53 protein-coding genes (2 of these 53 cut by a window edge) are annotated in these 57,671 nt (G+C 55.2%); 28 read left to right on the plus strand and 25 right to left on the minus strand.

What is annotated here, in order from left to right; translation table 11 throughout:
• The 7 genes in view from motA to PHA01_RS06470 are tightly spaced (at most 38 nt apart) and all read left to right on the plus strand, a layout consistent with a single transcriptional unit that may run on beyond the window.
• Positions 1–430, plus strand: partial view of a flagellar motor stator protein MotA gene (motA, locus tag PHA01_RS06440; protein WP_334312000.1) — the end only. Its footprint begins 452 nt before the window's first position; the window shows 430 of its 882 coding nt (coding positions 453–882); the start codon falls outside the window, past its left edge; its stop codon occupies positions 428–430.
• Positions 431–437: 7 nt separating this feature from the next.
• Entirely contained in the window at positions 438–1,376 is a 939-nt protein-coding gene (locus tag PHA01_RS06445; RefSeq protein ID WP_271894099.1) for a FliM/FliN family flagellar motor switch protein, read from the plus strand.
• The gene (locus PHA01_RS06450; protein ID WP_271894100.1) at positions 1,357–1,815 is read left to right on the plus strand and encodes a BAB2_0123 family type IV secretion system effector; all 459 of its coding nucleotides are present in this window, start codon (positions 1,357–1,359) and stop codon (positions 1,813–1,815) included. Before PHA01_RS06445 ends, PHA01_RS06450 begins: the two co-directional genes overlap by 20 nt.
• 18 nt (positions 1,816–1,833) lie before the next feature.
• On the plus strand, positions 1,834–2,187 hold the full coding sequence (gene fliN / locus PHA01_RS06455; RefSeq protein ID WP_224510329.1) for a flagellar motor switch protein FliN: 354 nt from the start codon (positions 1,834–1,836) through the stop codon (positions 2,185–2,187).
• A gap of 38 nt (positions 2,188–2,225) precedes the next feature.
• Positions 2,226–3,254 carry a flagellar motor switch protein FliG gene (locus tag PHA01_RS06460; RefSeq protein WP_271894101.1) on the plus strand — a complete coding sequence of 343 codons (1,029 nt, stop codon included), beginning with the start codon at positions 2,226–2,228 and terminating at the stop codon, positions 3,252–3,254.
• 17 nt (positions 3,255–3,271) lie between these two features.
• On the plus strand, positions 3,272–4,336 hold the full coding sequence (locus PHA01_RS06465) for an EscU/YscU/HrcU family type III secretion system export apparatus switch protein (protein WP_271894102.1): 1,065 nt from the start codon (positions 3,272–3,274) through the stop codon (positions 4,334–4,336).
• A 26-nt stretch (positions 4,337–4,362) separates the two neighbouring features.
• The gene (locus PHA01_RS06470; RefSeq protein ID WP_224510355.1) at positions 4,363–4,794 is read left to right on the plus strand and encodes a hypothetical protein; all 432 of its coding nucleotides are present in this window, start codon (positions 4,363–4,365) and stop codon (positions 4,792–4,794) included.
• 3 nt (positions 4,795–4,797) lie between these two features.
• Here the strand turns inward: PHA01_RS06470 and PHA01_RS06475 are convergent, their stop codons facing one another.
• Positions 4,798–5,589, minus strand: a complete 792-nt coding sequence (locus tag PHA01_RS06475; protein ID WP_271894104.1) for a helix-turn-helix transcriptional regulator — start codon at positions 5,587–5,589, stop codon at positions 4,798–4,800.
• A gap of 312 nt (positions 5,590–5,901) precedes the next feature.
• Between PHA01_RS06475 and PHA01_RS06480 the strand changes: the two genes are divergently transcribed.
• Positions 5,902–7,056, plus strand: a complete 1,155-nt coding sequence (locus PHA01_RS06480; RefSeq protein WP_271894106.1) for a DUF3095 domain-containing protein — start codon at positions 5,902–5,904, stop codon at positions 7,054–7,056.
• Positions 7,057–7,068: 12 nt separating this feature from the next.
• On the opposite strand, the gene PHA01_RS06485 is transcribed toward PHA01_RS06480, so the two are convergent.
• A complete protein-coding gene (locus tag PHA01_RS06485; protein ID WP_271894107.1) occupies positions 7,069–8,406 on the minus strand; it encodes a nucleotide sugar dehydrogenase in 1,338 nt (445 codons plus the stop codon).
• 432 nt (positions 8,407–8,838) lie between these two features.
• On the opposite strand from PHA01_RS06485, the gene PHA01_RS06490 reads away from it, so the two are divergent.
• The 11 genes from PHA01_RS06490 to PHA01_RS06540 all read left to right on the plus strand — a co-directional run bounded on the left by PHA01_RS06490 (position 8,839) and on the right by PHA01_RS06540 (position 24,469).
• Positions 8,839–10,182: an adenylate/guanylate cyclase domain-containing protein gene (locus PHA01_RS06490; protein WP_271894108.1), complete on the plus strand. Its 1,344-nt coding sequence runs from the start codon at positions 8,839–8,841 to the stop codon at positions 10,180–10,182.
• Positions 10,183–10,199: 17 nt separating this feature from the next.
• Positions 10,200–11,138, plus strand: coding sequence for a polysaccharide lyase (locus PHA01_RS06495; RefSeq protein WP_417020928.1), 939 nt, complete (start codon positions 10,200–10,202; stop codon positions 11,136–11,138).
• Positions 11,139–11,333: 195 nt separating this feature from the next.
• A complete protein-coding gene (locus PHA01_RS06500; protein ID WP_271894111.1) occupies positions 11,334–13,223 on the plus strand; it encodes an ABC transporter ATP-binding protein in 1,890 nt (629 codons plus the stop codon).
• Positions 13,217–15,142: an ABC transporter substrate-binding protein gene (locus PHA01_RS06505; protein WP_271894112.1), complete on the plus strand. Its 1,926-nt coding sequence runs from the start codon at positions 13,217–13,219 to the stop codon at positions 15,140–15,142. Before PHA01_RS06500 ends, PHA01_RS06505 begins: the two co-directional genes overlap by 7 nt.
• A 4-nt stretch (positions 15,143–15,146) precedes the next feature.
• A complete protein-coding gene (locus PHA01_RS06510) occupies positions 15,147–16,145 on the plus strand; it encodes an ABC transporter permease (protein ID WP_112532361.1) in 999 nt (332 codons plus the stop codon).
• Positions 16,142–17,317, plus strand: a complete 1,176-nt coding sequence (locus PHA01_RS06515) for an ABC transporter permease (RefSeq protein WP_271894113.1) — start codon at positions 16,142–16,144, stop codon at positions 17,315–17,317. Before PHA01_RS06510 ends, PHA01_RS06515 begins: the two co-directional genes overlap by 4 nt.
• Positions 17,318–17,404: 87 nt before the next feature.
• A complete protein-coding gene (locus PHA01_RS06520) occupies positions 17,405–18,616 on the plus strand; it encodes a glycosyltransferase family protein (RefSeq protein WP_271894114.1) in 1,212 nt (403 codons plus the stop codon).
• Between the two features lie 10 nt (positions 18,617–18,626).
• The gene (locus PHA01_RS06525) at positions 18,627–19,871 is read left to right on the plus strand and encodes a glycosyltransferase (RefSeq protein WP_271894115.1); all 1,245 of its coding nucleotides are present in this window, start codon (positions 18,627–18,629) and stop codon (positions 19,869–19,871) included.
• Positions 19,868–20,998, plus strand: coding sequence for a glycosyltransferase family protein (locus tag PHA01_RS06530; protein ID WP_271894116.1), 1,131 nt, complete (start codon positions 19,868–19,870; stop codon positions 20,996–20,998). Before PHA01_RS06525 ends, PHA01_RS06530 begins: the two co-directional genes overlap by 4 nt.
• 203 nt (positions 20,999–21,201) lie before the next feature.
• Positions 21,202–23,916, plus strand: coding sequence for an ABC transporter ATP-binding protein (locus tag PHA01_RS06535; RefSeq protein ID WP_271894117.1), 2,715 nt, complete (start codon positions 21,202–21,204; stop codon positions 23,914–23,916).
• 88 nt (positions 23,917–24,004) lie between these two features.
• Positions 24,005–24,469 (plus strand): cyclic nucleotide-binding domain-containing protein, encoded by a 465-nt coding sequence (locus PHA01_RS06540; RefSeq protein WP_224510389.1) that lies wholly within the window; start codon positions 24,005–24,007, stop codon positions 24,467–24,469.
• A gap of 36 nt (positions 24,470–24,505) precedes the next feature.
• On the opposite strand, the gene PHA01_RS06545 is transcribed toward PHA01_RS06540, so the two are convergent.
• Positions 24,506–26,275 (minus strand): metallophosphoesterase family protein, encoded by a 1,770-nt coding sequence (locus PHA01_RS06545; RefSeq protein ID WP_271894118.1) that lies wholly within the window; start codon positions 26,273–26,275, stop codon positions 24,506–24,508.
• 215 nt (positions 26,276–26,490) lie between these two features.
• Here PHA01_RS06545 and PHA01_RS06550 point away from each other — a divergent pair, with 215 nt between their 5' ends.
• Positions 26,491–27,321, plus strand: a complete 831-nt coding sequence (locus PHA01_RS06550) for an MBL fold metallo-hydrolase (protein WP_224510395.1) — start codon at positions 26,491–26,493, stop codon at positions 27,319–27,321.
• Here the strand turns inward: PHA01_RS06550 and PHA01_RS06555 are convergent.
• Both PHA01_RS06555 and PHA01_RS06560 read right to left on the minus strand, forming a co-directional pair.
• The gene (locus tag PHA01_RS06555) at positions 27,318–28,070 is read right to left on the minus strand and encodes a polysaccharide deacetylase family protein (RefSeq protein WP_271894119.1); all 753 of its coding nucleotides are present in this window, start codon (positions 28,068–28,070) and stop codon (positions 27,318–27,320) included. The two genes, PHA01_RS06550 and PHA01_RS06555, sit on opposite strands and share 4 nt — an antisense overlap.
• Positions 28,060–29,154, minus strand: a complete 1,095-nt coding sequence (locus PHA01_RS06560) for a glycosyltransferase family 4 protein (protein ID WP_271894120.1) — start codon at positions 29,152–29,154, stop codon at positions 28,060–28,062. Before PHA01_RS06560 ends, PHA01_RS06555 begins: the two co-directional genes overlap by 11 nt.
• Positions 29,155–29,318: 164 nt before the next feature.
• Here PHA01_RS06560 and PHA01_RS06565 point away from each other — a divergent pair, with 164 nt between their 5' ends.
• Positions 29,319–31,055 (plus strand): adenylate/guanylate cyclase domain-containing protein, encoded by a 1,737-nt coding sequence (locus tag PHA01_RS06565; protein WP_271894121.1) that lies wholly within the window; start codon positions 29,319–29,321, stop codon positions 31,053–31,055.
• Positions 31,056–31,136: 81 nt separating this feature from the next.
• On the plus strand, positions 31,137–32,009 hold the full coding sequence (locus PHA01_RS06570; RefSeq protein WP_271894122.1) for an FkbM family methyltransferase: 873 nt from the start codon (positions 31,137–31,139) through the stop codon (positions 32,007–32,009).
• Here the strand turns inward: PHA01_RS06570 and PHA01_RS06575 are convergent.
• From PHA01_RS06575 to PHA01_RS06625, 11 genes are all read right to left on the minus strand, one after another.
• Positions 31,989–32,471: a class I SAM-dependent methyltransferase gene (locus PHA01_RS06575; protein ID WP_271894123.1), complete on the minus strand. Its 483-nt coding sequence runs from the start codon at positions 32,469–32,471 to the stop codon at positions 31,989–31,991. The two genes, PHA01_RS06570 and PHA01_RS06575, sit on opposite strands and share 21 nt — an antisense overlap.
• A 115-nt stretch (positions 32,472–32,586) precedes the next feature.
• Positions 32,587–33,867, minus strand: coding sequence for a plasmid replication protein RepC (gene repC, locus PHA01_RS06580; protein ID WP_271894125.1), 1,281 nt, complete (start codon positions 33,865–33,867; stop codon positions 32,587–32,589).
• A 159-nt stretch (positions 33,868–34,026) separates the two neighbouring features.
• Complete coding sequence (gene repB, locus PHA01_RS06585; protein WP_271894126.1) at positions 34,027–35,034, minus strand: plasmid partitioning protein RepB; 1,008 nt, start codon at positions 35,032–35,034, stop codon at positions 34,027–34,029.
• Positions 35,031–36,254, minus strand: coding sequence for a plasmid partitioning protein RepA (gene repA, locus PHA01_RS06590; RefSeq protein WP_271894127.1), 1,224 nt, complete (start codon positions 36,252–36,254; stop codon positions 35,031–35,033). The genes repB and repA overlap by 4 nt, the downstream gene beginning before the upstream one ends.
• A gap of 388 nt (positions 36,255–36,642) precedes the next feature.
• Positions 36,643–37,482, minus strand: coding sequence for a transporter substrate-binding domain-containing protein (locus PHA01_RS06595; RefSeq protein ID WP_271894128.1), 840 nt, complete (start codon positions 37,480–37,482; stop codon positions 36,643–36,645).
• Entirely contained in the window at positions 37,479–38,666 is a 1,188-nt protein-coding gene (gene alr, locus PHA01_RS06600; RefSeq protein WP_271894129.1) for an alanine racemase, read from the minus strand. Before alr ends, PHA01_RS06595 begins: the two co-directional genes overlap by 4 nt.
• On the minus strand, positions 38,663–39,421 hold the full coding sequence (locus PHA01_RS06605) for an ABC transporter permease (protein ID WP_271894130.1): 759 nt from the start codon (positions 39,419–39,421) through the stop codon (positions 38,663–38,665). Before PHA01_RS06605 ends, alr begins: the two co-directional genes overlap by 4 nt.
• Positions 39,422–39,431: 10 nt before the next feature.
• Entirely contained in the window at positions 39,432–40,109 is a 678-nt protein-coding gene (locus PHA01_RS06610) for an ABC transporter permease (RefSeq protein WP_271894132.1), read from the minus strand.
• The gene (locus tag PHA01_RS06615; protein ID WP_417020929.1) at positions 40,106–40,876 is read right to left on the minus strand and encodes an ABC transporter ATP-binding protein; all 771 of its coding nucleotides are present in this window, start codon (positions 40,874–40,876) and stop codon (positions 40,106–40,108) included. The genes PHA01_RS06610 and PHA01_RS06615 overlap by 4 nt, the downstream gene beginning before the upstream one ends.
• 131 nt (positions 40,877–41,007) lie before the next feature.
• The gene (locus tag PHA01_RS06620) at positions 41,008–41,910 is read right to left on the minus strand and encodes a helix-turn-helix domain-containing protein (RefSeq protein WP_271894134.1); all 903 of its coding nucleotides are present in this window, start codon (positions 41,908–41,910) and stop codon (positions 41,008–41,010) included.
• Complete coding sequence (locus PHA01_RS06625) at positions 41,907–42,482, minus strand: helix-turn-helix domain-containing protein (RefSeq protein ID WP_271894135.1); 576 nt, start codon at positions 42,480–42,482, stop codon at positions 41,907–41,909. The genes PHA01_RS06620 and PHA01_RS06625 overlap by 4 nt, the downstream gene beginning before the upstream one ends.
• A 392-nt stretch (positions 42,483–42,874) precedes the next feature.
• Between PHA01_RS06625 and PHA01_RS29345 the strand changes: the two genes are divergently transcribed.
• Positions 42,875–43,102: a helix-turn-helix domain-containing protein gene (locus tag PHA01_RS29345; protein WP_417020930.1), complete on the plus strand. Its 228-nt coding sequence runs from the start codon at positions 42,875–42,877 to the stop codon at positions 43,100–43,102.
• A gap of 205 nt (positions 43,103–43,307) precedes the next feature.
• On the opposite strand, the gene PHA01_RS06630 is transcribed toward PHA01_RS29345, so the two are convergent.
• Both PHA01_RS06630 and PHA01_RS06635 read right to left on the minus strand, forming a co-directional pair.
• Positions 43,308–44,186 (minus strand): helix-turn-helix domain-containing protein, encoded by an 879-nt coding sequence (locus PHA01_RS06630; RefSeq protein ID WP_271894136.1) that lies wholly within the window; start codon positions 44,184–44,186, stop codon positions 43,308–43,310.
• The gene (locus tag PHA01_RS06635) at positions 44,140–44,757 is read right to left on the minus strand and encodes a helix-turn-helix domain-containing protein (RefSeq protein WP_271894138.1); all 618 of its coding nucleotides are present in this window, start codon (positions 44,755–44,757) and stop codon (positions 44,140–44,142) included. The genes PHA01_RS06630 and PHA01_RS06635 overlap by 47 nt, the downstream gene beginning before the upstream one ends.
• Positions 44,758–45,142: 385 nt before the next feature.
• Here PHA01_RS06635 and PHA01_RS06640 point away from each other — a divergent pair, with 385 nt between their 5' ends.
• Positions 45,143–45,364 carry a helix-turn-helix domain-containing protein gene (locus tag PHA01_RS06640; protein ID WP_271894140.1) on the plus strand — a complete coding sequence of 74 codons (222 nt, stop codon included), beginning with the start codon at positions 45,143–45,145 and terminating at the stop codon, positions 45,362–45,364.
• Between the two features lie 228 nt (positions 45,365–45,592).
• On the opposite strand, the gene PHA01_RS06645 is transcribed toward PHA01_RS06640, so the two are convergent.
• Positions 45,593–46,588 (minus strand): NAD-dependent epimerase/dehydratase family protein, encoded by a 996-nt coding sequence (locus PHA01_RS06645; RefSeq protein WP_271894141.1) that lies wholly within the window; start codon positions 46,586–46,588, stop codon positions 45,593–45,595.
• Between the two features lie 370 nt (positions 46,589–46,958).
• On the opposite strand from PHA01_RS06645, the gene PHA01_RS06650 reads away from it, so the two are divergent.
• Positions 46,959–48,494 carry a glucosyltransferase domain-containing protein gene (locus PHA01_RS06650; protein ID WP_271894142.1) on the plus strand — a complete coding sequence of 512 codons (1,536 nt, stop codon included), beginning with the start codon at positions 46,959–46,961 and terminating at the stop codon, positions 48,492–48,494.
• Between the two features lie 164 nt (positions 48,495–48,658).
• The gene (locus tag PHA01_RS06655) at positions 48,659–51,520 is read left to right on the plus strand and encodes a glycosyltransferase (RefSeq protein WP_271894144.1); all 2,862 of its coding nucleotides are present in this window, start codon (positions 48,659–48,661) and stop codon (positions 51,518–51,520) included.
• A 32-nt stretch (positions 51,521–51,552) separates the two neighbouring features.
• Here PHA01_RS06655 and PHA01_RS06660 read toward each other — a convergent pair whose 3' ends face one another.
• A complete protein-coding gene (locus PHA01_RS06660) occupies positions 51,553–52,530 on the minus strand; it encodes a glycosyltransferase family 2 protein (RefSeq protein ID WP_271894146.1) in 978 nt (325 codons plus the stop codon).
• 180 nt (positions 52,531–52,710) lie between these two features.
• On the opposite strand from PHA01_RS06660, the gene PHA01_RS06665 reads away from it, so the two are divergent.
• Positions 52,711–53,418 (plus strand): class I SAM-dependent methyltransferase, encoded by a 708-nt coding sequence (locus PHA01_RS06665; protein ID WP_271894147.1) that lies wholly within the window; start codon positions 52,711–52,713, stop codon positions 53,416–53,418.
• Positions 53,415–53,834 carry a GtrA family protein gene (locus PHA01_RS06670; protein ID WP_271894148.1) on the plus strand — a complete coding sequence of 140 codons (420 nt, stop codon included), beginning with the start codon at positions 53,415–53,417 and terminating at the stop codon, positions 53,832–53,834. The genes PHA01_RS06665 and PHA01_RS06670 overlap by 4 nt, the downstream gene beginning before the upstream one ends.
• A gap of 110 nt (positions 53,835–53,944) precedes the next feature.
• Here the strand turns inward: PHA01_RS06670 and PHA01_RS06675 are convergent, their stop codons facing one another.
• The 5 genes from PHA01_RS06675 to PHA01_RS06695 form a co-directional block, all read right to left on the minus strand.
• Positions 53,945–54,298: a transposase gene (locus PHA01_RS06675; RefSeq protein ID WP_271894149.1), complete on the minus strand. Its 354-nt coding sequence runs from the start codon at positions 54,296–54,298 to the stop codon at positions 53,945–53,947.
• A 112-nt stretch (positions 54,299–54,410) separates the two neighbouring features.
• On the minus strand, positions 54,411–55,544 hold the full coding sequence (locus PHA01_RS06680; RefSeq protein ID WP_271894150.1) for a glycosyltransferase: 1,134 nt from the start codon (positions 55,542–55,544) through the stop codon (positions 54,411–54,413).
• Positions 55,534–56,310 carry a glycosyltransferase family 2 protein gene (locus PHA01_RS06685; protein WP_271894152.1) on the minus strand — a complete coding sequence of 259 codons (777 nt, stop codon included), beginning with the start codon at positions 56,308–56,310 and terminating at the stop codon, positions 55,534–55,536. Before PHA01_RS06685 ends, PHA01_RS06680 begins: the two co-directional genes overlap by 11 nt.
• Positions 56,307–57,428 carry a DegT/DnrJ/EryC1/StrS family aminotransferase gene (locus tag PHA01_RS06690; RefSeq protein WP_271894154.1) on the minus strand — a complete coding sequence of 374 codons (1,122 nt, stop codon included), beginning with the start codon at positions 57,426–57,428 and terminating at the stop codon, positions 56,307–56,309. Before PHA01_RS06690 ends, PHA01_RS06685 begins: the two co-directional genes overlap by 4 nt.
• Positions 57,428–57,671: the 3' portion of an acetyltransferase gene (locus PHA01_RS06695; RefSeq protein ID WP_271894155.1), read on the minus strand. 389 nt of this gene lie beyond the right edge of the window; the window shows 244 of its 633 coding nt (coding positions 390–633); its start codon lies beyond the right edge, outside the window — the gene reads right to left on this strand; its stop codon occupies positions 57,428–57,430. The genes PHA01_RS06690 and PHA01_RS06695 overlap by 1 nt, the downstream gene beginning before the upstream one ends.

Below are 57,671 nucleotides of genomic sequence, written 5' to 3' on the forward strand. Positions count from 1 at the left end.
CCACACCATCGCCCGTGACAAGCTCAAACCCTATAATGCCATGGTCAGCGTTTCCGAAGGCCTTCCGGCGCTCGGCATCGTCGCGGCGGTACTCGGTGTGATCAAGGCCATGGGTGCGCTGAACGAATCGCCGGAGGTGCTCGGCCATTTGATAGGCGCGGCATTGGTCGGAACCTTCGCCGGAATTTTCCTTTCCTATGGCGTCGTCGGTCCGATCGCCACCAAGATCAAGACAACCCGTGAGAAGCAAAACCGTCTCTACATGATCGTCAAGCAGACATTGCTTGCTTATATGAATGGCGCACTGCCCCAAATTGCGCTGGAGTACGGCCGCAAGACGATTTCCGCCTATGATCGCCCGTCCATCGATGTTGTCGAGCAGGAAACGCTGACGCCATCGGCCCCTGCCCCGTTGCAGCAAGCGGCGTAAGACGATCATGGAGGTCGAAGCCGAACAGAGACGACCCGACGCGCTCGCAGAGAACATTCTGCGGGCTGCAGGCCTCTCGGTGGATGATCTTAAATCGCTGGAAGCAGTCTTCCGCGATCTTGCCGGTTCATTCGGTTCAAGGGTTCAAGCTCAAACCGATGTTGCGATAGGTGCGGAATTCATCCGCATTGAATCACTTGAGAAAGATGCGATCAGCGAGAATCTCCTGCGCGCCAGCCTTGTCGGTATGGTTCCGGTTGCCAAGTGGGGATCGCGGCTGATGCTTGCTGCAGATCGCAACTTTATCGATTGCGGTGTTGAAGCGCTGTTCGGTTCCGGCGCGAGTGACGGCACTGGCGCTGCGGCGCGCCCGCTGACCTCCGTCGACCTTGGCATCGCCGGACAGATATTCAGCGATGTTACCGCTTCGCTCGATCATATCTTCTCGGCCGGCGGTGAGCCGCTGTTCCAGATCGGCGACCTCGTCGAGACCGAGCATCTTGCACCAGGAGCGGTCACGGAAACACGCATGATCTGCTGCACGATCGCGTTAAAGGCGACCGGACGCTCCGGTCACATCCTGATCCTTTTGCCGCGGTCCAGTTTCAAGCCGATGCAGGAAGCAATTGCCCGGTTGCTTCGCCAGCCTGCACATCACTCCGATCCTGCATGGGCCAAGAAACTGCGGCTCGAAGTCAGCCGCGCCCGCATCGATGTTGAAGCCTATCTGCAGCAAGGTTCGATGACGCTCGAGCAAGTCGCCCTATTGCAGCCTGGTCAGGTGCTGTATTTGCCCAAGGATGCAATCGATCAGGTCCGTCTGCGCAGCGGCAAACAGGCGCTTTACAAATGTCGGCTTGGCAAGGCCGGCAGCGCATTCACCGTACGGATCACCGATTCCGTCAATGAAGAAGAGGATCTCCTCGATGAGCTTGCCGCTGATTAATTTCATTTCGATCGCGCTGACCGCGGTATCGCTCGTCGTCTTCTTTGCGGCGCTGCGCAGGGCCAGCCGCCTGACGACTATGAGCCGCAGCATGGCGCATCAGGTTGCCAGCTCTGCCGCAAACCTGCAGCAGGCGCTCGCGATCCTGCAGGCGGAGCGGGAAACCTGCCGCGACGAGAGCGTCCGGCTCGAGGCCAGGCTGAAGGATTCGGATCGTGTGCGTTCCGAAATCACCCGCGCCATCGACCTCGTCGAACGTGCCAAAAATGATCTCAAGGACAATGTCAGGGTGATGCCGACACCTGTCCAGCAATCAGATATTGCCCCGGCAACGCCCGCGTCTATTGCAAAGGCCGTACCTGTGGCTCCCGCAAAGAATCTCCCCGTATTCGTCAACCGCATCGTGCGCAGTGCCGATGTGGCAAGCGCCGTCCTCTAACTCTGGGCTCTCCAAATCATGGCCATATCCGACAAGAACTCCATTGAAGACGAACTCAACGAAGCGATCGAAGATTTGAAGCGTGATGATGCGCAGCCAAACCGCAAATCGGCAGGCACGAAGCCCAACATCGATCTCATCATGGGCATCCCGGTGGATGTCCAGGTCGTGCTCGGCAGTACATCGATGCCCGTCGCCAATCTTATGAAGCTTGGCCGCGGCGCCGTTGTCACCCTGGACAAGCAGATCGGCGATCCGGTCGATATCGTTGTCAATGGCAGGGTTATCGCCCGCGGCGAAGTAATCGTTCTTGAGGATGATTCCTCTCGCTTCGGCGTCAGCCTCACCGAGGTTATCGGCAGCGGCATCTGATCGAAAATTCATACCACAACTCTTGGAAGCCGGGCCGCATGAGCGATCAAGAAATACCTCAAAGTTCAAGCGCCATCATGGATCTGTCAGGTCCCGAAAAGGTGGCGGCATTGCTCGTTGCCATCGGGCGGCCATCCGCATCGCGGCTTCTCAAGCATTTCACCGCCGATGATCTGCGTTCGCTGGCCGGCCACGCGCGCAAGCTCGAACCGATCACGCCAGGTGATTTCGAAGAGCTGGTCAAGCAGTTCGAAAACGCCTTCGCCGATGGCGCGCCGGTATCCGAGGCCGGGATGCGCTTCGAAGGATTGTTGCGCGAAACGCTCTCAGCCGACGAGGCCAGCGCTGTCATCGAGAACCGCCGTCCGGAATTGGTGACGCAGGAATCGGTGTGGGACCAGTTGCCACGCATTCCAGCCGACGTGCTTCACGCCTATCTGACCGCACAACATCCGCAGGTAAGCGCCTATGTTATTTCCCGCCTGCCGTCCGATATTGCTGCCAAACTCCTGGTTCGTTTCGATGCAGGTGAGCGCAGCGCCATCATCCAGCGCACGTTGCACATTCGTAAGGTTGGTGCAGCCGTTTCGACGATGCTGGAGGGCATCCTGCAGCGCGAGGTCACCGGCAAGGACAACACGGGTTCCGAAAAGAGCCATCATGGAACGATCGCCAATATCATCAATCAGCTGGAAAAATCCGAGATCGACGAATTGCTTGCGGGCCTAACCGATCTTCACGCCGATGATCTCGCCAAGATCAAAGCCAAGCTGTTCACCTTCGAGGACATCGCCCGCATATCGCAGCGCGCGCGGCTCGTTCTTTTCGATGAAATCCAGACCGACGTCGTCACGACAGCCTTGCACGGCTGCCAACCGCAGTTACAGGAACTCATCCTGCAGTCACTGTCCACCCGCGGGCGGCGCATGGTGGAAACCGAACTTTCCAGCCAGACCAACATCAACGCCAATGCGGTGACAGAAGCACGGCGTGCAATTGCCCGCACGGCTATTGTGCTCGCAGACCGCGGTGACCTCAAACTCGAAGCCGAAGAGCCCGCAGCGTGAGACGAGTTCGCTAGCCAATGGCGGATACGGCCGACAAGGAAAGCAAAACCGAGGAAGCCACTGAGAAAAAAATCAGTGATGCCATCGAAAAGGGCAATCTTCCTTTCTCACGGGAAGCGCCAATCCTCGCTTCGATCATCGCTTTTCTCATCATCATGGTGTTCGTCGTCGTACCCAGCGGCGCAAAACTTGCTTCGTTTCTTTCCCAACTCATGGATAAATCGGACGATTGGCGGCTGAGCAGTGCCGACGACGCGCGACAATTGTTTGGCATTATCGGCTCAGCCGTCGGCTTGGCCTTGCTGCCGGTCCTCATCATTGTCCCCGGCGCGGGTATCCTTGCATCTGTCCTGCAAAACGCGCCTCGCATTGTCTTCGACCGCATCCAGCCGGAAGCGTCGCGTGTTTCCATTGTAAAAGGCTGGTCTCGTCTTTTCGGTTCAGCAGGCCGCGTCGAGTTCCTCAAATCCACTTTGAAATTTGCCGCCGCGAGCATCATCGTCTTCATGATCTTCTTTAAAGACAGCCATTTCTTCGTCGACGCTATCATCACCGAGCCTGGTCAGTTGCCCGAACTCATCCGCACGCATATCGTGCGCCTGCTTTCCTCCGTAGCGATTGCCGTCACCGTGCTTGCAGCATTCGACCTTGCCTGGACCCGTATTCATTGGCGCAGCGAACTTCGCATGACACGCCAGGAAATCAAAGATGAACACAAGCAGGCGGAAGGCGACCCACTGCTCAAATCGCGCTTGCGTTCACTTGGCCGGGACCGGGCGCGTCAGCGCATGATTGCTTCAGTACCGACTGCCACACTGATCGTCGCAAATCCGACACACTTCTCGGTTGCTCTGCGTTACAATCCTGCCAAAGACGGGGCACCCGTGGTTGTGGCAAAGGGTCAAGATATCATCGCCATAAAGATCAGAGAGATCGCCGAGGCGCATGACATACCCATATTCGAGAATATCCAGTTGGCGCGGTCACTTTATAAACAGGTCCAGGTCAATCACGTGATAGCTCCGGAATTTTATAAGGCGGTCGCCGAACTTATTCAATTTGTTAATGGACGCCGTCAATAATTGCCTACATTCAAGCGGATAAGCATATGAAGAGAACACAATTTTCCGTTGCCCGCGTCGGGATCATCTCCGCGCATCTGCAGGAAGTCATACACGATCTTTGTCTGGTAGATGTAGCAGACTATATCGCTTTCATTCGTTGCGAACTGTTCGGCAATATTGCCGACATCGTCAATTCTGCGACGGAACTGACCTTTTACCCGAATACGCTTACCTTCGGCCTCGGTGGCGAGTATTTACTCGACTGGAATTCAACGCCAAAGGTGATGCTTGATCTGGAATTCAGCAATATGGGCGTGAATGCTTATTTCAGATTGACCCTGTCGTCCGATTCAACCGAGATCGACCTGCATCATGTTCGATTCGCCGAAACGGGCAAAAGTCCGGCCGATAATACGGCGCTGCTCGCGGCAGCATTCGACAACGCCCGGCTGCCACAACTGACTACACCCAAATAGGTTCTAGAACCTGCTGGCAATGGCTGGCATCTCGATGACACCCAGGGCCAGCGCTGTCGCCACCGTTGAAGTGCGATTGGAGCAACCAAGCTTGTTCTTGGCGTTCTGCAGATAGGTCACTACGGTCCAGCGGGCGATGTTGAGAATTTCACCAATTTCACCGTCGGTTTTACCGTTGGCGGCCCAGTACAAACAATCCATTTCGCGTTTCGTCAGCAGCTTCGCGACGACCGCTGCAAGACCCGGATTACGATTGCCATGCAGCACGTTGTGCAGGCGCGTGGAAACTGTCGCCAACCGCTTTCGCATCCCGTCCACGAATACCACTTCATGTGCCGGTTCAATGTCGAAACTAAAAAGCGTAACGCCGCGAAAACCATGTGCATTCGAAACATCGACCATTAGGTAGAGATTACCCAAACCACGCAACTCGCAATCGCGCAGAAAGTGTCTCGCCTCTATCGACAATCCACCCTCTGCTGCGAGGTTGCGGATGGTGCCAGGTGCGTTTCCATGTTGTCTGGATGCCCTGACGGCATGCATGATTGGATCGATGGCGAAGTAGTTCTTGGCTGCATAGCGCATCACCCATTTCGTCGGCACAGTGGTGAGCACAGATATATCCGGAGCAGGACCGCGATAAGGGCCAGGCTGATCGCTATGGCCCACATGCGTGATGTGACGGCAATTCAGCTGCTGCCTGATGCCAACAAGCATTTCAAGGGTGTCGTGCTTGACGGCCCCACTTATAAAACCTTCTTCGAAATCCGGAAAGTGGGCCAGATTAAAATGCATCGTGGGAGTGAACCGTTCCTCGTGGCAGCAAAATATGCCGGTATCCTCGTTAAAATTTAAAAATTCGAACAGGTTGAAAAGGCACAGAATCAATAACATGCATATGGTTGCACTACCTTTGCCCGAGGCACAAGTCGATCAACTATTGTATTCTTTCTTTGTCACATTTTTACAACGCAACAGCGATCTGCAGTTGATAGTCCTTATCTATTGTCCAGTTTAGGAGGCCGTTGTTTTTCCGTTATAAGTCCAGACATCGCCCAATGCAGTTCGCCCATCGCTCGCCACTTTGGATTGTGCTAACCCTTGCGCATGATCACAGAAACATCTGGCGACTTCTTTGAAACGCTCCCTGTCTTCGAACACTTCGAGGGTGTTTCCGACCCCGGCAACTATAAGCCACTCCCGGATGACTGGGTGTTGGCAACGGCCGACATTGTTGATTCGACCCTCGCGATCAAGGCGGGACGCTACAAGGCTGTAAACATGGCCGGCGTGAGTGTCATCTCTGCGCTCCTCAACGTGCTCGACAGGAAAAACTATCCCTTCGTTTTCGGTGGCGATGGGGCATTGGTGGCACTACCGGCATTCACCGTTCCGCTCGCTCGTGAAGCGCTGGCAGCTGTACAATCCTGGGTTGCCGATGAACTGCAGTTGAACCTGCGCGCCGCCCTTGTCCCCATGCGCGATATCCGAGCCGAGGGCCTTGATGTGCGGGTCGCCCGCTTCAGGGTGAGCCCCGACGTTTCTTACGCGATGTTTGCCGGAGGTGGGGCGAGTTGGGCGGAAGCGCAGATGAAAGCAGGCGCCTACGCGATCGAACCGGCTCCTTCGGGTACGCGGCCTGACCTGACCGGCCTTTCCTGCCGCTGGAATCCGATTGAGGCACGCAACGGCGAAATCGTGTCGATCATCGCAGTGCCGGGGCCATCAGGTGCCGGCAAGGAATTCCAGACGCTTGTTGGCGATATCATTGCCGTTACAGCCGAGCAAAGCCGCGGCGCCCACCCACTTCCCGCCGAAGGCCCGCCGATAAACTTGTTGATCAAGGGCGTCGATGCCGAAGCGCGGGCCACCGCTCCGGCGGGTAAACGCATTTCCCGCAAACTTGCGATTATCGGACAGATCATTTTAACGTTTCTGCTCGACAGGCTCGGACTTACGGCGGGCGGCTTCGATCCCAGGCGCTACAAAATCGAATTGTCGCAAAATTCCGATTTCCGCAAATTCGACGACGGCCTCAAGATGACCATCGACATCGATGGCCAGCGTTCGCACCGCATCGAAATGCTGCTCGAAAATGCTGCGAAAGCCGGCATCGTTCAATATGGCTTGCACCGGCAGGATGCCGCGCTGATTACCTGTTTCGTGCCGACGCCACGCGCCCACGACCACATTCACTTTATCGATGGCGCAATGGGTGGCTATGCTATGGCAGCAAGCAATCTGAAAGCAAAAATGACCTAGGACGTCAACCGGCTACGCCTTCACGACATGCCCGGCCATCAGTCCCAGCCTGGTGAAAACATTGCGCGTATCGAGGATGAGAGGCGCCCATTTCGCCAGAGCAGCATAGTCAACGCGATCATGATCGGTCGAGATCAGAATGGCGTCGTAGGATCTGATTGAAGTCTCGTTGAGATCGACAGACCTGCGACCCTTCAACGCCATGTATTCACGCGTTGTCGGGATTTCGTCAACGAAAGGATCATGAAAATGTGCAGTTCCGCCACGTTCCTCGATGATCTCGATCAGCCGCAAAGACGGGCTCTCGCGGATATCCGGCACATTCTTCTTGTAAGCCAGTCCCAGGACAAGAATACGAGAACGGCTGAGCGCCTTGCCTGCCCGAACATCCAGCGCCTCCGCAAGCCTGCTGACGACATGGCGCGGCATGGCGGAATTGATTTCGCCGGCCAGCTCGATGAACCTTGTCGGTAGCTCATATTCACGCGATTTCCACGTCAGATAAAACGGATCGATGGGAATGCAATGGCCGCCGAGTCCTGGCCCAGGATAGAAGGGCATATAGCCAAAGGGTTTGGTCTTCGCTGCTTCGATGACCTCCCAGATATCGATACCCATCGCCGCGTAGACGGTCTTGAGTTCGTTGACGAGCGCGATATTGACCGATCTGAAGATATTTTCCGTGAGCTTGACCGCTTCGGCTGTCGCATTGGACGAAACCGGCACCACGGTTTTTACCGCCGCACCATAAAAGGCCTGCATCAACGCGCGTGCCTCCTCGCCGTCGCCCGCAACGATTTTCGGGATCGTGGCAGTGTGGAAGTCGCGATTGCCAGGATCTTCGCGCTCCGGCGAAAATCCGAGGAAAAAGTCCGTGCCGGATCTGAGACCGGTTTTTTCCAGGATCGTCTTGACCACCTCGTCGGTCGTGCCGGGATAGGTCGTCGACTCAAGTACGACCAGTTGCCCGGGGCGCAAGGCCGCCGCAATCGAGCGGCAGGTCGCCTCGACAAAGGAAAGATCTGGATCCCGATGTTTCGTCAGGGGCGTCGGCACGCAGATGATGATGACGTCGCACTTTGCAAGTTCGGAAAAGTCGCTTGTCGAGGCAAATCTTTTCGCTGCCACCTCGGTTTTGAGAGCCTCGTCCGTTACCGCTTCGATATAGGAGCGCCCCGCATCGAGCGAGACTTTCTTGTCCGGATCGATATCGAAACCGGTAACGGCAAAACCGCTGCGCGCCAGAGTAATCGCCAGCGGCAATCCGACGTAGCCAAGCCCTATAACACCGGCGTGGGCCTGCCGCGTTGAGATTTTAGCGGAGAGGTCGGAAAAAGGGGACGAAGCCAATATGTTCTTTCTTGTACAAGCGCCGCTGCCGGCTATCGGGTCAGTTTTAGATGGCCGCTACGACGTTGGCTGTCAAGCGTGGACGGTCGCGACCTGTCGCGAAGATTTTTCAAGAAACAAACCACATGTCTGTCGACAGGCAGCTCACAATCAAGTGACAATTGCCTATTGTTTCGATTGGGCAACATGCCCATTTGAGCAAATGGAAATAATGACTGACAGAGGACCTCCCGCCGAACGACCCGCCTGAGCTGTATCGGACCGGTGAGATTGCGGTGTTATCACCCCTGTCGCCGACGTTGACACCACTATCCGATTCGCTCATCTTCCTCCCGTTGTCTGACAGGTTCGTGCGATCGATCACGCTTGCTTGGGAGCAACGACTGGGTGCGGGAAAGTGGACGTGGCTCGCATTTGCAAGGACGACACCGGATGAGCACGAGCGAATTTGACGTATCCAGCATACTTCTCGACAAGGTAGCCGACTGGCTCACACAAACGTCGCTTGCCGGGGAAAATCTGGAGACTATTGTCCGCGGCTTTTGCGAACGTATCGCGGCGGCGGGCCTGCCGATCGCCCGCGTCAATCTCTCGTTTTCCATGCTGCATCCGCTCTACGATGCGCTGGGATTCACCTGGAAACGTGCAAGTGGCATGAGTGTTGAAGGTTACCGGCACGACCCAGCCGGAAAGCCTGAACGCTTCCTTTTGAGCCCCTACTTCTATCTTCTCAGCAATAATCTGGAACATTTGCGGCGACGCATCGACGTCGATGGACAACTTGAATTCCCCGTTCTCGACGAGTTGAGACAGGAAGGCGTCACCGATTATCTCGCTTTCTTGCAGCCTTTTGGCGGTCAGTCGACGCAGGGCATGATGGGTTCCTGGTCAACCGACAGCAAGGAGGGGTTCAGCGATGCCATGATCGCCGCGCTCCTGCGACTGCAGAACCATCTGGCAGTTGCCGCCAAAATGGCGGTCCTCGGCAAACTCGCGGATAACATGCTGACCACATATCTCGGCGGCAATGCCGGCAAGCGCGTCCTGAACGGCCAGATCAGGCGTGGTGATGGCGACACGATCCGGGCCGCCCTTGTCATGGGCGATATGCGCGAGTCGACCGTCCTGGCCGAAAAAGAGGGCAGGCAAGCCTATATCGATACGCTCAATCATTTTTTTGATGCGATTGCGGCCCCGTTCAATCGGGGTGGCGGCGAAATTCTCAGCTTTATGGGCGACGGCTTTTTGGCGGTCTATCCCTGCGGTCGTCATAAGGATCCGTCGAAGATTGCTTGCCAAACCGCTCTCAATGCGGTGTTCAAGGCGCAGGCACGTGTCGCAGAACTCAACAAGGAGCGGCGCAAGGACGGTCTTGGCGATATTCGCTATGGCATTGGCCTGCACGTCGGTAACGTCATGTTTGGCAATGTCGGTCTGAAAGACCGCTTGACCTTCTCGGCTTTCGGCTCTGCCGTCAACGAAGTGCAGCGCTTGCAGGGCCTCACCAAGAAATATTCGCGCGAGGTTATCGCCAGTCAGGCATTTGCCACCTATTGTGGTGGCGACTGGGTCACCTTGGGCGAGGAAAAATTGCGCGGTGTTGGACAGAAAGTCACGGTTCTATTGCCAAAAACGTCGGAACAAACAGCCCAGCTTGACGATGCATATGATCAGGTCACCTATGATGGCCTGTCAGATGCAGAACAGGTTATGCTGTTGCATCGCGATGCCAAGACCCAGGAACGGCGGCCCATGATAGACAAATTCATGCAATGACAGGAAAGATCGTCGCCATGGCTCTCCTTGCCGCAACTCTAAACCTGACTGATGCGGCAGCAGAGCCAGGAAGCGACACGCTTTTTGATGGTTTCGACGGCAAGGATTTTGCCGCAAGCAGCGGACTCTACTACCGCAAGAATTTCGAGCAGCGCGCGGGCAGTTTCGAGTTCCAGTCCGACGTCAAGCAGACCGGTACGGGCGCGCTGAAGCTGAGCGTCAAGCCATTTTGCCCAAACGTCAAACAGAACTGCAGCGAACGGGCTGAGATTTGGGAGAAAACCGACCGTCGTGTGCCCTATACGGAAGGTGTCTGGTATGGTTTTGCCGTCAAGTTTGCCGATCCAATTCCAAAAGGCGACCATCGCTATCTTATCGCGCAATGGAAGCGTGAGATCGGGCCCGACGCGGTGGGTGATTTCAGTCCTTTCCTGGCGCTGCGCCTGAACCAGGGCAAGCTGTTCGCGACCGTCGAGACCAATTATGTCGCGCCTGCCAAAGCGGAAGGGGCAAGTCCTGTCCAGGCCTGCGCCAACAACCAAACGCCGGTCTGGTTCCGGCCGGACACAGACCAGATGCGCGCGCTCATAGCGACTGACGGGTCCTGGACACCTCAGGACGGTAGCCAGTTCAACAGCTGCACCGATGCGATCACCGTGACCGATCATGGCAACAAACTGCCTTCGCCAGATTCCGGCTGGATTGATTTCGCCATTTACACCAAGCCCGGTCCTGACGGGTCCGGCCATATCGAGATTTTCGCCAACAAGAAATGGATCGTGACAGTCAAAGGGCATATCGGTCACGGCGACAACGGCCTTGGTAAAAATCAGTATTTCAAATTTGGTCCTTATCGAGCTGCCGACAAGACCGAGTGGACCCTATATTACGATAATTTCCGCCGTTCGCCGCGCTGTGAAGACGTGCTTGGTCCGGGGATTTGTCCCGCACCTTGATTGTTCTTATTGCATCTCGCACCTCCAGGACGCCATATCGCTTTGAATTGCGGGCAAAGCTGATCATCGCATAGCCTCCGCCAAAGGTATGCGATGTCATCGGCACATAGAGCCAGCTAGACTCCCCCAAGGCCGTGCGATAGGTTCAATTTCAAGTGAGCAACGAACAAGGCTCCGAGGGAACAATTGGCTGGCATGAAGTCGGAATCTGATCTGTTGCGTATCGAAAATCTGGGCATTTCGTTTTCGATGCTTGGCGGACGTTTGCAAGTCGTCAAGGGCGCCAACCTGCGCGTTCTCCCGGGAAAAGTCACTGCTCTCGTCGGTGAATCCGGTTCGGGAAAGTCTGTTATCAGTCAGTCAGTTATGGGAATCCTGCCCAATACGGCAAAGGTCACCGGGAAAATACTGTTCACTGATCCAATCGACGGCAGAAGCACGGATATTCTGCAATTGTCACGGGATGGGCCTGAAATTCGGGCGTTACGCGGCAGCCGCATGGCGAAAATCTTTCAGGAGCCGATGACATCGCTGTCGCCGCTGCACACCGTTGGCAATCAGATCAGCGAAGTTCTAGCCATCCACACCGACGCGACAAAGGACGAGCGTCGGGCCAAAACCGAAGAAATGCTTGGTCTCGTCGGCTTTGCCAAGCCAAGTCGCACCTATGACATGTATCCGTTCGAGCTTTCCGGTGGTATGCGCCAGCGGGCCATGATTGCCATGGCGCTCATCTGCCGCCCTGCCCTCCTCATCGCCGATGAGCCGACGACGGCGCTTGATGTGACGATCCAGGCGCAGATCCTCGAACTGCTGCGCGATCTTCAACACAAGCTGAACATGGCAATGCTGCTCATCACCCATGATCTCGGCGTCGTCGCCAATATGGCCGACGAGGTGGTGGTCATCTATCACGGTGAGATCATGGAAGCAGGACCGGTCGACGCAATCTTTCGTCAGCCGCAGCATCCCTATCTGAAAGGCCTCATGGCCGCCGTACCGCATTTTGACATGAAGCCTGGTGAACGCCTGAAGGCACTACGCGAGGTCCCGGTCAATTCGAACACATTGTGGGCAAAGAAAAAGCAGATCGAAAACGCGCCGGACATTCTTCTTTCCGTTCGCGACCTGGTGAAAGCCTATGGCATCCGCAAATCGGGCCTGTTTGGCAAGCAGGACAAGACCTTGGTCAAAGCGGTGGACGGCATCAGCTTCGATATCAGGCGCGGCGAATGCCTCGGTCTTGTCGGCGAGAGCGGCAGCGGCAAAACCACGGTCAGCAAAATATTGATGCGCGCTATCACACCTGACAGCGGCTCCGTCACCTTTGATGACGGCAGGGGCAAGATCGATGTTCTCAAGGCGCAGGGCGACGAGCTTATGGAGTTGCGCACCCGCATCCAGATGGTGTTCCAGGATCCGGTCTCATCGCTCTCACCGCGCATGACAGTGCAGAACATCCTCAGTGAACCGCTGGAGATCCATGGACTTGGCGACAATGCTTACCGTCTGGAGAAGGTGCGCGCGCTGATGCAGGCCATTGGCCTCGACCAGCGCTATCTCAACCGCTATCCACACAGTTTTTCCGGCGGTCAGCGCCAGCGCATAGGTATCGCCCGTGCTCTGGCGCTCGGGCCGCAACTGTTGATTTGCGACGAACCCGTCTCGGCACTCGACGTTTCAGTTCAGGCGCAGATCCTCAATCTTCTCAAGGACCTGCAGAAGGAACTCGGGCTTACTTATCTGTTTATCTCCCACAACCTTGCCGTTGTCGACTATATGGCGGACCGTATTGCCGTCATGTGTGGAGGCAGGATTGTCGAGATAGCACCGCGCGAAATAATACTTCGTGACCCGGTTCATCCCTACACGCGCTCGCTGCTGGCGGCTGTGCCTTTTCCCGATCTGGACAGGCCGCTTGACTTCGAAACATTGAAGATGGGTGGCGCCTCGGACCAACACTCCTGGGGTGCCCAGTTCGCCGGTGATGGCGACAGCGCGACACTGGCTCCAGCCGATCTTGGTGGCGGCCATCTCGTCCTGGCGCGCCGCAATGCCGATGCAAGGGAGTTACGTTCGTGGTAACGCGCCGCACTATCCTTGGTACTTTCGGCCTTGGTGCTTTGGGTTGCGCGATGCTGCCGGACCTGACAGGTGCTGCCGACCGCGATATTGAGCCGGAATATCTTGCCGATCAATTGCGTGCGCGCAGTTTGCCTCCGCTTCCGCAACGATTGCCAAAGCGGCCGCGCATTGTGCGCCTGAAGGAAATGGGACGAACCCCCGGGCAATATGGCGGAACGGTCCGCACGATCATCGGCAGTGCCAAAGACATCCGGTTCATGACCATTTACGGTTATGCGCGGCTGATTGGCTATGACGAACGTCTGGTTTTCCAGCCTGATATTCTTGAGGGCTTTCAGTCCGAAAACGACACCGTGTTCACTTTCACGCTCCGCGAAGGCCACAAATGGTCGGACGGGTCTCCATTTACCGTCGATGATTTCCGCTATTGGTGGGAGGACGTCCTGCTCAACAAGGATCTGACACCTGGCGGTGGCTCCATGGTGTTGCGTGTCGATGGAAATCTGCCGCGCTTTGAAGTTCTCGATGAATGGACCATCCGCTACTCCTGGGACAAGCCAAATCCGGATTTCCTGCCAAATCTCGCCGGGCCGCAGCCATTGGTCCTCGTCGGGCCTGCAGGCTATCTCAAGCAGTTCCACAAGGAGTATCAGGACCAATTCAGGCTTTCCGCCTTGATGAAGGAACAGCGGGTGAAGAAGTGGGCTGACCTTCATATCAAAATGTCACGAACGTACCGGCCGGAGAATCCCAAGCTGCCAACGCTTGATCCGTGGCGAAACATGACAGCGCCGCCGGCGGAGCAATTCATCTTCGAACGCAACCCGTTCTTCCACCGCGTCGACGAGAACGGCCGTCAACTGCCCTATATCGACCGCTTCGTGCTCAATGTCAGTTCGTCCTCCATCATTCCCGCCAAAACCGGCGCGGGAGAAAGCGACCTGCAGGCAACCGGCATTGATTTTGCCGATTACACCTTTCTGAAGGACGCGGAAGACCGCTACCCTGTGAAGGTTGATTTGTGGAAAATGACGCGCGGTTCGCGCGTCGCAATCCTGCCGAATCTCAATTGCGGCGATGACGTCTGGCGTGGGCTGTTTCGTGACGTGCGGGTGCGACGGGCTTTGTCGCTTGCCATCGACCGGCATGAAATCAATATGGCGGTGTTTTACGGTCTCGGCGTTCCCAGTGCTGATACCCTTCTGCCCGAAAGTCCCCTGTTCAAGCCCGAATATGCCAATGCGTGGATCGATCACGATACGCAACAGGCCAACGCGCTTCTTGACGAGGCCGGATTGCAAAATCGCGATGAGGACGGCATTCGCCTGCTCCCGGACGGCCGGCTGGCCGAGATCACAATCGAAACGCCGGGCGAGAGCTCCGTGGATACGGATGTGCTTGAACTCGTCACCGATCACTGGCGCAAGATCGGCATCGCGCTGTTCATTCGCACATCCCAGCGCGACATTTTCCGCAGCCGTGCCATGGGCGGGCGCATCATGATGTCGATCTGGTATGGCATGGACAACGGCGTGGCAACTGCCGACATGAACCCGGGACAGCTGGCGCCCACGATGGACGATCAGCTGCAATGGCCGCTCTGGGGAATGCATTACCTGTCGCATGGCAGCCAGGGCAAGGCACCGGACCTTCCTGAAGCGATTGAGCTCACTGAACTTTTGGGGCGCTGGCAGCGATCCGCCCACATGGCGGAGCGCACCGAAATCTGGCAGCAGATGCTGGCCATCTATACCCAGCAGGTATTTTCGATCGGGCTTGTCAATGGCACGCTGCAACCGATCGTGCGTACATCACGTTTGCAGAACGTTCCCGAAAAGGGCCTGTACGGCTTTGATCCCACATCCTATCTCGGCATTTACATGCCTGATACTTTCTGGCTGAGCGGGGAGCAGGTCTAAACAAATGCTGCGTTATATCCTTTGGCGTATTGCTGCGATGATCCCCACCCTCTTGGTCATCTCGGCCCTGGTCTTTACCATTATCGAGTTGCCGCCCGGCAATTTCTTCGAAAGCCAGATCGCGGAGCTCCGTGCCCAGGGTGAAACCGTCAATCTGCAGGAGATTGAGGAACTGCGCCATCAATACGGTTTCGACCGACCGCCGGTGCTGCGTTATTTCCATTGGCTTGGCGGCATGCTTCAGGGTGATTTCGGCTATTCCTTCGAGTACCAGCTGCCGGTGAGCGAGGTGGTGGGAGAACGGATGTGGCTGACAATCCTCGTCTCTTTCGTCACGATCTTGTTCACCTGGGTCATCGCCTTTCCTATCGGCATGTACTCAGCCACACATCAATATAGCTGGAGCGACTATGGGCTGACGTTGTTCGGGCTTCTCGGCATTGCCATCCCCAATTTCATGCTGGCGCTTATACTGATGTACTTCGCCAATATCTGGTTCGGCACATCGATTGGCCATCTGATGGATCAGAAGTTTCTGGGCGAACCGATGAGCTGGGAAAAAGCGCGGTCTATTCTTTCCCATCTGTGGATTCCGGTCATTATCGTCGGCACCGCGGGCACCGCCGGCATGATCCGGCGCTTGCGCGCCAACCTCCTGGACGAGTTACAAAAGCAATATGTGATGACGGCGCGCGCCAAAGGACTTCACCCGTTTCGCACGCTGGTCAAGTACCCGCTGCGCATGGCGCTGAACTTCTTCGTCTCCGATATCGGTTCCATATTGCCCTCGATCATCTCCGGCGCTGAAATCACCGCGATCGTTCTTTCACTGGAGACAACCGGCCCAATGCTCATCAAGGCGTTGCAAAGTCAGGATATGTATCTTGCAGGCTCCTTTTTGATGTTCCTGGCACTCCTGACGGTCATCGGCGTGCTCATATCGGATATTGCGCTTGCCTTTCTTGATCCGCGCATTCGCTTGCAAGGCAGGAGTACCAAGTGACGGCACCGCTTCCCCCGCCCGGCGCGCCCCTGCAACATTACGTTTCCACCGCCCCGTTCGATCCAATGTCGATCGAGGCGATGACCGATGCGCAGGCGAAAATCCATCTTGCATCGCAGGCGCGTTTGATGTGGTGGAAATTCAAGCGGCACAAGCTCGCTTTGGCATCCGGCATATTCTTGCTCTTGCTCTACGGCATGATCATTATTGCCGAATTCCTGGCACCTTACAATTTGCACACGCGCAATGTCGACTTTATCCATTCGCCCCCACAGCGGGTGCATCTGTTCCACGACGGAAATTTCGTTGGTCCGTTCGTTTATGGCCGGCAAATGAAACTGGATATGGAGTCGCTCAAGCGTCTGTACACAAACGATCGCAACGATGTTCAGCCGCTTCGCTTCTTTTGTCGTGGTGACAGTTACCGTTTCTGGGGCCTGATCGAGGGTAATGTCCATCTTGTCTGCCCGGCGAAGGACGGCCAGATGTTCTTGCTCGGCACCGATCGTCTTGGCCGTGACGTCTTATCCCGCATCATCTATGGTGCGCGCATATCGCTGACGATCGGGCTTATCGGCATAACCATCAGTTTCGTTCTCGGCATCGTGATCGGCGGACTTGCAGGCTATCACGGCGGTTTGTTCGATCTGCTGGTGCAACGCGTCATCGAAGTGTTGCAATCATTGCCTAGCCTGCCGCTATGGATGGCATTGGCGGCTATCATGCCGGTGACGTGGAGTCCTATCCTGATCTATTTCGGCATCACCATCATCCTCGGCATGCTGGACTGGACCGGGCTCGCCCGTTCCGTGCGCTCCAAACTCCTTTCGCTGCGTGAGGAAGACTATGTGCTGGCGGCGCAGTTGATGGGTGCCAAGAGCGGCCGGATTATCGGGCGGCACCTGGTGCCCGGCTTTATGTCGCACCTGATCGCCACGGCCACCATTTCCATACCGGGGATGATCCTCGGCGAAACCGCACTGAGTTTCCTTGGGCTTGGCCTCAGGCCTCCGATCACCAGTTGGGGTATTTTATTGACCGAAGCGCGCAGCGTCAGCGTCATCGCTTTTTATCCCTGGCTGCTGTTCCCGATGATTCCTGTCATACTTGTTATCCTGGCGTTCAATTTCTTGGGAGATGGGTTGCGTGACGCTGCCGATCCCTACAGATAAGGCAAATGAGAATCCGATGGGTTCGTGTTCTCACGATCGTTTCGAATGCACTGCGCGGGTCAAACCGCAAAACAGGGGGTTTTGACCATGATGCGGCGTTTCGAAGATGCCCGGATCTTGATGTATAGCCACGACACCTTCGGCCTTGGCCATTTGCGGCGGTGCAGGACCATTGCCCATTCGCTGGTCGAGGACTACCGCGGGCTCAATATCCTGATTATATCCGGCGCAACGATCGCCGGCGCATTCGACTATCGCGCCCGCGTTGATTTCGTGAAAGTGCCGAGCGTGATCAAGCTTCGCAATGGCGAATACACCTCGCTTGCCCGCCACATCGATCTGCATGAAACGCTGAAGATGCGCCAGTCGATCATCCGGCATACGGCCGAGACCTTTCAACCCGATATTTTTATCGTCGACAAGGAACCGATGGGGCTGAAGGGCGAAGTGGAGGAAACCCTCGCCTATCTTAAATCTCGCGGCACGACACTCGTGCTGGGCCTGCGTGAGGTCATGGACGCGCCGCATCTGCTCGAGGCCGAGTGGAAGAACAACAATGTGATGCGGAAGATCGATCAGTTGTACGACACGGTCTGGGTCTATGGCCCGCCGGATTTTTACGATCCACTCGTCGATCTGGATGTGCCGGTCACCCTGCGCGACAAGATGAAATTTGTCGGTTTTCTGCAACGCAGCCTGTCGAACGACAACACCCCGACCCATGTTCCCGAGGGCGACTATATTTTGGTGACAACGGGCGGCGGCGGCGACGGGGCCGACCTCGTGCATAACGTCATCCACGCCTATCAGCAGGATCCGACCCTCCAGCACAAGGCATTCATCGTGCTCGGCCCGTATATGCCGGCAAAGCAGCGGGCAAAACTGGTCAGGAAGGGGGGCAAAATTCCCTATATCCAGGTCATCGAGTTCGATAATCGCATGGAGGAACTGATCGCGGGCGCGAAGGCCGTGGTGGCCATGGGCGGCTACAACACCTACTGCGAAATTCTGTCTTTCGACAAGCCGGCACTGATCGTGCCCCGCGTCCTGCCACGCGAAGAGCAACTGATCCGCGCCACACGCGCCGCCGAACTTGGTCTCATCGAAATGCTGCTGCCAGAGGAAGCCGAGGACCCCTTGCGCTTTGCACAAGTGCTCAAGCGCCTGCCGGACCGTCCCCCGCCATCACAAACCGGCAAGGGTGAAGGCATGCGGCTGGAGGGTCTCGTGCATATTTCCGAGATCGTCGGCGACTGGCTGGACGAACGCGAACAACCATTGCCCGCAGTCGCGGAATAAGAGAATAAACTTGTCAGTACGCCGCAAGACATTGGTGATTCTGAAGGGCTATCCGCGCCTTTCGGAGACATTCATCGCACAGGAACTGCTCGGACTGGAGCGGGCAGGCTTCGACCTGACGCTGATCTCCATGCGCAAGCCGACGGACAGGAAACGTCACCCGATCCATGATGAGATCAAGGCGCGTGTCGTCTATCTGCCCGAATATCTTCACGAAGAACCAATCCGAGTCTTTCGTGCTCTCATGGCAGCGCGGAAAAACCCCAATTTCAAGCCACTTCTCCGGCGATTCTGGAAAGACCTGCGTCGCGATATTTCGCGCAACCGCATCCGTCGTCTCGGCCAGGCACTTGTCCTTGCCCATGAATGGCCGGACGCAGGCGAATGGCTGCATGCCCATTTTATTCATACGCCGGCTTCCGTCGCGCGCTATGCCAGCATCATGACTGATGTGCCCTGGACCTGTTCGGCCCATGCCAAAGACATATGGACCTCTCCCGACTGGGAACTGATCGAGAAACTCGGCGCGGCGCGCTGGAGCGTCACCTGCACGCGCGCGGGCTTCGAACACATGCGCGGGCTGACAAATCGAAAGGAACAGGTGCATCTGAGTTATCATGGTCTTGATCTTGCCCGCTTCGGATATTTCTCTGGCGTCCGTCCCAGCCGCGACGGTGCGGACAGAACGGATCCCGTGCAGATATTGAGCGTCGGCCGTGCCGTGCCGAAGAAGGGCTACGACATCCTTTTGCAAGCACTGGCGCAGCTGCCTGCCCGTCTGCACTGGAGGTTCGTGCATATTGGCGGCGGCGATGAACTGGCGCGGTTAAAACCCCTTGCCGACAAGCTCGGCATAGCCGACCGCATCAGCTGGAAAGGCGCGCTTGCGCAGGAGGATGTCCTTGGCCACTATCGCAGCGCCGATATATTTGCCCTCGCGTGCCGGGTTGCGGCAGATGGAGACCGCGACGGCTTACCGAATGTCCTTTTTGAGGCTTCCAGTCAAAACCTTGTCTGCATCTCAACGAATATTTCCGGCATACCCGAGCTTCTGACCGGCGGAGAAAACGGTTTCGTCGTCCCTCCGGAAGATCCCCGGCTGCTGGCGGTTGCACTTGAACGCGCAATCCGCGAACCCGACCTTCGATACCGCTTGGGCAAGGCCGCCGAGAAACGGGTACGCGAACACTTCGACCATACTGCGAGCATCCGCCAATTGACCCGCCTTTTTGAGAGCGAATGGCAAAAACCATGAGCGAACCGCGCGTCCTTTTCTACGTCCAGCATCTTCTTGGCATAGGTCATCTCGCCCGCGCCAGCCGCGTAGCCGCGGCGCTCGCCGCTGACAAGTTCGATGTCACGGTGGTAACGGGTGGATCGAAGGTTTCGGGTTTTCCGGGACCCGATGTCAAATCTGTCGCATTGCCCACAGTGCTTGCGGGCAATGCCGGATTTTTAGGTCTGGCAGATGAGTTTGGTAATGCGGTTGACGATGAATTTCTGGCGCACCGCCGCGATCTCCTGCTCCAGGCGTTTCACCAAATCAACCCATCTATGGTCATCATCGAAGCGTTCCCTTTTGGACGCAGGCAGATGCGATTCGAACTTTTGCCATTGCTGGATGCCATGAAGGCAATGTCGCCGCGGCCGAAGCTTCTGAGTTCCGTCCGTGATATCCTGCAGGAGCGCACGAAGCCCGGGCGTGATGAAGAGACGGTTCGCATCATCAAGGCACAGTTCGACCATATCCTGGTGCATGGCGACCCGTCATTTGCAACGCTTGCCGATACGTTTCCCTTGGCAAAGGAGATCGCCGACAAGATTATCTATACCGGTCTGGTTGCAGGTCCTGACCCGGCCGAACCATCGGAAGTCTTTGATGTCGTTGTGTCTGCCGGTGGCGGCGCCGTGGGGCTCGATCTGATCCGCTCAAGTCTGGAAGTGGCAAGGCAATCGGCCTTCCGCGGATCCTGGTGCCTGATCACCGGACCCAATCTGCCGGAACGCGATTTCAATGCCTTGTCGGCACAGGCACCCGGCAATGTGCGCGTCGTCCGTTTCCGCCAGGATTTTCCATCATTGCTCAAAGGAGCCGAGCTTTCAATTTCGCAGGCAGGATACAACACGGTGTGCGATATTCTGCGCGCGCAGTGCCGTTCCATCCTTGTCCCTTTCGCGGCCGGTGGCGAAACGGAACAGAGTGTACGGGCCGCACGGCTGGACACCCTCGGCCTCGCCATCGCCTTGCCCGAAAACAGCCTCAACGCCGATATTCTCGGCAATGCCCTTGCGGCCGCCCTGGCGCAGCCAAAGCCATCATCGCATATGCTTGACCTCGGTGGCGCCGAGCGCACAGCTGCGGTGTTGCGACATCTCCTCTAGGCAGGCAATGTCCCTCAGCGACAGCACCACAACCAGATGCCGACGCCTGCCAATTGACAACGCAACCTTCCGTCCCCATGTCGTATAGCCTTCACGAACCTGATGCTGTAGGCTGGGAGGATTCAATCATGGAGTTCGTCCATGTACTCTTCAAACGTTTCAGTATTTGAAATTCCAGCTGAATTCACAGCCCACGGTCGCCCATGGAAACAAGTCTAACACGCTATATCTGGTCGAACACGCGGCTGCAGCAGATATGGATTCTGTTCGTCGTAGCTGTCTCGATGATTCCGTATTTCATGTCTTTCGACCTGCCAAAACAGATCGTCAACGGTCCCATCCAGGGTAACGGTTTCGAGACCCCGGGCGCGACGCGCACCTTCATGCATCTCGAATATGACGTCCCCGTTTTCGGCAAGGTGGTGTTTTTCGACGGCCTTGAACTTACGCGTTTCCAGACATTGATGGCGTTGAGCCTGGTTTTCCTGCTGCTCGTCATCATCAACGGTTTGTTCAAGCTTTATATCAACACCTACAAGGGCCGTCTCGGCGAGCGCATGTTGCGACGAATCCGCTTCGAGTTGATTGACCGCGTGCTGCGTTTTCCGCCGGCGCAATTCAAGCGGGTAAAATCCGCGGAAATTGCGACGATGATCAAGGACGAAGTCGAACCCATGGGCGGCTTCACCGGGGACGCCTTCGTTCAGCCGGCATTGCTAGGCGGACAAGCTATCACGGCCCTCGTCTTCATCATCATGCAGAATTTCTGGCTTGGTATGATTGCCGCAGGCATTGTCGCGGTCCAGGGCGTGGTCATTCCCCGCATGCGCAAACGGTTGCTTGAACTCGGACGCCAACGTCAGCTCACGGCGCGCGAACTGTCTGGCCGTGTGGGTGAGATCGTCGATGGCATTGGTACCATTCACGGTAATGACACATCGAACTTCGAACGGGCCGACATCGCGTCGCGGTTGGGCCTGATCTTCTCGATACGGTACGATCTTTATCAATGGAAGTTCCTGGTCAAATTCATCAACAATTTCCTCGCACAGGTCACTCCGTTTCTATTCTATTCGATCGGTGGCTTTCTGGCGTTGCAGGGAAGACTCGATATCGGCCAGCTCGTTGCCGTCATCAATGCCTACAAGGACCTGCCGGGGCCGTTGAAAGAGCTCATCGATTGGGACCAGGCCCGTCAGGATGTCCAGGTCAAGTACAACCAGGTGGTAGAACAGTTCAACGTCGACATGCTCGTTGATCCAAGAATCCAGGCTCTGGCGCCCGATCCCGTCAACCGCCTTGAGCATTCGCTGCACGCGGTCAACCTGACACTTTCCGACGACAGCGGTGCGCCCTTGCTCAGACATGTCACGCTGGAGATCAAACCGGGCGAGACTGCCGCCATCGTTGGCAACAGCGGAAGCGGCGCCGAGGCCCTTGCCGAAGCCTTCGCACGCCTTATCTGGCCGGAGCAGGGTCGCATCACCATCGATGGCAAAGACATCCTCGAACTGCCAGAATCAGTAACCGGCCGCCGCATCGCCTATGCGGCATCCGATACCTACTTCTTCCACGGAACCTTGCGCGATAATCTGCTTTATGGCCTCAAGCATGCACCCCTGACCAAGGTCGAGTATGAAGGAGCAAAAGCTGCGAAGAACAAATGGAACATCAACGAAGCGCGCCGCGCCGGCAATCCCGAACTCGACGTGAACAGCGACTGGGTCGATTACGTCTCCGCGGGCGTGACAGGGCCCGACGATCTGTTCAAGGTGGTGCGTCCGGTACTCGATGCCGTTCTGATTTCCCAGGACATTCTCGATATGGCGCTGCGTTCTAATGTCGACATCAAGACACACGCTGATTTGACCGATCGCATTGTCGAATTGCGTCAGGCGCTGCGCAAACGATTGAAGAAGGAAGATCTCGACGATCTTGTCGTTCCGTTCAAGCTGGATGAATATAACCCTCAGGCCACCGTTGGTGAAAATCTGCTGTTCGGCAGCATGAGACGTCCGATGATGACGAACCGCAAACTGGCCGCACATCCCTATTTCCGCTCGGTGTTGCGTGAGAACGACCTTTACATCGATCTCTACAATATGGGTCTGGAGATCGCGGCCAATGCCGTCGAGCTCTTCGAGGATCTGCCGCCGGATCATCCGTTCTTCCAGCAGCTGACCTTCATGACCGCCGATGACATCCCGGCCTATCAGGTGTTGCTGCAAAAATTGCAGGGCCGCGGTATCGACGCGGCGTCGGCAGACGAACGAACAAGCATTATCCGCCTGAGCTTCTCCTACATCGAGCCAAGGCATCGCTTTGGTCTTTTGAACAGCCAGCTCATGGCCAAGATCGTCGATGCGCGCGCACGTTTCCACCAGAATATGCCGGACGATCTCAAGGCCGTCATTGAACGCTATGATCCTGAACGTTTTATCTCAACGGCCACGCTTCTCGATAATGTCCTTTTCGGCAGGATCGGCTTCACCCAGGCCGATGGTTCGGATCGCCTACGCACCATTTTGCGCGACCTGTTCGACCGTCTCGGACTGTTCGAAAGCGTCCTTTCGATTGGCATGGATTTCGATGTCGGATCCGGCGGCAAGCGATTGACCAATGTGCAGCGACAGAAGCTCAATGTTGCCAGAGCCCTGCTCAAGCGTGCTGACTACGTGATATTCAATCGTCCACTGCCCGCGCTTGATCAACGCGTGCAAGACCACATCACACACAACATCATGGAGGACCTGCACGAAGAGGGCCACGCGCCTGCGATCATCTGGGTTCTGTCAAACACTGCACTTGCCAATCTGTTCGATCGCGTGATTGTATTCGACAAGGGAACACTGGTCGAAGATGGAACACACGCGACTCTCCTTGAGAAAAACGGTATATTCAAGGAGCTGGTGTCATAAGGGGAACAGGAGATCTTTTGAGAATTCAGCTTTACGCCCGTCTGGCTGAAATTATCGAAAAGTCTCTATCAGGGGGTGGTGGACGTTCATGCTGCTGAAAGATGAAGTTGAAATGTTGCGGCGGGTACCGCTGTTTTCGGGCGTTGCGCCAGCCAAGCTCAAGCTTCTGGCCTTCACATCCGAGCGCGTCAGCTACAAATCCGGCCAGATCCTGTTTCGCCAGGGCGATCCAGCCGATGCAGCCTATGTCATCCTCACTGGCGGTGCTGATATTCTGTCAGATTCCCCCAGCGGTGAAATCAAGGTTGCGGAGATAGAGCACGATTCCATCGTCGGTGAAATCGCCATCCTCTGTGACGTTTCGCGAACTGCGACGGTCCGGGCAAACTCCGCACTCGAGGCCTTGCGCATCAGCAAGGATCACTTTCTCAAGCTCCTGAGTGACTATCCGGAGATGACCATCGAGATCATGCGCGTCCTTGCCGACCGCCTGAGCCACACAACAACCGAACTCAGCGAAGCGCGCAGCAAGCAGAAGCAGGCGGCGAAATAGCGGGGCTCAGCTGATGAATGCTGCCTTCACCTGCCTTCAATCATCGGCTGACTGGTCTTCGTTGCGCGTGATTAACCCGCTGGTGAGATTGATCCGGAAGTCACGCGACGGCAGGTCCGACAGATATCGCCCCATCATGCGGAACAGGCGCGCGAATTTTTCCTGAGCGCCGCCAGTCTCAAGTGCGCAAGAGCTTGCGTACATCTCGATCAGCAAACGATAGGCCGCAAGCCGATCCGGCGATATGCGATCCAATGCCAGTTCACTGCCCATGCGCAGCCGATACCAATCGCCAAGCAGACTGAGTACCGGGATAAAATCAAGTCGTCCAAGCGCGTTTGCACTATAATCGCCAGAGGTTTTGCCGGCGCGTTGCGCATGAACAAGTGCCTCGGCGTTCTCGATCGGAACTGGCTGCTCCCATTGGCTGAGCACGTACAAATCGCCAAGATTGAGCCGCGACATGGTTCTTGCCATGTTGTTCGGCCATTCGCGGCGCAAATAGCGATGCACAACCAGCTGGTCCATATGTTCCGACAGGAAATCTCCATAATCAGTGGCATCCAGCATACGACCGGTGTTCTTGCCTGTGACATTGATCTCGGTACGATATTGTCGGTTGATGACAGGGTCGATCGGCAGGTGCTCGATGCTGACCGTTTCAACCCTTAACTCTGTATTGCCCAGCGTTACCACCTTGAAGGCCGGTGGAAAGGCTGCAAGCGACGGCACGCCGATATTGACGAGGAAATCTTTGCCGTGCCGCACCAGCGCCGTATCATTGATGTGAAGATGCCCGCTGAAATGAACGCCGATGCTTGCATGAATGGCCGCACGCGCCACCGCATCTGTCGGTGTCCGTTTCGTGGATATCGTTTCACCTATCAGCGACCGCTCGTCCTCCGCTGTGCCATTGAGCATATCCAGTAGCGGATAGTGCGAGAATGTCAGCAGCCGCTTGCCGTCTCGCCTGGCTCTCTCGGCCACATCTTTCGCCCAATGCAAGACGAAGCGCTTGTGCTTGAGCAATGCATTCCAGCCGGCATTGGTGCTGTCGAAGAATGCCCCCGCATCCCCTTTGGTAAAGACACCGTTGCGCGGCTCGAACACATTGGCATCGATCATCAAAAGCCACAGACCCGCAACCGGTTCGATCAGATAGGACGCATCCATTAACCGATACTCATTCAGTCCGTCGTCCGAACACACGTAATAAAGCCGCTTCGCTGGATCGTCATGGATCCCGAACGGTGTCTCCCAATGCAAATCCGATGGCCTGCGAAAGAAGCCGATATCCGGCAAGGCTAGCAATCCAGCGGGGTATCCCGCGCAATACATCTTGTTGGTAACCACCATACCGTCTGCATCGTCATCGACGAATTCATCGTCGCTGGCGACGATCGTATAGGTGCCATCGGGATTAAGCAGGCGTTTGGCGTGGTGCTTGCCATCCGGGCCGAAGATATCGTGGTTGCCGGGGGTAGCAATAAAAACAACGCCGTGTTCGCGGGTGTAGCTGTCCAGCAGCTGCCGCAACGCTTCAAGCGTCGCAATCTGGCCGTCATCGGAATAGTCGCCGAGCAGAACGACATATTTGATGCCGCGGGTCACGACCTCGTCCAGCGCCCCTCGCAGAGCATAATAGCTCTCATTGAACACCCGGGTAGAGCGCACCGTGTCGGTCAGTCGTCGCGCTGTCATTTTGTGCCCGCCAACACCGATGCCGTCGAAATCATAGTCCCCATAAAGATCGTGGAAATGCGCATCGGCGATGACAGCAATCGGCGGAAACGTCAAAGAAGACATGAATCATCCGTCCCGTGGTGAAGAAAGTCGGCAGTTTTATACGTTTGTATCAATAATTGTCATAAAGCTTAAAATCCAAATCGCTATCGCTTACATATGATCTGACGCAGATTTTTATTGCGCCGCTGCTAAATTAATCGAAATCCAAGCCTCGCATAAGGATTGCAGTTTGGATACGATGCCCTGAAAAAGGGGAATTGGGTGTAAAGAGCATAATGAACGACGAAGTGTTTCGGGTGAAATTCTGGGGAACGCGGGGAAGCGTCTCCGTATCGGGTCCCGATTTCAAAAGGTATGGCGGCAATACCGCATGTATCGAAGTTCAATGCGGCAAGCACCGGATGATCTTCGACGCCGGTTCCGGCATAAGGCAGGCGGGTGATGCTTTGGCACTGGAAGGCGTTGACCACCTCGACATCTTCTATACCCATTGTCATTACGACCATATCATTGGCCTCCCCTACTTCATGCCGCTTTACAATCCGATGATGAATGTGCGGCTGTGGTCCGGTCATCTGGCCGGGATCATGACGACGCGTGAAATGGTCAAGCAGTTCATGCGCCCGCCGTGGTTTCCTGTCGAGCCCGAAATCTGCAAGGCCAGTCTCGCTTTTCGCGATTTTCGTTCCGGCGACGTGCTGACACCATTTGACGGGGTCACGATCCGCACCGGCAGCCTTAATCATCCGGGCGGTTGCATCGGCTACCGCGTTGAATTTGCCGGCCGCGTCCTGGCGTTGATCTACGATACCGAGCATGAAGCCGGCAAACTTGACCCGGTGGTTCTGACGCTGATCAAAGACGCCGATCTCGTCGTCTATGACTGCACCTACACAGAAGACGAGATGCCGCGGCGTTTCGGCTATGGCCATTCGACGTGGCAGCATGGCGCCCTCTTGGCGCAGGCAGCCAGGATCGGCAGACTGGCGCTGTTTCATCACGCGCCGGATCGCACGGATGACGAACTCGACGAATTCGAGCGACTGGCGAAAGAACGCTTTGCCGGCGCCTTTGCCGCGCGGGATTTTCAGGTGATCGATCTTTAGAGCAATTCCCGCAGCGAAACCCAGCGACCAGCCGGCGTTGCCGCCACCACTGCGAACAATCTCCGCAAAAACTCCCAGGCGGATTCATCATGCACAAGATGGTGCGTCAGGATGCCGACAGGCTCATCGTGGCTCCTGAAGCGCAGCCGCAACTCCCTGACGATCGCTTCAACCAATTGCCCATGGTCCCTGCAGCCTCGCGTTCCGTGCCAGTCCATCAGATCAACATGGGCGTTGATGACCGGAAGGACAGCCGTGAACGTCTCGTTTGGCCGACCGAAAACCGATAGTGCCTTGAAATCGAGATTTGCCAATTCCTTCAGGAGCAGCGGATCGATCCGGTTCCATGGCGGCACCAACACCGGTACGAAGCGGGCGGGAAACAGGCTTTCAAGCAGTCTAAACCCTTCACCCAGTTCCGCCGACATCACAGAAAGCGCTCGATGCGGGCCGAGCTCCTGTTTTTTCTCGTTTGCCGCTGCGTGATTTGCGTGCGACCAGCCATGCACCGCGACAGTCACACCGACTTCGTGCGCCAATCGTCGGGCAAGCTGCTCTTGCACATAGGCAGGGACTACGGCGAGCGTCAGCGGGACCTGGTACTCCTCGCGCAACACCAGAAGCCGTTCCAGCGCAGCGGTCGGCGCGACCGCGTCATCGTCGCGCAGCCAAAATCGGGCAATGCGATTGACTTTTGTCCAGCGCGCGAGCTCCTCTCGCAATGGCTGCCATGCGGCTTCATCCATCATGCACCATATAGTCCCGCAACAGCTGGTCGAGCCGCTTTGACGCAATCTCGAGCGATCGCTCTTCCATTACAAAACGTCGTCCCGCCCGTCCCATGGAAAGGCGGCGATCCTCATTGTCGATCATCTGCACAATGGCATCGGCAAAGGCGCTTATATCTCCAGCCGGCGTCAAGGCACCGGTCACGGCGTCCTTGACCACCTCGGGCACCCCCGCGGTCTTTTGTGCCACAACCGGCAATCCCGCCGCCTGCGCTTCCAGATAGGCAATGCCGTAGGCTTCGCCCGTCCCCGGCCAGACAAAGGTGCCACCACGATAAAGCAAATCCACAACCTCCCCGGCCCGTTTTTCGCCCAGCCATTCGATGCGTTCGGCGTCAAACGCCGCAAACATCGCCTTCACTGCCACGCGCTCCGGTCCATCGCCTATAACGCTCAATTTCCAGGGCTTCTCCCCGAGCAAGGCCAGTGCCTCGGCGAGCATACGATAGCTTTCGAGCTTGTCGCCCGCCCGCATCATGGCGATCGTCACCAGCCGGTGCGGGTCATTCGCTGCGGGTTCGGCACGAAACGCCGATGCATCGATAAAGGGCTGCAGCCGCGCCAGCCGAGCTTCCGGAATATGTGCGGCCAGTCCGATCGCGTCGCGCTTGGTCAAACAGATGTTGACTGCCGCTTGGCGCACTGAATCCACCACCACGGACTGCAGCTCGGCCCAGCCGCCGTCATCTCGCCGCTTCGAATAGGACGCTTCAGCGGTGACATAGGCAATACCCAGCGCAGCGGCGAGCGGCGGGCCGATCAGGTCAGGCGCTTTATAGTAAGGATGATAGCAGAACCATAGATCAGGCTTTCCCTCGCGCCGCCATTGCCGCGACAACCGCTCGATCTCCTGTTTTGCCAGTTCTGCAATGCGTTCGCGTCCGGCTGCTTGCGGCGTCGCCGTAAAGCTGCGCAACTGCGATATCACGTCGACATCGTAACCCGCCAATTCAAGTGCGGCCACAAGCAATCTCGCCATCTGCCGATCGCCGGATGGCACCGGATGACTGGGTGATTTCAGCGGGGCATAGAAGGCGATCTGCATTGTCTCTTTGTGCTTCAAACGACGTATAGGAACAAGCTTTCAAATGTTCCGCCAATAATTGCAAGCGCGGCTTCATCTCGCCATTTTTGCGGCGGCATTGATCTTCTCGCCAAATCACCATTCGTCGCTTAAATTGATTCGGCTAGAACATAATCCGGGTATTCATGACATCAATCGACACAGCGCCCCTTTTGTCCGAGCGATCCCTGCGCAGGGCACGATTGATGTCGGGACTGATCCTTTTGGTCTTCGTGACATTGCATCTTGCCAATCACGCACTGAACCTGATCTCTCTGGATGCTGCGGAAAAAGGCCGGCTGTGGTTCACCGCCCTCTGGCGCAATCCGGTCGGCACCGTCCTGCTTTATGGCTCGGTTCTCGTTCACATCGCACTTGTCATGCGTTCACTCTATCGGCGCCGCACCCTCGTCATGCCATTTCGGGAAGCGCTGCAGATTGTTCTCGGCCTTCTTATCCCGCTGTTGATCATTGAACATGTCGTTGCAACACGCATCAGCTCGCAAATCATGGGTACGCCGGACGTCTATGCGTTTGTCATCCGCTCGCTATGGATCAACGCACCGATGAACGGTTTGCGCCAATCGATTGCCCTCGTCGTGGTCTGGACGCATGGCTGTATAGGAGTTCATTTCTGGCTGCGCTATCGGCCGTGGTACGACAAGGTCGCCCCGTTCCTTTTGACCTTTGCCATTCTCTTGCCGGTGCTGGCCCTGCTTGGATTTGCCAGTACGGGGCGCCTACTCGCCAGCGAGCCACCGCAATCCAGCAGCGGCTACGGCCCGGCGGGGGCTAGCACCGGTTACGGCGGTTCGAAGAGCGATGACGCCGCAATGTCGTTTGCAACGACCGCAGTGCGCAAGGAACGGGTGCAGATGACGAAATACGCGCTCTATGGCGGATTTGCCGGCACATTGCTGACTGTTTTTGCCATGCGCGCACGGCGCAGCCGGCGCGAACGGACAGACCAGATCGAAATCCGTTATCCGGAGGGGCAAATCGTCAACGTTCCGCGCGGCTTCAGTGTGCTTGAAGCGAGCCGGCTCGGGGGGATCCCGCATTATGCGGTCTGCGGTGGCAAGGGCCGCTGCTCGACCTGCCGTGTCCAGGTCGTTGAGGGTGCGGCATCGCTGCCGAAACCTGAATCAACCGAACTGACAACGCTCCGCCGCATCAACGCAGATCCCGGCGTGCGCCTCGCCTGCCAGTTGCGGCCGCTACACGACATCAGCGTCGTTCCGCTGCTTGTGCCAACGACGGAAGGCGCGCTTCCCGTCGGCAGCCAGCAAATCAATCCCGGACGCGAACAGGAAATCGTCATTCTCTTTTGCGATATCCGCAGCTTCACCATGCTGACCGAGGCCCAGCTTCCCTACGATATCGTCTTCCTGCTCAATCGTTATTTTGCCATTGTCGGTCAGGCGGTCGAGCACGCCGGGGGACGTCTCGACAAATTCATCGGCGATGGTGCCATGGCACTCTTCGGCCTGAAAGGTTCTCCCGAAGACGCCTGCCGCAACGCGCTCAAGGCAGCCGCCAGGATCGTCAGCGAAATAGAACGGCTCAATGATGAATTGTCCGCCGAACTTTCCATGCCGCTTCGTGTTGCCATCGGCATCCACAGCGGTCCGGCCATTGTCGGTGCGATGGGTTATGGCAATGTGAAGAACCTCACCGCCATCGGCGATACGGTCAATGTTGCCAGCCGGCTGGAAACCATCGCCAAGGAGCTCGACTCCACGCTGGTCGTGTCGGAACCAACCATCCAGTTGGCCGGTTCCGACACCGCCAATCTCGAAAGCCAGGAAATCTCCATTCGCGGCCGGGCAGAACCACTGCGTGTCTATATCATTCACCAGGAATTGACTGCGAGGTTTGTCTGATCCGGGCAGTTGGCCAGGACGTGTCCGGGCTTTACATGTCTCGGCATTGCGCTAGGAGTGATGTTGGGTAGGGCTCAATCAATGCTGGACACAAAATCGATCCGCCGCCATCTTAGAAAAGCCAGAAATAATCTGGCTTCCAGGCTTTTCGACACGCGCTACGGTCGGAATTTGTTGATCAATTCGCTTGGCCCCCGTGTTCAAACGATGACACTCGATTGCGGCGATCACGTCATGAGTTTTTCGCCCGGCGATTATATCGGCAAGAAAATTTTCCGGAAGGGTCACTTCGAGCGCGAGCATGTGGACCGGCTGCTTGATATATTAAAGGAACGCAGTCTGCTGCGCCAAGGCACCACGCTGCTCGAGCTTGGCGGAAATATCGGCAGCCAAACCGTCTATTTTGCCCTGAGCGGGCAGTTCGCCCGCATTGTCAGTGTCGAACCGGATCCGCGCAATTTCGATTTGCTTCGCACCAATGTCACGCAGAACGGGCTGGAGGATTGTGTAATCCTGGTCAATTGCGCCGCTGGAGCGAACGCGGGCGAGATCGACTTCTTTCAGCATCAGAGCAATCATGGCAAGAGCAGCGCCACCCGGCACAATACATCCGATAGCAAGATTGTCGTTCCGGTCAGGCCGGTCGGTTCAATCCTTAACGAAGCTGCAATAAATCCCGATGACGTCGGTCTGATTTGGATGGATATCGAAGGATACGAACCTTTCGCCTGCCACTCCATGCAAGCCCTGTTCGCCCGCAAGATCCCACTTTACATGGAATTTTCGCCGACATTTTACGGACCGGACCAATCCACCGCCTTCGTGCAATTTCTTGCAGGATTCTACGAGGATTGCCTGATTTTCCGGGAGGATGACGGTACACCGGCGAAGGTCAGGGAAATTCCCATCACCGAAAAACAGTTTGACGTTCTGTTATTCGACGCGGCGATATAGGAAGTAGCGGCCCTTCTTGACGGTGTGTGGCAGCGGCAGGCTTTCAAGCTGCGGATGGCTGAGTTCGAGCCCGCTGGCGACGATGCCATTCGGGGCAAGCAGCGCTGCTGCCAATTGCGGCAGCCATGTCAGGGTTATGGCATCCTTCTCCGCATAGCCTGTCCCGATATCCACATGCACAAGAGCAGCGTTGATACCAGCGAACTGCTGCGCGGTCTCACGTATTTCGCCGACAATCAGATTTTCCGGTTCAGGGGTCGAGGTCTTGTGGGAACCGACGGCCCTGTCGAAAGCGATGATCTTGCGTTCTGGAAACTGGGCTCGCAAATGATCGAAGGTGCGACCGTTGCCAAGGCCAAGCTCGAGTACCGGCCCATGCAACTCCCTCACCTTCTCGCCAATGTGATTGAGAACATCGCGCTGTGCCGTCATACGGCGGATGAAGCTGTCGAGACGACTCATAAAATTCCATGTCCGTGATTCTGTGCAGATCATGCGGGCTTAGCACCGGATCGAGGCAAGGTCGATGCCTGGCATGCCGCGGGGACCATCAAGCTTTTGTTAACCATCGTTTTTTTCACCCTGCCCTCGCCTCATGCTGCTTCTGGTTTGCCTTCAACAATCCCATCAGCAAGGGACCCGCGGAGAACGAACCGGCACGGGCCTTGTCGGTAAGCGATCGGAGGTAGCCGCCAGGACTCGTGATGGCCTCGCCCTTTTGCAGGATCGCGGCCACGACAATTGCCGCTTCATTGGCACCAAAGGTTTCGACCGCCTGGTTCCACGCGTCGGGGCTTATCCCGAGCGTCACCCGAACCAGATTGGCCGTCTGCACCAGGTCCGGCCAGCCCTCGATGCCGCGCAGGGCGTAATCGACAATGTCCGGGCAAGCCTTCAGGATCAAGCCGAGCGGAAAGGCTTTTGGCGGTAATTTGTTGCGGGAATGTATCGGGTGGTCGGCCAGCCCGCCATCACCCCTGTCGCTGCTTTCCGCTTCGCTGTCATCGTTCCAGTCAGCTTCGGTATTTGCCCCCTGGTCTTTTCTAAAGCCGGGTTCAAGTTCAAATGAAGATTCGGGATTTTGATTCTGTATGTGCCGTTCATTTTGAACGTCACTGGCGTTTGATTTTGTATAATTAACGTGAATTTCCAATAACTTCTCGACATCCAAGCGTAGATCATCCAGCGCTGCGGCCAATGCGTCGAGCCCTGCCCGGTCAAAGCCACGCAACAGGGGTCGGGCCAAGGGGATAAAACGCTCGCTGATGGCGCTCCAGGGCCCATCCAGTTCCTGCTCCTCGGCAAAAATAATCATCTTGGCAATGTCGCGGCGATGCAGGCTGATACGTTCCCGCAGCAGGCGTCTTGCCAGCTCCTCGGCGCGGATGGCGGCGGCCAGTTGTTCAAGCTCCCCTGCCCGCGCCACCAGCGGCGTCAGATCAAAGCCGAAAGCGGTTTTGACGTCGCCTTCCTGGTCACGGCGCACATAGCGTTTACCGTTGGGGCTGTCGCGGCGGATGATGAGACCGGCCTCGACCAATGCCGCCAGGTGCCGGCGCAATGTTACCGGCGCCATGCCATGGGCGCGCATCGAAAGTTCGCGGTTGGACGGAAAGACAACGAGATTGCTTTCGCTGTCGAGTTCTCCCGGCTTGTGAAAGCTCATTAGCGCATGCAGCACCGCCAGCGACCGATCGGATACACCAAGAGCCGGGCGCGCCTCGGTGATCATACGGAACAATTTCCACTTGTCGGCGACTAGCGTAGCCGGACAATCGCGCGCCGCAGCCTGTGCCTCCAGCATGGCATGCGACATCGGCCGCCGCCCGAAAGGCGTCGTTGTGATTTCCCTGTTCATAGCTTTCACCTTCAATCAGGCAAAAGAAATCTGCTCGCCGAAACGACGCTTAGTGCTTGACAGTGATTCTCGGAAATGCGATTCTCAAGCTGCTTAGACTTTGAGAGGGCTTCCGGGACTTGTTTCGGGGGCCTTTTCTTTTGTGATCTCTCTCTCCAGTTAGAGTTGTCTCATACGCGGTTCACTCTCCTCGCTGCGAAGATACGCAGCGTAGATTTCCGGCAAATGCGTTATCAGATAGTGGCCGAACTCCGGCGCTGTTGCCTCATCAACGGTCACTTTCGTCTTGCCATCATTCTGCTCGATCCTGGCAAAGGGCACACCTGCGCTGGATTTGAGCGGGTAGACAGAGGGAGCGGCTTTCCGCTTCGGCGTCAGGCTTTTCAGGAGCAGCGCAAATCGCGCATCGCTGTCGAGGCGCATGAAGCGCTGCATGTCCACCCGCTCCTTCCAGGAGCCTGGCGTTTCCTGCAGCAGCTGCGACAGCTGCTCCCAGCGTGGCCGGCCGACCTTGGGTGCAGCACCGACCGCCTGGATCAAATCCAGCGGCAGGGAGTTGGCCACGGCGATCATGGTCGACAAATTGCCTTTGTGAACCGACAGTGCCGCCATCAGCGCGTGCCGCTCAATGCCATGCGCCTCAAGCCGGGCCGCGAACAGGGCCCGCTCGATGAAGGACAGGTCCTTGCGCTCGAGGTTTTCCTTGCCCTGGGCAACGATCAGGTCCTCATCGGAAAGATCGCGCACGATCGCTTTCACCGGGCGGCCGAGAGCCTGCAACGCGGCAAGGCGACGATGGCCATAGGCGACCTGATAGCGATCAGCGTCTTGCGGGCTGGGCCTGACCAGGATCGGAACCTGTTGACCGTGCTCCGCAATGCTTGCCTTCAGTTCCTCGAAATCCACCGTATCGAGATCATCAAGGCGGTCGCGAATGAACGAGACATCGACCAGACCAGGCTCGATGTCGATAACGTATTCGCCGGACTGGAGCTGGGCGCGCAGAGCCTGCGCATCCTCGGCATCGTCCGAAAGGCTTTGCAGCGACAGCCCCATGGCTTTCAGCGAGCCGGACTTCTGCGCCGGTTTCGCCAGGCGATGCTCGTTCTGCGACGCCTCGTTGATCGGCGTCATCATGGCTTTCAACGCGTCTCGGCGTTTGTTCATGGCGACCTGCCCCATGCTTCGCGCACCAGATCCTCGATCTCCAGATTGACCGCATTGAGCGCTTCGATGGCGCGGTCATAGGTGGCGCGGGTGAAAAATTCGCGGCCGACCTCATAGAGCGTCTGTTTGGTCAGCCCCGCATCGGAAATGGCCGTCGATTTCAGCAAGGCGTTGGTCAAAACGCGCTCGCCGAACAGGCTCTTCATCAGGCCGACGATCTGTCCTTGCGGACCGTCGCTCGGTTCATAACGGGTAATGACGTAGCGGAAGAAATCATAATCCGCATCGCCGCCCGCCTGCTCCACCACATCGAGCAAGCCAGCTGTCATGTGCAAAAACTGCGACATGGACGCTACGTCGAGCATTTGCGGATGGATGGTGACAAGAACGCTGCGCGCCGCGCACAGTGCCGATAGCGTCAGGAAGCCCAGCGATGGCGGGCAGTCGAGCACGACCACATCGTAGCGGTCATCGACTGTCGCCAGCGCCGCGGCAATGCGCGAGAAGAACAGCCGCTCGGCACCACGGCGTTTTTCAGCAAGGATGCGCGGCGTGTCGTGCTCGAATTCCTGCAGTTCCAGATTACCCGGAATGATATCGAGTCCATGAAAATACGTCTTGCGGATAATGTCGGCGAGGGGACGCTGCTGATCGTCATAGCGGATCGCACCATAGATCGTGTCATTGTCTTCCAGATCGAATTCCGGCTGGATTCCGAACAGGGCTGACAGCGATGCCTGCGGATCGAGATCGATCGCCAGCGTCCGATAACCGCGCATGGCAAAGTACTGCGCGACATGAGCCGCTGTCGTCGTCTTGCCGGAACCACCTTTGAAGTTGGTGACGGCAATGACCTGCATATGCTCATTACCCTGGCGAACGGGCAGATAGCTTTTCTTCGACTTGGCCAGATGGCGGCGGATTTCATGCACCTGCTCAAGCGAATAGAGCCTGCGCCCGCCGGACGTCTTTTCCGCCTCGGGACCCTCGCCCGCCAACGACAAATGCCTGATATAAGCGTCGGTGATGCCGATGAGCTTGGCGGCCTCGCCGGAGGTGAATTTGCGCAATTCCTTTACGGCTGTCGGCGGAAAAGCGCGCGAGCGCAACTCTTGCAATTGGGCGCTGAGCAGGTCAGCATCCGCCTCGATCAGACGCGTCAGCGAGCGCACCTTCTTCCCGGTCCGGTGACTCTGGTCTTTTTCAGCTGGAGACAACATACACGCTCTAAATCCAATTTCTGAGATTAAAGCGTAAATTCAACTGAGTCTGCGTGAGTCGTCAAGCAATTAAAGGTTAACGCCTGTGCACGGCTTTATAGTTCCGCCTCCATCGCGGGCAGCATGCGTTCTGATGAAGCCGCACGCGGACCCATACCTGTGTTTCCTCACGGTGGCCACTCAATCGGCTGGCATGGATCAACAGGCGATCGTTGAGCATGCAAGTCTGAAAAGATGCCTCGCCTTCATAGGGTTGCCACCCGTGTTCAAGCATCGCCTTGATTGGTGGCGCTGGTCAGACGGGCTGGCATTACCACCTTGAGAGTGCTTTCCAATGCACGTTGCTGCCCGTCGCTTGCCAATCCTTGGCCAATCCACCTCAAATGGTTCAGTTCGACACCAGATCCGCACCGAACCATTTGAGGCTGATCGCTTTCAGCGAACCATCCGCTTCAATTGCTTCGATAGCACCATTGAAGCGTTCGGCAAGTTCCCTGTCCTGATTGCGCAAGCCGATGCCGATACCTGGGCCGAAGAGGCCGCCCGAAATTCTGGGGCCGTAGAGCGCCGCCACCGCACCGTCCTTGGACTCCAGAAAAGCCTTCCAGACGGAATAGTCTGCCAATCCAGCATCAATGCGGCCTGCAACCAGATCAAGATTGAGATTATCCTGTTTGTCGTATGTGCGGATTTCAACCGTATCGCCAAAATACTCGCGGACGAATGCTTCGGCGTTCGTCGATCCCTGCACGCCGATGATTTTTCCTTTGAGCTTGTCCTTCAGGGCTTGCAGAATGCCTCTCTCCTCTTCCACTTGCGACGAGAGATTGACTTTCAAATGGCTGGCCATCTCCGCAAGACCGAGCGACTTTCTGACAACGAAGTAATTGGAGGTCAGGGCGTAGGGTTTGGAGAAGGCAATAACCTGCTTTCTTTTTTCGGTGATCGACATTCCGGCCATGATGGCATCGAACTTGCCGACGTTCAGAGCGGGAATGATACCGTCCCATGCCTGCGTCGCAAATTCGCATGTTAATTTGGCCCGCTGACAAAGCGCCGTGCCGACATCGATGTCAAAACCTTGCGGTTTTCCAGATGTGTCGACGGAATTCCAGGGTGGAAATGCGCCTTCCGTGGCGATTTTGATCGTTTTGCCCTCCTGCGCGCTCGCCTGCCCGAATATCAGGGCAGCGAGAAGGAAAGCCAGTGGTAGTTTGAACCTATTCATTGTGATTTCCCCTTGTCAGTTGGCTTTGCGCTGTAAATCCTCGGGATATGATCTCTGAGCTGCGCATAGAGGCCGACGATATCGGTCCCCCAGCATCTGGCGACTTCTTCATGCGTGATGGATTGATCCCCTTGACGGCCGAGCAGCACGACCTGATCCCCATAGCGGGCTTCCGGAATATCGGTCAGGTCAATGCGGATGTGTTCAAGATGGGCGGGAGGCAGCAACCGGGCTCGCTGCCCGCGTATGAGGCCCACCGCACCGCTTGGAATCTGCCGGGGAAGCCCGTCTCCCCAGCCCATGCCAATCACCCCGAGGATCCCTGGATTCTTCCCGAAAATGGCCGGTACGGGTCCGAGTGACGCATCGAGACGTTTGACCGAAACCAGGCTTGAACAAATGGATTTCAGTGCCGGGCGCAGCATGACCGGGCGGGCCGGCTTGTCGGACTCTGGAAGCCCAAAAAACAGCGCTCCTGGATCAACGGCATCGAAGTCCATGTCCGGACGGTTCAGCACGCCCTCTGTACTGGACATCATCACCACAGCGGGGCGCCAGCCTAAACCGCTGGCCTCGCGCAAGATCGCCTGCATTCTGGCAAGTTGCTCATCCGCATCTGAACCTTGCACGGTCGGCAGCTCGCTCATGTGGGCGTAAATGCCCTCGACTTGCACGTCGGCAAGACCTGCCGCTGCGGCCAGAAGTTTACCCGCATCGAAAGGCGTGGCCCCAGCGCGGAAGAACCCAAGGTCGACTTTTATGAACACACGCAATCTCGTGATGGCAGCCCGCCATTGCGCCAGCTCTTCAATGCTCGAAACGCTGACGGTCAGATCAAGCGCCTGAATGGTCGGCGCGGCCGCAGGCAGGGCACCTGGATAGAGCAGAATCTGCTGGGATACGCCTTCTTGGCGAATGGCGATTGCATCGAGCAGGGAAGCCACCGCGAAACCATCGACCCCCTCCTTGGCCAAAGCAGAAGCGACCGGCCCAGCGCCGCAGCCATATGCGTTGCGTTTCAGACAGGCATAGACCTTGACGTGGCAAGGCAGATGGCTGCGCAGTTGCCGGTAGTTGTGGCAAATGGCATCAAGCTCGATCTCGTACCAGCTGCCGCGTAATATTGCGGCGCTGGCCTGATCTGCAGCGCGTACGCCTGATAGGGGCACGGGAACGGTCCTCATGGTGCCACTTTCTGCGCTGCGGATATTTTTGCGGCTGCCCTGACGCGTGATCGGCTGTTGTTCTTGAGTCCGGCGCGTTGCTGATGCTTTGCCATATGCCTTTCCAATCGGCCAAAGACATGAACGATGAGGAATGTGAAGCCGAGATAGATCAGGGCCGCCGCTATGAAGACCTCGTAAGGAGAAAAGGTCTGCGCCACGATCTTGCGCGCCGTCCCGGTCATTTCCATGAGAGTGATGGTGCTGGCGAGAGAACTCGCCTTCAGCATCAAGACGACCTCATTGGCGTACGCCGGAAGGGCGAGCCGAAAGCCGGCAGGAAGAACGATCCGCCTGATGCGCAACGCGTAGGACATACCGAGTGCTTTTGCAGCTTCGATTTCACCAGAGGGAACCGCCCGAATTCCTCCACGCAAAATCTCTGTGGTATAGGCCCCATTGTTCAGGGAGAACGTGATGAGTGCGCACCAGTAAGGCTCTCTCAATATACTCCAGGCGGCGCTTGAGCGTATCCACTCCAGCTGGCCGGCGCCGTAGTAGATGAGAAATAGTTGTACCAGCAGAGGGGTGCCACGGAACACGAACGTGTAGAGGAGAATGGTATAGGAAAAAACGAAAGACGGCGATGTTCGCAACAGCGCAAGTGGAACCGCAATGAGAAGGCCGATCGCAACGGAAGCTGCCGTCAGTTGCGCCGTGAGCAGCATCCCTTCGAGAAGTAGTGGCAGAACGTCGACAATGAGATGCAGGTTCATGACAACACTCTCATTTGGCGAACCGCACGCCGCGATCGGAGCGTCGCTCAAGCCATGTCAGGCCGATCAGCGAAACGGAGGTGAACAACAGATAGAGACCGGCAGCGATCGAATAGAACGTCAGGGGGTCATGGGTTGACCCCGCAGCGATACTGGTCTTGCGCATCAGATCTTCAAGGCCGACCACGGAAATCAGCGCCGTATCCTTTAACAGTGTGAGCCAAAGGTTGCCGAGGCCAGGCAACGCGTAACGCCACATCTGCGGGAGAATCACCAGGTGCCACATCCAAAACTTCGACAGGCCAAGAGCCTGAGCCGCCTCAATCTGCCCTGAAGGTACTGCCTGAATCGCCGCTCTGAAGACTTCGGTCGCGTAGGCTCCAAAAACGATCGTCAGTGCAAATACGCCGGCGGCGAACGCATCGACCTCGACGTAGCGACCGAACATTGTCGTCAGCGCAACGGTGCCGCCAAAATACAGGATAAGAATAATGAGAAGTTCGGGAACACCGCGAACAAGCGTGGTGTAGCAGTCAGCGAGCCACCGGATGATCTGAACCCGGCTGCGTTTGGCCAAGGCTCCGCACAGACCGACGCCGATGCCGAGCACCAGGCTGGTGCATGCTGTGCGCAGTGTCGTGAATGCGCCAAGGGCGATTTGATCGCCAAAGCCTTGCAATTCCGTCACTGGCCGCGTTCCCCGAAATGTGCCGACAGGAACTGTTTGAACCGCGGTGAGGAAGGCTCACTGAAGAGCTTACCCGGATTGCCCTCCTCTTCGATCCGTCCCTGATGCAAAAATACGATGTGGTTGGATACCTGACGGGCAAATCCGAGTTCATGGGTAGCAATGAGCATCGTACGCCCTTCATCGGCGAGCGCGCGAATGACCTTCAAGACCTCCCCGACCAGTTCCGGGTCGAGCGCCGAGGTCGGTTCGTCAAAGAGAAGGATTTCCGGTTGCATTGCCAAAGCGCGCGCAATCGCCACCCTTTGTTGTTGCCCGCCGGAAAGATGGGCTGGATAATCGTTTCGTTTGTCGGCCAGGCCCACTTTTACGAGCAGCTCTTCTGCCCGCAGGCACGCCTCTCGTTTAGAAATGCCAAGAACATGGATCGGTGCTTCGATGATGTTCTCCAGAACGGTCTTGCACGACCAGAGGTTGAAGTGCTGGAAGACCATTCCCAGCCTGGCGCGCAAGGCGTTGACCGCTTGGTAGCCTGCAAGACTTCCGCCCTTCCTGACGCGTCTGCCGGAAATCCAGATTTCACCTTCCGTAGGCTCTTCCAGAAAATTCAGGCAACGCAAAAAAGTGCTTTTTCCCGACCCGCTGCTTCCCAGGATGGAGATGACATCGCCGCGCTGCGCGGTCATGGAAATCCCTTTGAGGACTTCGAGCGTACCAAAGCGCTTCTTCAGATTTTTGACGCGCAGCGGGGCGTTGATGTCAGAAATGAGGGGCTGAAATTGACCGTTGTCAGATTGCGTATGCACCGGAGACCCTCGTTTGCTTTTCGCGAAGATGCGACAGCCAGCGCGAGGGTGCTTGCAGTAAATTGATGCAGGTGCGGGATCTGATCAGTAAATCATTGTTGTGCTTTGCCCGGCCAGGTGCCGCGATAGGCCACGGGGGTCATACCCACTTCCCGGCGAAAGGCATTGGAAAAATGGCTCGAACTGGAGAAGCCACAGGACAGCGCGATATCGGTGACCGGCATCGAGGAATGGCGCAGAAAGTCCTTTGCCCGCTCGATCCTGCGCCGGATGATGAAAGCATAGGGCGGACAGCCAAGCGTTTGCCTGAACGCCCGGCAAAAGTGCGGAACGCTCAGGCCGGCAAGCTCGGCCAGTTGCAACAGCGACAAGTCCGCCGTGAGGTCATCATCAATTCTCTGAATCACCCGGTCAAGGTTCATCGGGGCGAGCCCGCCTTTGCGGACAGCGGCCGGATATCTTTGCCTGCGCATCAGCTGGGCGAAGATTGTGGCTGTATAGCTCTCCACAAGCATGGCGCTGAGAGGATTGCGGTCACGGATCTCTGCACCTATCCCGCGCGCTGCGTTCAGGATGATGGGATCCTCGAAGCCGAGATCCGGTGAGAGCGACGGCAGCAATCCGGATGGTACCCGGTCAAGAAGCTCTGCCACATGCGCCGGTTTGACCTGGATCGCCAGATAGGCCGCCGTCGAGGCGCCGGCTTCCCAGCCCCGCCAGCTGCATCCGGCGGGAACAAACAGGATTGCGCCGGGCTTTCGGGGTACAAATCCGGCGTTCCTGCCATCTATGAAGTATTGGCCACGCTCTGAGTTGCCCTGCACATTGAGAAGCACAACATGCCGGCTGGAGGTGATCGCCGTCTCCTCCTTGGCAAGCCCGCTGCGCCGGACAAGATCGGCCTCCACGCGATGCCATGACCTCTTGTCACGGGAAATTGTGCGGCAGTCACCGACCTTGAAGGCGGGTTGCGGCCCGGAGATCGCCATGTTCATCCCCGATCCTCATCGGATGCAGAACCTCTCCGCCCTGCCCCATATGTGTCCGGTGACGCGCCGTACGCTTTTTCTGTCTTCGGCAGCGGGCAGGCCATGGTGTCGCCGTGCAGAGCGGCGAATTCCTCGCCTAACGCGGTAATAAATGAGCATACGCGGCGGCGCGTGCGGGGAGGCAGCCGCATCACCCCTTCAATCAGCCGGCGCCCCTCGCTGCTTGCTATGAATGTGATCCGCTCGTCGACGGGAAGCGAGGCCACCTCGCCGCTTTGCTTCTCATTTCCAGGCAGACCTTCAAAGAAACGCCCGACGGGCACGCCGAGGAATGTCGCGATTTCAAACAGCATGGACGCACTGATGCGGTTCTTGCCGTTCTCATATTTTTGCAGTTGCTGGGGGCTTACCCGGATAGCGCGGGCGAGCGTAGCTTGCGTCACGTCGTATTGAACGCGCACGGCGACAACCTGACGCCCGACATAAAGATCAGCAGCATGCGGCACCTCGCCCGCGGACGCTTGCGGGTGAAGTAGGTGCGGCCGCCTTTCCATCAGCCGGACCTTCCGATGCTGCATCTGTCACTCTCCGTAGAATAAAAGACTCGCCGTGCGTCGCTACTGGAGACCGACTGAACCTTCGAGAGATCGGCGAATCGGCAACTGGGCAAGACTGCCAACCATCCAGCCATTCGGTTTAGCGAGGTTCATCCTGCAATCACATGCCGTCTTCATTGTCTTTGTCCTTCGGCGACAATTCCAAGGTAGGGCGCCATCAGTATTGGCCGTTCCTCGCTGCCCGTGCCCGCGCAGTGTCGAACCACATGCCCCTACCGCCACACCATTGCGATCGTGTGGCCCCCTCACACCAGGAAGGAGGAGGTCTCATAATGACTATTTTATATACTATCGTTTAAATTTCAATCTCTTTAGAGCGTGGAATACTCTGCTGACTCATGCTTTTTCGTGGCATGACGAACGACCCTCACGCTTTGCGCAAGCTAGTGGCTCTCAACATTCGTATAAGGCGAGTGGAGTTAGACATCACGCAAGAGGAGTTGGCTCACCGCGCAGAACTATCCCAGGCGTACCTGAGCGGAATCGAACGCAATAAACGCAGCCCGTCTATCGATACCATTCAAAGGATAGCCGATGCGCTAGGTATGCTAGCTCACGACTTACTTAGGCCCCGTGTGTAAACTGGTGTCTCAAAGTAAACAATCCAGAGAAGCACTCTCCCCGATATTCAGTGTCTCCGCAACAAACGCTGGGCTTTCTCTGAGTGTATCAGCGCTCCTGGCTCTTAGCTGATGCGAAAACACGCGATGGCTGTCGGATGGGCTGAGATTATCCACAGCACTTCTCTGCTTAATGCAGGTGCGGGATCTGATCAGTAAATCGTGGTTATGCCTTGCACGGCCAGGTGCCGCGATAGGCCACGGGGGTCATTCCCACTTCCCGGCGGAAGGAATTGGAAAAATGGCTCGAACTGGAGAAGCCACATGAGAGCGCGATATCGGTGACTGGCATCGAGGAATGGCGCAGAAAGTCCTTTGCCCGCTCGATCCTGCGCCGGATGATGAAAGCATAGGGCGGACAGCCAAGCGTTTGCCTGAACGCCCGGCAAAAGTGCGGAACGCTCAGGCCGGCAAGCTCGGCCAGTTGCAACAGCGACAAGTCCGCCGTGAGGTCATCATCAATTCTCTGAATCGGGGCGAGCCCGCCTTTGCGGACAGCGGCCGGATATCTTTGCCTGCGCATCAGCTGGGCGAAGATTGTGGCTGTATAGCTCTCCACCAGCATGGCGCTGAGAGGATTGCGGTCACGGATCTCTGCACCTATCCCGCGCGCTGCGTTGAGGATGATGGGATCCTCGAAGCCGAGATCCGGTGAGAGCGACGGCAGCGCCTCGAGCTGCCCCCCGGCAAGCAGCTCGGCCACATGTGCCGGGTTGACCAGGATTGCCAGATAGGCCGCCGTCGAGGCGCCGGCTTCCCAGCCCCGCCAGCTGCATCCGGCGGGAACAAACAGGATTGCGCCGGGTTTTCGGGGTGCAAACCCGGCGTTCCTGCCATCTATGAAGTATTGGCCACGCTCTGAGTTGCCCTGCACATTGAGAAGCACAACATGCCGGCTGGAGGTGATCGCCGTCTCCTCCTTGGCAAGCCCGCTGCGCCGGACAAGATCGGCCTCGAGGCGATGCCATGACCTCTTGTCACGGGAAATTGTGCGGCAGTCACCGACCTTGAAGGCGGGTTGCGGCCCGGAGATCGCCATGTTCATCCCCGATTCTCATCGGGTGCAGAACCTCTCCGCCCTGCCCCATATGTGTCCGGTGCCCCGCCGTACCCGTTTCTGTCTTCGGCAGCGGGCATGCCATGGCGTTCCCGTGCAGAGCGGTCAATTCCTCGCCTAAAGCGGCGATGAATGAGGATACGCGGCGGCGCGTGCGGGGAGGCAGCCGCATCACCCCTTCAATCAGCCGGCGCCCCTCGCTGCTTGCTATGAATGTGATCCGCTCGTCGACGGGAAGTGATGCCACCTCGCCTTCCGGCCTTGCATTGCCCGGCAGCCCTTCAAAGAAACGCCCGACGGGCACGCTGAGGAATGTCGCGATTTCAAACAGCATAGACGCACTGATACGGTTCTTGCCGTTCTCATATTTTTGCAGCTGCTGGGGACTTACCCGGATAGCGCGGGCGAGCGTAGCTTGCGTCACGTCGTATTGAAGGCGGACAACGACAACCTGACGCCCGACATACAGATCAGCAGCATGTGGGCATTCGCACATACGTGTTTGCGGGTAACGCGAGCGCGATGGCGTTTCTGGCTGCTGGACATTTCGGCGGAGCATCTATCAATCCCCGTGGAGCGAGTATGTCCCGGTACATCCGCGAGAGACTCACATAACTTTCGAATGATCGGCGGGTCCCAACCGTGCACGACAGCCCTGCGGCCCTTGGCTCCGGAAAGGCTGGATCCAACCGATCGGTTCCTGTTCCCCGAACATTCACGCTGCAATCACCACTGCCCAGTAATTTCGGCGTAACTTGGCGCGGACTTCATCTCTGGTGGCGAAGTAGTGCTCGATTCCGAAGCATCGTGAAGAAGGGTGCCGCCATAAAAAAGTTTCTGGCATGGGCAATTTGGCGAGGCGTGCGTCACACTAATCTGTCTCAAAGTCGAAATACATATTATAGTTGATAACACTATAGTGTATAATTTGCCACCCTTTTTGCATGGATATGCGCAAATTGGTTGGCCAAAACTTTTCGCGTCTGCGGAGAGAAAAAGGGCTCACCCAGGAGGAAATCGAAGAGCGGTCAGGCTTCAGCCAACAATATCTCAGCGGCCTTGAAAGAGGGCGGCGGAATCCAACCGTCATTACAATATACGAACTGGCGCAGGCGCTTGGAGTTGATTATTTAGAGTTGTTAGCGCCGTCCACGCGAAACAAATAGTTGGGGCTGAACACCCGAGGGTCTAGACATATCGGCTGTCGGATCTATGAGTGCTGACCATCCATCACGCTGACTATAAACGCATCTGCGGTTGCAGAATTCCAACAAAGGCACCTTCGTATCAATCCTGTATCGGCTTTCCGAACACGCTGCTTTATTATGCAAGTCCAAGGCGCGGGGAACAAGAAATGACGACCATTCCAGCTAATTTGCTTTCATCCAATTTTCTTATGTATCCTTTAGCCGCTCATCGTGACGGTCTGTGTATTTTTTATAGTGTGGCGCCGGATGCGATGATGCGCCGTTTCCGAGGTCCGTGCCGCTCACGGTCAGTTGGATTCCGTCATAAAACTTTGTCTTAGGTGACCAACTCAAAACTTTTTTTGCAAATGAAATATCGAGGCTTGCGATGTCAACATCCGTTGTACGCGCTTCTGAGTATTGGAGTTTGATCGTTTGATTTGTTGTCGCCTCGATTGTGCTTATCACGTCGAGCACAGACCGGACTTCACCGCTACCAACATTGACAATCAACCGCGGCGCTCCAGGTAAATTCACCGCTGCTTCGATAGCGTCGATTAGATCGTCGATATACAGGTAGTCACGAAGCGCGGCCCCGTTGCCGAATATCTTCACCGGAAGATTCTTGCGTTGATGGTCCAAGACGGCTGGGATCAGACCTTGCCCCTTACGAAATTCTTGACCTGGTCCGAATGGGTTGGCGACACGCAATATAATATATTCAAGACCATCTACATGACCATGCATCTGTATATATTTTTCGACAATAAGTTTGGTGAGGCCGTGAGAATTTATTGGGTTCGTCAGACTGGTCTCGGGTGTTGGCACTTGAGCGTCCGGTCCATAAACGGTGCCGCCTGATGAGAGGAATATGTAGCGCTTGATGCCCGCCTGAATGCAGCTTTGCAAGAACTGGACATGTGGCACGACGTTTTCGGCTATGTCGGCAATTGCATGGTCGTTCTTCATGCCGGGACTTGACGTGGATACCAATTGTATCACCGCATCTATATCCTGGAGCGTCGAAGCCATCTCAAGCGATTGCCTCAAATCGGCTTCGATAAATTCAACGCGATTTGCGAAAGATGCTGTAAAGACTGGATCGAACTTGCGCGAAACGGCTCTAATAAGCCGATCGTTATCCGCGAACCGACGAACGAGATGGCGGCCGATAAATCCGTTTGCTCCATAAATGCCAATCATCGAGTCACCCCAGCTATCAATTCTTTGTCACCAGCCTACCGAATTAACGTCAATGCATCTAGTCACGACACAACACTGCATTACGCCATTGCGGTTCAATCGCCTTCCCGGCGATGAAACCGAGAAAGCTTCTTCGGAGACCTCAAAACGGTGGAGGACTACATCGAGAAAGCGGATTTGCCTCACGCTAATTGACCTTCGTTTTTAAAACCGTTGCGGGTATTCTCGACAAGTGTCAATTGAGGTCGACTGGGTGAACGATCGGGTGGCCATGCGAGCTGAAAGGTGAAAATTCGTCTGGTTTTAACGCGAATGATTTAATTGATGCGGTGTGAAATTGCCAAAACAGAGAATGAAGTGAGGGATTGGAATGCCGGCGTCAAAGCTTGAGACTCCTCCTAAAGATGATGCCGAGGTCCAATATGCGAGTGAGCTGTTCGCAAACTTCGATTTAAACGCAGTCGCAAAGCTGTGGCTCATTTTCCTTGCCCTATACTTCCCCATGATGACTGTTCTCCCCTTGAACATTGATGCCGAGCGGATGGCAGTAAGTCAAAATTTTTCAATTTGGATTGGTCAAGGACGCTGGGCTAGCTATCTCTTTTCGACGTATCTATTACCGCCTCCGGTGATTCCGTATTTCTCGCTTGCGCTATTTGGCCTCGTCTCAGCTTGCGCATATTATTTGTTGCTCGACGCTTGCCGGCTCCCATTAACCGGCAGGGAGTTTATCGGCTTTTCTATTTTTTCTGGATTCCCGATCTGGAGCTTCCTGCTGGAATTTCCCACTAACAGCGCCCTTGCTGGAATAGCCCTGCTTCTCTGCAGCGTCTCCGTCTATCTTCTTTCCATTTACGTGAGTTCTAGCCAGAAGTTCAAATTTATATGCTGCTTATTTCAAATTGTAACCTTAACTTTTTCAATTGGAGTATATCAAACATTTGTATTCGTTTATTTGACGATGGTCCTGGCAGTAGCCCTGCTCAATCCACATTTCTCGGACCGTTCGCGTTTGTTTTATTTTCTTGCGCAGGCATCGATGGTTATGATTGTCTCCGTCATACTGTATTATGCGATGCAGAAAGTGAGTCTTTGGTATTTTAATTTTGAGACCGCCTATATTGGTTCATTCTTTCGTTTAGACTTGCTGCTAAGTGAGCCGCTTATGGTAGCAAAACGAACAATCTCCGAGTTATTTGCGATTTATACGGGGGCGTCTCGGATTTTTGGCACTGCAATAACGTGCGTATCGTTCATCATGCTTTTGGCTATTGTAAGAGTATTGCTTGAACGATCTCCTTTGGAAATTCTGTTATTTGCAGGGCTCCTTCTGGCGCCATTTGGAATGGCTGTCGTAGCAGGGGGCGCCTTACCGCATCGGGCACTCATAGGAGTGCCGACGGCCGTTTGGGCCGCCGCGATGGTGGCTACGCGTTTTCATAGTGCCCCTTTACGCCTTAGTGCAATCATAGCGGTCGCCATTTTAGGGTTTCAGTCCTCAGCTCTCTTGAGCCAGTATCAAGCTGAACGTCTCTTTGTTGCGGAATTCGATAGAAGCACGGCCGCACAGATATATAGTAGAATCGCAGCAATATCAGATGTTCAGGTAGACCAAGCAGTCGACTTCTATGGTCAACTCAGTGGACCGAAAGTTTATCCCGTAGGTCAAAGCTCCACCGCCTCGGCCTCGTTTTTCTCGTGGGATAATGGAAACCCATGGCGAATGCTCGACTATATGTCGCTGCTTGGCTACGCACATCTGAAACTTATTTCGAACAGTGAGCGAGAACGAATGAAACCCATTTTCGAGACAATGCCTTCTTGGCCCAGTAGTGGATCTGTCCGCAAACTGGGAAGTGTCGTCCTCATAAAATTGAGCAATGTGCCCGGATATTACGAACAGTAGGCGCAGAGAACAACTCTGCGCCTGGCTAACTGTCCATCAACCGGCTTACGATCGACAAAATTTTCCCGGATTCTACCGGCGCAAGAAAACGTGCTTGCCATGCGGACTTACATCAACGTATCGCTCAATTGAGCCATTTGATAATTGAGACGGGAATCACCTCTTTGACTCGTATTAAACCGAAAAAAACCATAGGGCATAGCGCCACCGATGCCAACTTTTGGAAGGAATGCGTATCCCCTGTTTCGTTGTGGCCTATCGACTTTCTGGCCCGAGAATCCGCTTGGCACGAACATGCCCCATTTGCGTCTTGGCTCATCGAGGCTCTCCGCCCGCGTACATTGGTGGAACTGGGAACACACGCAGGGTTTTCCTACTTCACCTTCTGTCAAGCCGTGCAGCGATTGGCCCTCCCCACAAATTGCTATGCCATCGATACATGGAAGGGGGATGTTCATACAGGTTGGTACGACGAGGATGTTTACAACTCCGTGCAGGAATATAATAACGCCAACTTCAGCAACTTTTCGACATTAATTAGATCAACCTTTGATCATGCTCTGCCGGATTTCAAAGACGGATCGATCGACTTGCTTCACATAGACGGCCGACACTTTTATGAAGACGTGAAGCATGATTTCGAAACCTGGCGTCCGAAACTGTCAGATCGCTCAGTCGTGCTCTTCCATGATACTAACGTTCATGATCAGGATTTTGGTGTATTCAAACTGTGGGACGAACTGCGCTCTACCAGACCTTCATTTACGTTTTTGCACGGGCACGGCCTGGGCGTCCTCGGGTTTGGGCAACACGTTTCAACCTCTTTGGACGCGTTGTTCCAATCAGCCAAGTCCGAAGGGGAACTAACGGCTGTAAGAAACGCCTACGCCCGGCTAGGCGCGGCCGTAGCGGCTGAATGGAAATTACTGGATCAGCGAGATGAGTTGCAAAGGATTCACACCGAACTAAGGCTCTCGCACGATGAGAATGAATCACGGAAGAAAGCTACCGAAGTCGCAGAGGCAACAGCGCGTCATCTTGCTGAAGAGCTGGACCAAACTAGGCTGCAGCTTGATACCGCACGCAAGCAGGTCGACGAGATTACCGATGCATTGAATGATCGTAATCACGCTTTATCGCGGCTGAATCGGCGCGCTAACGAACTCGAATCTAGAGTTTCACGGCGCGACAGTGAAATCCTGGCGATCCAGAGCTCCGCAAGCTGGCGAATGACCGCTCTCTATCGATTTTTGGGTAGAAAAATCAGACGACAATCGAGGCAGGCGGGGATCAGCAAAATCTTGAAATTAGCTGGCTCAGGCAACGATTATGCGGAATGGCTCAAGCGATACAAGGACCATATTAATTTCAGCCGGGGACAGGTACGTCAGCGATTGTCAGAAATTGGTGAAAGTCAAAAGATATCGATCATCATGCCCGTCTATAATCCAAACCTAGACTGGTTAGGTGAGGCAATAAACTCAGTGCTTGGCCAATCGTACAGCAATTGGGAGCTCTGCATCGCGGACGATGCATCGACTAATCCGCTGGTCCACAGCGAACTCATGAAGTATCAGAAAAAAGATCCTCGGATCAAGGTCATTCTACGTGAGAAGAACGGTCACATTTCAGCAGCATCGAATTCCGCGTTAATGCTCGCGAACGGTGATTGGATAGCGCTCCTCGATCAAGATGACCGCCTGGACCAGGACGCGCTCTTTCACATTTCCTTTGCTATATACTCAAACCCGCGCGCGGGTATTTTATACTCTGATGAGGACAAGTTCGACGCATCAGGCGCACGTTTTAGTCCGTACTTCAAAAGCGACTGGAATCCGGATCTATTTCTTTCACATAATATGATTAATCACTTGGGCGTATATCGAGCCGACCTTGTTAAAAACCTCGGAGGCTTTCGCGAGGGATTTGAAGGTTCGCAAGACTACGATTTGGCGCTTCGTTGTGTCGAGGAATTGGACTCAAATCAGATTGTCCACATACCACGTGTGCTTTATCACTGGCGAAGCCATGCAGATAGTACAGCCCAATCCGGCGGAAATAAGAATTATGCGTTATTAGCAGGGCAACGTGTATTAAATGAACATTTCAGCAGATGCGGCGTTAGCGCTTCGGTTGAACTGCTAGATTTTGGAATGTACCGTGCCCGCTATTCGCTACCCACAACTTTACCGCTCGTCAGTTTGATAATTCCCACCCGTAATGGGCTTTCTGTATTAAAAAAGTGCGTACAAAGTATATTAGATAAAACTGATTATAGTAACTATGAGATTATCATAGTTGATAATGGTTCCGACGATAGGGATACATTGGAATATCTACAAGCGATCACGGCCGATGATCGTGTTCGGGTGTCGCGAGACGAGCAACCGTTTAATTATTCCGCTATTAACAATAAAGCAATTAGAGAGGCAGCCGGTGAATATATCGGCCTCGTGAACAATGATGTGGAGATCATATCAGATTGCTGGTTGAGTGAGATGGTTAGTCTCGCGGCGCAGCCCGGTGTGGGTGCCGTCGGCGCGCGACTGTGGTATCCTGATGATACCTTGCAACACGGCGGCGTAATCATTGGTTTGGGCGGTGTAGCTGGTCACGCGCACCACAGACTACCTAAAGGTGACCCCGGTTATTTCGGGAGAGCAACTCTGATCCAGACTCTAAGCGCGGTTACGGCGGCCTGCCTTGTTATTCGCAAGCAAATCTATCAAGAAGTGGGAGGGCTGAACGAGGAACATTTGAAGGTAGCCTTCAATGACGTCGACTTCTGCCTAAGGGTACGCGAGGCAGGATACAGAAATGTTTGGACCCCATTTGCTGAATTGTATCACTACGAATCTGTCTCACGCGGATATGAGGACACACCAGAAAAACAAGAGAGATTTTCCGCGGAAGTCAAATACATGCAGGAACAGTGGGGCAATAAATTGCTGGAAGACCCTGCATATAGCCCAAATTTGACCTTGGCTCGACAGGACTTTTCGCTGGCTTGGCCGCCACGCATCTAAATGTGCTGCGCAGCCAACCGCATCGATTGACATCAAGTAAAGCTTTTATCCTCGGATTGGGAGATAAATGTCTTCTTGCCAACAACGAACTGGGGCGTGTTATTCAAACGGATATAGATTCGGCCCACATACTCGCCTATTACACCCACGCAGAATGTTTGGATACCGCCAATAAACAACACGGTTGCGATCGTTGACGCCCATCCCGGTTGAATCGCTGGATGAACCAAACGATCCAAGATTACCAGAATAAAAATTCCCATACTCATGACTGAAAGGAAAAAGCCCGCAAACGTGGCAATCCGCAAAGGGTAAATTGAAGAACCTGTTGCCATCTTTAGCCACAAGGAAAAAAGTTTGCGGAAATTGTAGTTGCTAGAACCATCCCAACGCTTTTGATGGTCTATTTCTATCGACACAATTGAATTGGTTGCTCCAACTATCAAGCCGTCAAGGTAGGTATAGGGTCCATCGTAGAGCAATATCGTGTCCGCTATGTCTTTGTTCATGGCCTTATACGATGATAGGTAAAGTCCTTTCGGCTTCTTCAGCATCCACGTGGCCATCCAATCGTTAAATTGACTGCCCCAACGTTTCCACGCAACGTGCTTGCGTCCACGATATTTGGTATAACACACGTCGTTGCCACTTTTCACCCTATCAGCTAGAACCAAAATAGCTTCAGGGGGATGTTGGAGGTCATCGTCCATTACGACAATAATTTCGCCTCTCGCGAAGCTAATACCCGCCATGGTTGCATTGTGTTGTCCGACATTTTTGCGTAAAGAGATCCCTCGCACAAACGGAAACTGTTGTGCTAGTCCCTCGATAACCTTCCAACTATCATCTGGGCTACAATCATTGGCCAGTATCAATTCGAACCCGTTGGCGTACTCGCTCGATTTTAGAACATCATGGATTTGTACAACCAGCTCCGGAAGCACGGTCATGCTTCGGTAAACTGGCACAACAATGGATAGCCGTATCACCATTTGATCAATGTTGTTCATCAGGCAGCCTTCGCGAATGTGATACCATGCATCGAACCATGGAAATTGGACGCTTGCCAAAAACACAGACGCCGCAAAAGGTCAAGACACTGCACGAGGCTGGTGTCATCGTGACCCAAGATTGGCTTGCGATAGCTCAAAGCCGATGCTAATCCCCTTAGGTTAACGTAGGTGAGCGAAATGTCCGAAGGTGATAAAACGAATCCCAGCGAGTTTGATGCTTATCGAACGAGTTATGCTGGCGCTGTAAATGACTCAATTGCCTTTTCGGGACTCAATGTGGACTTTTTTGCCAGAGCGAAGGCAGCCAGGCTCGTCGATCTATTACATAAGATGATCGGCGATCCTCGCGATCTGTCGATACTTGATGTCGGCTGTGGGGTCGGAACGTATCATTCTCTTCTCAGAGGTAAGGTTGGGCGAGTTTCCGGCGTTGACCCTTCCAATGAATGTATTGCGCAAGCGCGTATCAACAACCCAGACGTGGAATACAAAACATATGGTGGGGCACTGCTTCCTTATGATGATGGCGAGTTTGACGCTTCATTTGCCATATGTGTGATGCATCACGTTCCAGTGTCCAAATGGGCGCAGTTTTCGGCAGAATTGGCGCGTGTGACTCGTCCTGGCGGCGTAGTGGTGTTATTCGAGCACAATCCGTTCAATCCTCTAACGCGACGAGCGGTGTCGAATTGTCCTTTCGACGAGGATGCCGTATTACTCTCGAAGCGGACGGCGACAGGGTATTTTGCGAGAGCGGGCCTCCATGATGTCCAAGGAAAATATATCCTTACGATACCCTCCGTTAGAGGCTTCTTACGAACGGCCGACGACTCACTAGGTTTCATTCCTATAGGTGCTCAATACTATATCGTCGGTCGCCGGTGACGGGGAATACGGTAGAGGCGCCTGCTTGGCGTGAACGCTGGCGGCCGCTCATATTTATTGCTGTAGGCCTAGTGAACACAGGAGCTTTTTTTGTTCTGGCCAACCTTTTTACTTACGCAATAGGGTTCAGTCCGAAAATCGCGGCTTACATATCCTACGCCATTTTAATGCCCGTTTCTTTTTTCGGTCATCGTCGCATTACGTTCGGATCAAAAGGTACGATGTTATGGGAATGGGCCAAGTTTTGCGCCACCCAGGCCGCAAATGTTGGCATAATTGGTCTTGTTACCGAGGCTGCGGATAGTTTTCCCATTTTGGTTGGTTGGTTGTCTTTTGCTATTATCAGTATCATCATTCCCGCGCTGAATTTTATGATTTTCCATTTATGGGTGTTTTCCAAGAATAGCTCGAATTAGCTTATCCGATCGCTAATTCGACGTGCCATCATTCGTCTCCGGCTGTGATCGTCGACGGCTGATGGCATGGTGTTAGGTACGTCGTTACGTCAGAGATGGGGCACGGTGCATCATAAGCGTCCGGATGCTGCGCGACCGCCCTTTCCCTGGAAAGGATTGGACCGGAATCGGACCCGCCCGTGTTCCTGATCTATTTGCGCAGCGTATTCTTGTCGACACGGGCGGCCTGGGCGGCAAGGCCGCCGACTTCGACCGGAAGGAGTTGCGGGACCGACGACACTGATATCTGGCAAAGCCCTTACGCCACCGGAATAACTGACCGCTGTGGATGCCACTGTACGCGCGATCTCTGACACGCTTGCTCCCGGTTCCAGGCAGGCCGCAACCAGGGGTTCCTTCTCTTCCCGAGACCACCGCCGACGACGCACGACCGACGTGATCACCTCAATATATTGCGTCGTCATAGGAGTACTCCAAGTGTTACCACTAGGACTTCCAATGTTCAGCCTCACATCACAAGACAGCCGTCACCGTCGGGATACCAAAATCTTCGTCAACGCTATCTTGCTGTGACGATTATACTCGAAGCAACCGAGAGCGAAGGCGGTTGATCACAGTCTTAATAAGATCAACGGTTTTTATTTCAGTAATTGGTGGTTCCCGCATAGTCTCCAGCTCCATGCTTGCCTCAGATTCGACGAGACGTTCAGGGGCGATCGGTTCATGCTGTATCCAAGGTGTGTTTCTTCCCACATTTCTGTGAAAGTCGTGGGCAGAAATGCCTCTTTGGATTACCTCGTCTTGAGGCATTTCAAGTAGGATTTCGCTCCCCAGCTGGTTGAGCATTTTCTCGAGTGACCCACCGCGATAATCGAGCAGGTAGGTGGCGATTTCAAACTTCAAAGCTTTATCGTCCTGCAGCGAGGCCACGTTTGTAAAGCCAAAAGCGGAGTAGAAATTCTCAGCGGTGATGCATTTGAATAGGTTGACTAAGATCAAACGATGCTCGTTGATCGATCTATTGGACGTAGTTAGAGAAGGACGGCTTGTATTGTTTTCGTGGACACGAAAGCCAACGAGTTTTTCCGGCATCACTAAGATATCATAGTGCTGGAGTACTCTAAGCCACATATCCAGATCTGGGAGTTGCCTGTAAAAATTGTTATATGTGCCGACGTTCTCGTAAACTTCACGCCGAATGAGAACGGAAGGGTGGCAAAGACAGTTGCCATGCTCTGTAAGATCCTTAATCCACGTAAATCGAGAACGATTTGGCTGTTTGAATATTGGCTCAAAAGTCAAAAGGTCCGCTTCTGATAGTGAACGACTTGAGTCATCGATCCACTCAACGTCGGAGAAAACGGCACCTAGTTTTGTTCCACTTGCGAAGATTTCGAGCTGCCGCTCCAATTTATCTGGCACCCAAACGTCATCGGAATTGCATACGGCGATGAAGTCTCCTTCGCACATCGAAAGACCGATGTTCATGGCTTGGCATGCACCGACATTGGTTGCCAAAAATCGAGAAACGATTCGCTCGTCGTTGATGGATCTAATGACATCGGCCGAGTGATCAACCGAGGCGTCATCCACAATGACAACTTGGATCTCCCGATGAGTCTGGGCTAGGATACTATTTACCGTAGTCTCGATAAACTCCGCATGATTGTAGGATGGGATGAGTACGGAAATTATTGGCTTATCGTTCATTTTTTGCTCTGATAATAGCGGCATCGATGTACGGAGCGAAGGATCTGTCAACATTCTCTCTAAGCGCCAACAGGGAGTCCACAATACCAGAACGCTTCTCCTCTTGGCTCATTCTCGTCCAAGTCCCTTTCTCATGCAGTCTGTAGCTGGTGCAGGTGCGGGCCGCGAACAGCGCGCCGCCATTTGATGCCAGCGTCATGTTGAGCAGCCAATCATATCCGCCCTTAACATCGTTCTTGGCCAAGCTTTCTGAGAACCTGTTTGCTCGGTAGAAACAGTTGGAGAATGTGGCAATAGGATTGTTTGTAAGCATGTCCAGCAGTTGTATGACGCGATGCCTATTGATGGGCCAGCCGGGATGATGCCAACTCACGCCAGTTGCTTCGTCCTTGACCAAACAGGCCGTGAAACATATGCCGACCCCAGGATGAGCATCCATAAGGTTTTTCTGTAGTTCCATCTTCTCGGGCGCATGCCAGTAGTCGTCGCCTTCCAGAATGGCCGTGTAAGGCGTTTCAACGAACGATGCCAGTAAACGATAATGCGCCATTACCCCCAAGTTCGATGGGTTCTGTCGGACGGTAATATTTGGGAAATTGGACGCTGCTGCCCGCGCGATTTCGACAGTTTCATCTGACGAGCAATCATCGGAAACAATTACCCTACACGATTTGAAGATGGATTGATCCCGCACACTTTCAATGGCCTCTCTTATGTACGCGGCATGGTTGTAAGTTGGTATCAGGACGGTTATCATGTCGGTCATTTTAGAGCGGCCTTTAAGGACTCTGCTATGTACAACGCGGCTGCATCAGTGACCCCGCCGTGGAGCGGCAGCGTCAATACCTCGTTTGCTGCGCGCTGCGCATTTGGGAGGTCGAACTTGGTCTGTGTCATGTGGGCCGTATACGCCGGAATGTCGGACAACAGCGGATAGAAGTATTTCCGCGTGTAGATTCCGAGATCACGTAGCGCGAGGTAAACTTTGTCGCGAAGTGAAACCCCGTTTTCAACGGGCAGTCGGATAGCAAAATAATTTGTGGATCCGACTGTTCCAGGTCGTTGAGGGACGATCCGGATCTTGTTGTCTTCAGTGATACTGTCGCGGTAAATCTGGGATACCGCGCTGCGACGCGCACGCTCCTCGAACAGGGCGTTTAGATTGGCCAAACCAAACGCAGCGTTCAACTCGCTCATTTTACCATTGATACCGATGTCTGAAATCACGTCTTCAGACTTAATGCCGAAGTTCTTGAGGAGGCTCAGCTTCGTATCTATTTCGGAGGAGGATGTGACGACCGCGCCTCCTTCCCCTGTATTGAATTGTTTGGTCGCATGAAAGCTCATCGTCGTTGCATCACCATAGCTTACGATTGGGCGTCCATTATAGGTCGCGTCAAAAACGTGTGCACCATCGTAAAGCACGGGGATTTGATGATTGCGACTAATGGAGTCTAGCGCATCTACGTCACAAGGGCAGCCGTACACATGAACGCCTAAAATACCACTGACATCCTCGTCAATTGCTGCTGATACGGACTCCGGACTCAAAGTGAGATAGTCCTCCTCAACGTCCACCAAAACCGGATCGAGCCCAATCCAGATCAAAGCGCCCACGGTAGCGGCGAACGTAAAAGGGGTTGTGATAACTTTGTTTTTGAAGTTGAGCGCCTTGGCGGCTATTTCGATAGCCACGGTGCCATTTGTCATCAAATTCACATATCTGGTCCGAAGCAGCTCAGAAAGTCGTAATGCAAGATCGGCAGAGATTGGTCCGCCGTTAGACAGGCGGCGACTCTCGAGCGCTGGGCTGAGGTGGGAAACAAAGTCTTCAAGGGTTGGGACTATAGGTCGAGCGACATAGATGGGAGTATTTGACACCATCAATCCTTCTTTTTCGCGGGGACACCGATCACTGTGTAACCGTCAACTACGTCACCAACGACACATGCCGACGCGCCGACGGTGACGCGATTACCAATTCTCAATGGATTGCCGGACGTACCATTGCGCACTACAGAGCCCGCTCCCAGCCATACGTCGTCGCCGACGTCAACATGTCCGGCAATCGTTACGTTTGCCGCCAAAAACGAATTCGAACCAATTCGCACATCGTGCGAAATGACT

Source organism: Candidatus Phyllobacterium onerii, from assembly GCF_028331445.1.
GTDB classification, from domain to species: Bacteria; Pseudomonadota; Alphaproteobacteria; order Rhizobiales; family Rhizobiaceae; genus Phyllobacterium; species Phyllobacterium onerii.

Bases quoted from the DNA above. Each gene is read 5' to 3' on its own strand.
- PHA01_RS06445 (WP_271894099.1), top strand. From the start codon at position 438: ATGGAGGTCGAAGCCGAACAGAGACGACCCGACGCGCTCGCAGAGAAC.
- PHA01_RS06450 (WP_271894100.1), top strand. From the start codon at position 1,357: ATGAGCTTGCCGCTGATTAATTTCATTTCGATCGCGCTGACCGCGGTA.
- fliN (WP_224510329.1), top strand. From the start codon at position 1,834: ATGGCCATATCCGACAAGAACTCCATTGAAGACGAACTCAACGAAGCG.
- PHA01_RS06460 (WP_271894101.1), top strand. From the start codon at position 2,226: ATGAGCGATCAAGAAATACCTCAAAGTTCAAGCGCCATCATGGATCTG.
- PHA01_RS06465 (WP_271894102.1), top strand. From the start codon at position 3,272: ATGGCGGATACGGCCGACAAGGAAAGCAAAACCGAGGAAGCCACTGAG.
- PHA01_RS06470 (WP_224510355.1), top strand. From the start codon at position 4,363: ATGAAGAGAACACAATTTTCCGTTGCCCGCGTCGGGATCATCTCCGCG.
- PHA01_RS06475 (WP_271894104.1), bottom strand. From the start codon at position 5,589: ATGCATTTTAATCTGGCCCACTTTCCGGATTTCGAAGAAGGTTTTATA.
- PHA01_RS06480 (WP_271894106.1), top strand. From the start codon at position 5,902: ATGATCACAGAAACATCTGGCGACTTCTTTGAAACGCTCCCTGTCTTC.
- PHA01_RS06490 (WP_271894108.1), top strand. From the start codon at position 8,839: ATGAGCACGAGCGAATTTGACGTATCCAGCATACTTCTCGACAAGGTA.
- PHA01_RS06495 (WP_417020928.1), top strand. From the start codon at position 10,200: ATGGCTCTCCTTGCCGCAACTCTAAACCTGACTGATGCGGCAGCAGAG.
- PHA01_RS06500 (WP_271894111.1), top strand. From the start codon at position 11,334: ATGAAGTCGGAATCTGATCTGTTGCGTATCGAAAATCTGGGCATTTCG.
- PHA01_RS06510 (WP_112532361.1), top strand. From the start codon at position 15,147: ATGCTGCGTTATATCCTTTGGCGTATTGCTGCGATGATCCCCACCCTC.
- PHA01_RS06520 (WP_271894114.1), top strand. From the start codon at position 17,405: ATGATGCGGCGTTTCGAAGATGCCCGGATCTTGATGTATAGCCACGAC.
- PHA01_RS06530 (WP_271894116.1), top strand. From the start codon at position 19,868: ATGAGCGAACCGCGCGTCCTTTTCTACGTCCAGCATCTTCTTGGCATA.
- PHA01_RS06535 (WP_271894117.1), top strand. From the start codon at position 21,202: ATGGAAACAAGTCTAACACGCTATATCTGGTCGAACACGCGGCTGCAG.
- PHA01_RS06540 (WP_224510389.1), top strand. From the start codon at position 24,005: ATGCTGCTGAAAGATGAAGTTGAAATGTTGCGGCGGGTACCGCTGTTT.
- PHA01_RS06545 (WP_271894118.1), bottom strand. From the start codon at position 26,275: ATGTCTTCTTTGACGTTTCCGCCGATTGCTGTCATCGCCGATGCGCAT.
- PHA01_RS06550 (WP_224510395.1), top strand. From the start codon at position 26,491: ATGAACGACGAAGTGTTTCGGGTGAAATTCTGGGGAACGCGGGGAAGC.
- PHA01_RS06555 (WP_271894119.1), bottom strand. From the start codon at position 28,070: ATGATGGATGAAGCCGCATGGCAGCCATTGCGAGAGGAGCTCGCGCGC.
- PHA01_RS06560 (WP_271894120.1), bottom strand. From the start codon at position 29,154: ATGCAGATCGCCTTCTATGCCCCGCTGAAATCACCCAGTCATCCGGTG.
- PHA01_RS06565 (WP_271894121.1), top strand. From the start codon at position 29,319: ATGACATCAATCGACACAGCGCCCCTTTTGTCCGAGCGATCCCTGCGC.
- PHA01_RS06570 (WP_271894122.1), top strand. From the start codon at position 31,137: ATGCTGGACACAAAATCGATCCGCCGCCATCTTAGAAAAGCCAGAAAT.
- PHA01_RS06575 (WP_271894123.1), bottom strand. From the start codon at position 32,471: ATGAGTCGTCTCGACAGCTTCATCCGCCGTATGACGGCACAGCGCGAT.
- repC (WP_271894125.1), bottom strand. From the start codon at position 33,867: ATGAACAGGGAAATCACAACGACGCCTTTCGGGCGGCGGCCGATGTCG.
- repB (WP_271894126.1), bottom strand. From the start codon at position 35,034: ATGAACAAACGCCGAGACGCGTTGAAAGCCATGATGACGCCGATCAAC.
- repA (WP_271894127.1), bottom strand. From the start codon at position 36,254: ATGTTGTCTCCAGCTGAAAAAGACCAGAGTCACCGGACCGGGAAGAAG.
- PHA01_RS06595 (WP_271894128.1), bottom strand. From the start codon at position 37,482: ATGAATAGGTTCAAACTACCACTGGCTTTCCTTCTCGCTGCCCTGATA.
- alr (WP_271894129.1), bottom strand. From the start codon at position 38,666: ATGAGGACCGTTCCCGTGCCCCTATCAGGCGTACGCGCTGCAGATCAG.
- PHA01_RS06605 (WP_271894130.1), bottom strand. From the start codon at position 39,421: ATGAACCTGCATCTCATTGTCGACGTTCTGCCACTACTTCTCGAAGGG.
- PHA01_RS06620 (WP_271894134.1), bottom strand. From the start codon at position 41,910: ATGAACATGGCGATCTCCGGGCCGCAACCCGCCTTCAAGGTCGGTGAC.
- PHA01_RS06625 (WP_271894135.1), bottom strand. From the start codon at position 42,482: ATGCAGCATCGGAAGGTCCGGCTGATGGAAAGGCGGCCGCACCTACTT.
- PHA01_RS29345 (WP_417020930.1), top strand. From the start codon at position 42,875: ATGACGAACGACCCTCACGCTTTGCGCAAGCTAGTGGCTCTCAACATT.
- PHA01_RS06630 (WP_271894136.1), bottom strand. From the start codon at position 44,186: ATGAACATGGCGATCTCCGGGCCGCAACCCGCCTTCAAGGTCGGTGAC.
- PHA01_RS06635 (WP_271894138.1), bottom strand. From the start codon at position 44,757: ATGCTCCGCCGAAATGTCCAGCAGCCAGAAACGCCATCGCGCTCGCGT.
- PHA01_RS06640 (WP_271894140.1), top strand. From the start codon at position 45,143: ATGGATATGCGCAAATTGGTTGGCCAAAACTTTTCGCGTCTGCGGAGA.
- PHA01_RS06645 (WP_271894141.1), bottom strand. From the start codon at position 46,588: ATGATTGGCATTTATGGAGCAAACGGATTTATCGGCCGCCATCTCGTT.
- PHA01_RS06650 (WP_271894142.1), top strand. From the start codon at position 46,959: ATGCCGGCGTCAAAGCTTGAGACTCCTCCTAAAGATGATGCCGAGGTC.
- PHA01_RS06660 (WP_271894146.1), bottom strand. From the start codon at position 52,530: ATGAACAACATTGATCAAATGGTGATACGGCTATCCATTGTTGTGCCA.
- PHA01_RS06665 (WP_271894147.1), top strand. From the start codon at position 52,711: ATGTCCGAAGGTGATAAAACGAATCCCAGCGAGTTTGATGCTTATCGA.
- PHA01_RS06675 (WP_271894149.1), bottom strand. From the start codon at position 54,298: ATGACGACGCAATATATTGAGGTGATCACGTCGGTCGTGCGTCGTCGG.
- PHA01_RS06680 (WP_271894150.1), bottom strand. From the start codon at position 55,544: ATGAACGATAAGCCAATAATTTCCGTACTCATCCCATCCTACAATCAT.
- PHA01_RS06685 (WP_271894152.1), bottom strand. From the start codon at position 56,310: ATGACCGACATGATAACCGTCCTGATACCAACTTACAACCATGCCGCG.
- PHA01_RS06690 (WP_271894154.1), bottom strand. From the start codon at position 57,428: ATGGTGTCAAATACTCCCATCTATGTCGCTCGACCTATAGTCCCAACC.